This window comes from Paenibacillus nanchangensis, from assembly GCF_046543445.1.
GTDB lineage: Bacteria > Bacillota > Bacilli > Paenibacillales > Paenibacillaceae > Paenibacillus_AQ > Paenibacillus_AQ nanchangensis.
Genome location: NZ_JBHOFD010000012.1, coordinates 115,344 through 171,467, shown reverse-complemented (window position 1 = coordinate 171,467; position 56,124 = coordinate 115,344). Strand labels below are relative to the sequence as shown.

The 56,124-nt window shown below is 54.5% G+C and carries 56 protein-coding genes and 5 tRNA genes (2 of these 61 running past the window's edge); 16 read left to right on the top strand and 45 right to left on the bottom strand.

Features of this window, described 5'->3' with window-relative positions:
• The 5 genes from ACE6ED_RS11810 to ACE6ED_RS11790 all read right to left on the bottom strand — a co-directional run.
• Nucleotides 1–1,019: the 5' portion of an ATPase, T2SS/T4P/T4SS family gene (locus tag ACE6ED_RS11810; protein ID WP_410827315.1), read on the bottom strand. It extends 628 nt beyond the left edge of the window; only the first 1,019 of its 1,647 coding nucleotides appear in the window; it begins with the start codon at nt 1,017–1,019; its stop codon lies off the left edge, out of view.
• Nucleotides 1,016–2,080: a hypothetical protein gene (locus tag ACE6ED_RS11805; protein ID WP_410827314.1), complete on the bottom strand. Its 1,065-nt coding sequence runs from the start codon at nt 2,078–2,080 to the stop codon at nt 1,016–1,018. The genes ACE6ED_RS11810 and ACE6ED_RS11805 overlap by 4 nt, the downstream gene beginning before the upstream one ends.
• Before the next feature lie 13 nt (nt 2,081–2,093).
• Complete coding sequence (locus tag ACE6ED_RS11800) at nt 2,094–3,191, bottom strand: CpaB family protein (protein WP_410827313.1); 1,098 nt, start codon at nt 3,189–3,191, stop codon at nt 2,094–2,096.
• 311 nt (nt 3,192–3,502) lie between these two features.
• Nucleotides 3,503–4,399 carry a formyltetrahydrofolate deformylase gene (gene purU, locus ACE6ED_RS11795; protein ID WP_410827312.1) on the bottom strand — a complete coding sequence of 299 codons (897 nt, stop codon included), beginning with the start codon at nt 4,397–4,399 and terminating at the stop codon, nt 3,503–3,505.
• Between the two features lie 84 nt (nt 4,400–4,483).
• Entirely contained in the window at nt 4,484–5,611 is a 1,128-nt protein-coding gene (locus ACE6ED_RS11790) for a deoxyribonuclease IV (RefSeq protein WP_410827311.1), read from the bottom strand.
• A 168-nt stretch (nt 5,612–5,779) separates the two neighbouring features.
• Here ACE6ED_RS11790 and ACE6ED_RS11785 point away from each other — a divergent pair, with 168 nt between their 5' ends.
• Both ACE6ED_RS11785 and ACE6ED_RS11780 read left to right on the top strand, forming a co-directional pair.
• Nucleotides 5,780–6,244: a DUF2621 domain-containing protein gene (locus tag ACE6ED_RS11785; protein ID WP_410827310.1), complete on the top strand. Its 465-nt coding sequence runs from the start codon at nt 5,780–5,782 to the stop codon at nt 6,242–6,244.
• A gap of 45 nt (nt 6,245–6,289) precedes the next feature.
• A complete protein-coding gene (locus ACE6ED_RS11780) occupies nt 6,290–7,195 on the top strand; it encodes a TIGR01777 family oxidoreductase (protein WP_410827309.1) in 906 nt (301 codons plus the stop codon).
• A 20-nt stretch (nt 7,196–7,215) separates the two neighbouring features.
• Here ACE6ED_RS11780 and ACE6ED_RS11775 read toward each other — a convergent pair whose 3' ends face one another.
• The 10 genes from ACE6ED_RS11775 to ACE6ED_RS11730 form a co-directional block, all read right to left on the bottom strand.
• Complete coding sequence (locus ACE6ED_RS11775; protein ID WP_410827308.1) at nt 7,216–9,141, bottom strand: DUF6382 domain-containing protein; 1,926 nt, start codon at nt 9,139–9,141, stop codon at nt 7,216–7,218.
• Between the two features lie 21 nt (nt 9,142–9,162).
• Nucleotides 9,163–9,672, bottom strand: a complete 510-nt coding sequence (locus tag ACE6ED_RS11770; RefSeq protein ID WP_410827306.1) for an A24 family peptidase — start codon at nt 9,670–9,672, stop codon at nt 9,163–9,165.
• A 13-nt stretch (nt 9,673–9,685) separates the two neighbouring features.
• Nucleotides 9,686–10,810 (bottom strand): TadE/TadG family type IV pilus assembly protein, encoded by a 1,125-nt coding sequence (locus ACE6ED_RS11765; RefSeq protein WP_410827305.1) that lies wholly within the window; start codon nt 10,808–10,810, stop codon nt 9,686–9,688.
• A 36-nt stretch (nt 10,811–10,846) separates the two neighbouring features.
• Nucleotides 10,847–13,015 carry a hypothetical protein gene (locus ACE6ED_RS11760; RefSeq protein ID WP_410827303.1) on the bottom strand — a complete coding sequence of 723 codons (2,169 nt, stop codon included), beginning with the start codon at nt 13,013–13,015 and terminating at the stop codon, nt 10,847–10,849.
• A gap of 82 nt (nt 13,016–13,097) precedes the next feature.
• Nucleotides 13,098–13,802, bottom strand: a complete 705-nt coding sequence (locus ACE6ED_RS11755) for a TadE/TadG family type IV pilus assembly protein (protein ID WP_410827301.1) — start codon at nt 13,800–13,802, stop codon at nt 13,098–13,100.
• Nucleotides 13,765–13,956, bottom strand: coding sequence for a Flp1 family type IVb pilin (locus ACE6ED_RS11750; RefSeq protein ID WP_410827299.1), 192 nt, complete (start codon nt 13,954–13,956; stop codon nt 13,765–13,767). The genes ACE6ED_RS11755 and ACE6ED_RS11750 overlap by 38 nt, the downstream gene beginning before the upstream one ends.
• 25 nt (nt 13,957–13,981) lie before the next feature.
• Nucleotides 13,982–14,854, bottom strand: a complete 873-nt coding sequence (locus ACE6ED_RS11745) for a type II secretion system F family protein (RefSeq protein WP_410827298.1) — start codon at nt 14,852–14,854, stop codon at nt 13,982–13,984.
• A 15-nt stretch (nt 14,855–14,869) separates the two neighbouring features.
• Nucleotides 14,870–15,613, bottom strand: a complete 744-nt coding sequence (locus ACE6ED_RS11740) for a type II secretion system F family protein (protein WP_410827350.1) — start codon at nt 15,611–15,613, stop codon at nt 14,870–14,872.
• Nucleotides 15,614–15,710: 97 nt separating this feature from the next.
• Nucleotides 15,711–16,976 carry a CpaF family protein gene (locus tag ACE6ED_RS11735; RefSeq protein ID WP_410827297.1) on the bottom strand — a complete coding sequence of 422 codons (1,266 nt, stop codon included), beginning with the start codon at nt 16,974–16,976 and terminating at the stop codon, nt 15,711–15,713.
• On the bottom strand, nt 16,973–18,124 hold the full coding sequence (locus ACE6ED_RS11730; protein ID WP_410827296.1) for a hypothetical protein: 1,152 nt from the start codon (nt 18,122–18,124) through the stop codon (nt 16,973–16,975). Before ACE6ED_RS11730 ends, ACE6ED_RS11735 begins: the two co-directional genes overlap by 4 nt.
• A gap of 232 nt (nt 18,125–18,356) precedes the next feature.
• Here ACE6ED_RS11730 and ACE6ED_RS11725 point away from each other — a divergent pair, with 232 nt between their 5' ends.
• Nucleotides 18,357–18,806, top strand: a complete 450-nt coding sequence (locus ACE6ED_RS11725; protein WP_410827295.1) for a hypothetical protein — start codon at nt 18,357–18,359, stop codon at nt 18,804–18,806.
• Nucleotides 18,807–18,918: 112 nt separating this feature from the next.
• Here the strand turns inward: ACE6ED_RS11725 and ACE6ED_RS11720 are convergent, their stop codons facing one another.
• From ACE6ED_RS11720 to ACE6ED_RS11705, 4 genes are all read right to left on the bottom strand, one after another.
• Nucleotides 18,919–19,821, bottom strand: a complete 903-nt coding sequence (locus tag ACE6ED_RS11720; RefSeq protein WP_410827294.1) for a copper amine oxidase N-terminal domain-containing protein — start codon at nt 19,819–19,821, stop codon at nt 18,919–18,921.
• Between the two features lie 34 nt (nt 19,822–19,855).
• Nucleotides 19,856–20,293 (bottom strand): thiol-disulfide oxidoreductase DCC family protein, encoded by a 438-nt coding sequence (locus tag ACE6ED_RS11715; protein ID WP_410827293.1) that lies wholly within the window; start codon nt 20,291–20,293, stop codon nt 19,856–19,858.
• A 161-nt stretch (nt 20,294–20,454) separates the two neighbouring features.
• The gene (locus tag ACE6ED_RS11710) at nt 20,455–20,733 is read right to left on the bottom strand and encodes a hypothetical protein (protein WP_410827292.1); all 279 of its coding nucleotides are present in this window, start codon (nt 20,731–20,733) and stop codon (nt 20,455–20,457) included.
• Between the two features lie 480 nt (nt 20,734–21,213).
• Nucleotides 21,214–21,633, bottom strand: a complete 420-nt coding sequence (locus ACE6ED_RS11705) for an organic hydroperoxide resistance protein (RefSeq protein ID WP_410827348.1) — start codon at nt 21,631–21,633, stop codon at nt 21,214–21,216.
• 156 nt (nt 21,634–21,789) lie between these two features.
• On the opposite strand from ACE6ED_RS11705, the gene ACE6ED_RS11700 reads away from it, so the two are divergent.
• On the top strand, nt 21,790–22,269 hold the full coding sequence (locus ACE6ED_RS11700) for a glutathione peroxidase (protein WP_410827290.1): 480 nt from the start codon (nt 21,790–21,792) through the stop codon (nt 22,267–22,269).
• 325 nt (nt 22,270–22,594) lie between these two features.
• Here the strand turns inward: ACE6ED_RS11700 and ACE6ED_RS11695 are convergent, their stop codons facing one another.
• Nucleotides 22,595–22,984, bottom strand: coding sequence for a hypothetical protein (locus ACE6ED_RS11695; protein WP_410827289.1), 390 nt, complete (start codon nt 22,982–22,984; stop codon nt 22,595–22,597).
• Nucleotides 22,985–23,500: 516 nt separating this feature from the next.
• On the opposite strand from ACE6ED_RS11695, the gene ACE6ED_RS11690 reads away from it, so the two are divergent.
• From ACE6ED_RS11690 to ACE6ED_RS11675, 4 genes are all read left to right on the top strand, one after another.
• Nucleotides 23,501–25,036 (top strand): PTS transporter subunit EIIC, encoded by a 1,536-nt coding sequence (locus ACE6ED_RS11690; RefSeq protein ID WP_410827288.1) that lies wholly within the window; start codon nt 23,501–23,503, stop codon nt 25,034–25,036.
• Complete coding sequence (locus ACE6ED_RS11685) at nt 25,033–25,884, top strand: PRD domain-containing protein (protein WP_410827287.1); 852 nt, start codon at nt 25,033–25,035, stop codon at nt 25,882–25,884. Before ACE6ED_RS11690 ends, ACE6ED_RS11685 begins: the two co-directional genes overlap by 4 nt.
• A 219-nt stretch (nt 25,885–26,103) precedes the next feature.
• Nucleotides 26,104–27,555 (top strand): glycoside hydrolase family 68 protein, encoded by a 1,452-nt coding sequence (locus ACE6ED_RS11680; RefSeq protein WP_410827285.1) that lies wholly within the window; start codon nt 26,104–26,106, stop codon nt 27,553–27,555.
• A gap of 79 nt (nt 27,556–27,634) precedes the next feature.
• Nucleotides 27,635–29,173 carry a glycoside hydrolase family 32 protein gene (locus ACE6ED_RS11675; protein WP_410827284.1) on the top strand — a complete coding sequence of 513 codons (1,539 nt, stop codon included), beginning with the start codon at nt 27,635–27,637 and terminating at the stop codon, nt 29,171–29,173.
• A 60-nt stretch (nt 29,174–29,233) separates the two neighbouring features.
• Here the strand turns inward: ACE6ED_RS11675 and ACE6ED_RS11670 are convergent.
• Nucleotides 29,234–29,316: transfer RNA gene (locus ACE6ED_RS11670), tRNA-Leu, on the bottom strand.
• Between the two features lie 145 nt (nt 29,317–29,461).
• Nucleotides 29,462–29,959, bottom strand: coding sequence for a helix-turn-helix domain-containing protein (locus ACE6ED_RS11665; protein WP_410827283.1), 498 nt, complete (start codon nt 29,957–29,959; stop codon nt 29,462–29,464).
• Nucleotides 29,960–30,103: 144 nt separating this feature from the next.
• Between ACE6ED_RS11665 and ACE6ED_RS11660 the strand changes: the two genes are divergently transcribed.
• Both ACE6ED_RS11660 and ACE6ED_RS11655 read left to right on the top strand, forming a co-directional pair.
• Nucleotides 30,104–30,361, top strand: a complete 258-nt coding sequence (locus ACE6ED_RS11660; RefSeq protein ID WP_410827282.1) for an XRE family transcriptional regulator — start codon at nt 30,104–30,106, stop codon at nt 30,359–30,361.
• A gap of 32 nt (nt 30,362–30,393) precedes the next feature.
• Entirely contained in the window at nt 30,394–31,047 is a 654-nt protein-coding gene (locus tag ACE6ED_RS11655) for a hypothetical protein (protein ID WP_410827281.1), read from the top strand.
• A 107-nt stretch (nt 31,048–31,154) separates the two neighbouring features.
• On the opposite strand, the gene ACE6ED_RS11650 is transcribed toward ACE6ED_RS11655, so the two are convergent.
• The 10 genes from ACE6ED_RS11650 to ACE6ED_RS11605 form a co-directional block, all read right to left on the bottom strand.
• Nucleotides 31,155–31,237, bottom strand: a tRNA-Leu gene (locus tag ACE6ED_RS11650).
• A 3-nt stretch (nt 31,238–31,240) separates the two neighbouring features.
• A tRNA-Glu gene (locus tag ACE6ED_RS11645) sits at nt 31,241–31,315 on the bottom strand.
• A gap of 318 nt (nt 31,316–31,633) precedes the next feature.
• On the bottom strand, nt 31,634–32,833 hold the full coding sequence (locus ACE6ED_RS11640; RefSeq protein WP_410827280.1) for an ABC transporter substrate-binding protein: 1,200 nt from the start codon (nt 32,831–32,833) through the stop codon (nt 31,634–31,636).
• Between the two features lie 91 nt (nt 32,834–32,924).
• Nucleotides 32,925–33,629 (bottom strand): ABC transporter ATP-binding protein, encoded by a 705-nt coding sequence (locus ACE6ED_RS11635; protein WP_410827279.1) that lies wholly within the window; start codon nt 33,627–33,629, stop codon nt 32,925–32,927.
• 3 nt (nt 33,630–33,632) lie between these two features.
• Complete coding sequence (locus tag ACE6ED_RS11630; RefSeq protein WP_410827278.1) at nt 33,633–34,421, bottom strand: ABC transporter ATP-binding protein; 789 nt, start codon at nt 34,419–34,421, stop codon at nt 33,633–33,635.
• Nucleotides 34,384–35,367, bottom strand: a complete 984-nt coding sequence (locus ACE6ED_RS11625) for a branched-chain amino acid ABC transporter permease (protein ID WP_410827277.1) — start codon at nt 35,365–35,367, stop codon at nt 34,384–34,386. The genes ACE6ED_RS11630 and ACE6ED_RS11625 overlap by 38 nt, the downstream gene beginning before the upstream one ends.
• 12 nt (nt 35,368–35,379) lie before the next feature.
• Complete coding sequence (locus tag ACE6ED_RS11620; RefSeq protein WP_410827276.1) at nt 35,380–36,282, bottom strand: branched-chain amino acid ABC transporter permease; 903 nt, start codon at nt 36,280–36,282, stop codon at nt 35,380–35,382.
• Nucleotides 36,283–36,749: 467 nt separating this feature from the next.
• Nucleotides 36,750–36,838, bottom strand: a tRNA-Ser gene (locus ACE6ED_RS11615).
• Nucleotides 36,839–36,845: 7 nt separating this feature from the next.
• Nucleotides 36,846–36,921: transfer RNA gene (locus ACE6ED_RS11610), tRNA-Asn, on the bottom strand.
• 113 nt (nt 36,922–37,034) lie between these two features.
• Complete coding sequence (locus ACE6ED_RS11605; RefSeq protein WP_410827275.1) at nt 37,035–37,781, bottom strand: MBL fold metallo-hydrolase; 747 nt, start codon at nt 37,779–37,781, stop codon at nt 37,035–37,037.
• A 126-nt stretch (nt 37,782–37,907) separates the two neighbouring features.
• Here ACE6ED_RS11605 and ACE6ED_RS11600 point away from each other — a divergent pair, with 126 nt between their 5' ends.
• Entirely contained in the window at nt 37,908–38,336 is a 429-nt protein-coding gene (locus ACE6ED_RS11600; protein ID WP_410827274.1) for an Lrp/AsnC family transcriptional regulator, read from the top strand.
• 235 nt (nt 38,337–38,571) lie between these two features.
• Here ACE6ED_RS11600 and ACE6ED_RS11595 read toward each other — a convergent pair whose 3' ends face one another.
• A complete protein-coding gene (locus ACE6ED_RS11595) occupies nt 38,572–39,765 on the bottom strand; it encodes an MFS transporter (RefSeq protein WP_410827273.1) in 1,194 nt (397 codons plus the stop codon).
• Between the two features lie 236 nt (nt 39,766–40,001).
• Nucleotides 40,002–40,481: a SprT family protein gene (locus ACE6ED_RS11590; RefSeq protein ID WP_410827346.1), complete on the bottom strand. Its 480-nt coding sequence runs from the start codon at nt 40,479–40,481 to the stop codon at nt 40,002–40,004.
• 118 nt (nt 40,482–40,599) lie between these two features.
• On the opposite strand from ACE6ED_RS11590, the gene ACE6ED_RS11585 reads away from it, so the two are divergent.
• Together ACE6ED_RS11585 and cmpA are read left to right on the top strand one after the other, a co-directional pair.
• Nucleotides 40,600–40,962 (top strand): hydrolase/acyltransferase, encoded by a 363-nt coding sequence (locus tag ACE6ED_RS11585; protein WP_410827272.1) that lies wholly within the window; start codon nt 40,600–40,602, stop codon nt 40,960–40,962.
• A 178-nt stretch (nt 40,963–41,140) separates the two neighbouring features.
• Entirely contained in the window at nt 41,141–41,272 is a 132-nt protein-coding gene (gene cmpA / locus ACE6ED_RS11580; protein WP_410827271.1) for a cortex morphogenetic protein CmpA, read from the top strand.
• A 143-nt stretch (nt 41,273–41,415) separates the two neighbouring features.
• On the opposite strand, the gene ACE6ED_RS11575 is transcribed toward cmpA, so the two are convergent.
• Nucleotides 41,416–41,586 (bottom strand): hypothetical protein, encoded by a 171-nt coding sequence (locus tag ACE6ED_RS11575; protein ID WP_410827351.1) that lies wholly within the window; start codon nt 41,584–41,586, stop codon nt 41,416–41,418.
• Between the two features lie 161 nt (nt 41,587–41,747).
• Nucleotides 41,748–42,242, bottom strand: coding sequence for a DinB family protein (locus ACE6ED_RS11570; protein WP_410827270.1), 495 nt, complete (start codon nt 42,240–42,242; stop codon nt 41,748–41,750).
• 161 nt (nt 42,243–42,403) lie between these two features.
• Here ACE6ED_RS11570 and ACE6ED_RS11565 point away from each other — a divergent pair, with 161 nt between their 5' ends.
• Nucleotides 42,404–42,958, top strand: a complete 555-nt coding sequence (locus ACE6ED_RS11565; RefSeq protein WP_410827269.1) for a CGNR zinc finger domain-containing protein — start codon at nt 42,404–42,406, stop codon at nt 42,956–42,958.
• A 37-nt stretch (nt 42,959–42,995) separates the two neighbouring features.
• On the opposite strand, the gene ACE6ED_RS11560 is transcribed toward ACE6ED_RS11565, so the two are convergent.
• Nucleotides 42,996–43,562: a PadR family transcriptional regulator gene (locus tag ACE6ED_RS11560; RefSeq protein WP_410827268.1), complete on the bottom strand. Its 567-nt coding sequence runs from the start codon at nt 43,560–43,562 to the stop codon at nt 42,996–42,998.
• A 203-nt stretch (nt 43,563–43,765) separates the two neighbouring features.
• Here ACE6ED_RS11560 and ACE6ED_RS11555 point away from each other — a divergent pair, with 203 nt between their 5' ends.
• On the top strand, nt 43,766–44,944 hold the full coding sequence (locus tag ACE6ED_RS11555) for an MFS transporter (protein WP_410827267.1): 1,179 nt from the start codon (nt 43,766–43,768) through the stop codon (nt 44,942–44,944).
• Between the two features lie 151 nt (nt 44,945–45,095).
• On the opposite strand, the gene ACE6ED_RS11550 is transcribed toward ACE6ED_RS11555, so the two are convergent.
• The 6 genes from ACE6ED_RS11550 to ACE6ED_RS11525 all read right to left on the bottom strand — a co-directional run bounded on the left by ACE6ED_RS11550 (nt 45,096) and on the right by ACE6ED_RS11525 (nt 51,140).
• Nucleotides 45,096–45,551 carry a hypothetical protein gene (locus ACE6ED_RS11550; protein WP_410827266.1) on the bottom strand — a complete coding sequence of 152 codons (456 nt, stop codon included), beginning with the start codon at nt 45,549–45,551 and terminating at the stop codon, nt 45,096–45,098.
• Between the two features lie 68 nt (nt 45,552–45,619).
• Nucleotides 45,620–46,528 carry an ABC transporter ATP-binding protein gene (locus tag ACE6ED_RS11545; RefSeq protein WP_410827265.1) on the bottom strand — a complete coding sequence of 303 codons (909 nt, stop codon included), beginning with the start codon at nt 46,526–46,528 and terminating at the stop codon, nt 45,620–45,622.
• Nucleotides 46,521–47,615: an ABC transporter ATP-binding protein gene (locus tag ACE6ED_RS11540; RefSeq protein ID WP_410827264.1), complete on the bottom strand. Its 1,095-nt coding sequence runs from the start codon at nt 47,613–47,615 to the stop codon at nt 46,521–46,523. The genes ACE6ED_RS11545 and ACE6ED_RS11540 overlap by 8 nt, the downstream gene beginning before the upstream one ends.
• A gap of 21 nt (nt 47,616–47,636) precedes the next feature.
• On the bottom strand, nt 47,637–48,482 hold the full coding sequence (locus ACE6ED_RS11535; protein ID WP_410827263.1) for an ABC transporter permease: 846 nt from the start codon (nt 48,480–48,482) through the stop codon (nt 47,637–47,639).
• Nucleotides 48,483–48,495: 13 nt separating this feature from the next.
• Nucleotides 48,496–49,437, bottom strand: a complete 942-nt coding sequence (locus ACE6ED_RS11530; protein WP_410827262.1) for an ABC transporter permease — start codon at nt 49,435–49,437, stop codon at nt 48,496–48,498.
• A 71-nt stretch (nt 49,438–49,508) separates the two neighbouring features.
• Nucleotides 49,509–51,140 carry an ABC transporter substrate-binding protein gene (locus ACE6ED_RS11525; protein WP_410827261.1) on the bottom strand — a complete coding sequence of 544 codons (1,632 nt, stop codon included), beginning with the start codon at nt 51,138–51,140 and terminating at the stop codon, nt 49,509–49,511.
• A 598-nt stretch (nt 51,141–51,738) separates the two neighbouring features.
• On the opposite strand from ACE6ED_RS11525, the gene ACE6ED_RS11520 reads away from it, so the two are divergent.
• A complete protein-coding gene (locus ACE6ED_RS11520) occupies nt 51,739–52,716 on the top strand; it encodes an S-layer homology domain-containing protein (RefSeq protein WP_410827260.1) in 978 nt (325 codons plus the stop codon).
• Between the two features lie 278 nt (nt 52,717–52,994).
• On the opposite strand, the gene ACE6ED_RS11515 is transcribed toward ACE6ED_RS11520, so the two are convergent.
• Both ACE6ED_RS11515 and ACE6ED_RS11510 read right to left on the bottom strand, forming a co-directional pair.
• Complete coding sequence (locus ACE6ED_RS11515; protein WP_410827259.1) at nt 52,995–53,888, bottom strand: putative RNA methyltransferase; 894 nt, start codon at nt 53,886–53,888, stop codon at nt 52,995–52,997.
• A gap of 292 nt (nt 53,889–54,180) precedes the next feature.
• Nucleotides 54,181–56,124, bottom strand: partial view of a Tex family protein gene (locus ACE6ED_RS11510; RefSeq protein WP_410827345.1) — the 3' portion only. 261 nt of this gene lie beyond the right edge of the window; only the last 1,944 of its 2,205 coding nucleotides appear in the window; the start codon falls outside the window, past its right edge — the gene reads right to left on this strand; the stop codon is at nt 54,181–54,183.

The window sequence follows — 56,124 nt, the reverse complement described above, 5'->3', positions numbered from 1 at the left end:
ACCCCCATGCACTGCGAAGCGCCCAAAAGCTGCTCGCCGACGATTGTGTTGGCGAAGGTGGTTTTACCCGACCCCACCGCTCCGGCGATCACGGTATTCCGATAGGTCTGCGCAAGCGAACGAATCATCTCTACCGCTTCGGCCGGGATACATCCTGTACCCGCCTGATCGTCCAGATCGAGGAACTCCACAACTTGGCGGCGCATTGAAATCGTCGTGAACCCGTCCCATACCCGGGGAGCAACCCAAATCGCAAGGCGGATGAACCGGCCCGGCCATAGCGGATCGTCCATTTTAAACTCAACCGACGGGTTGTCTTTGTTTAGCTTTTTGTTGTAGTCGCTTTTCAAAAGCGCGCGTTTGAGCTGTTCGACTCTCTCCAGGGAAGGCATTTCGTACGGATAGGGCACAAATGCCCCTTTATCGTTGTAAAAAATCTGCGTCCCGATAATCTGCAGCCCCGTCGACTCGCTGTACGCCTTGTCCGTGAACCAGCGATAAGCTGGGCCAAATCCCTTCCACTCATGAAACAGCGCTTCTGCCGCGGTATCATACGCATCAGGCACTTTGCCCGTATACGGGACCCGCCGCAAGTACTTTTCAATTTCGTTCATAAAAAAACTTACCGCCTGCGGCTCTCCAGTCAGCGCTTTGGCATTCAACCCAAAATACGCCTCATCCTCACGCTCCGGTCCTGCGTTCATCTCCTCTTTCATCTGCTGCAGATACTGGGCAAATCCTTCGCTGCCTGCCTTCCGGTTTCCCTGAACCGCCCGCTTGAGGGAAAAGAACGGTGCCGCGGCTTCCAGTCCGCCGTGTAGACGCGTCTCAGCAGCTATTAGCGATTGAGTCCGTGTTTGAGCATCCTGGACCAACGTTCCACCAGAGGGCATCGCTCCTTTCGCATCGCTGCCGTTTGTCCGCCCTAACGCCGGGCTTCTAATAGGAACAGCAAGCGGCAGTTCCCGCTGAAGCTCGCCGATCTTCGCGGCAGCCGGGGAATTTCGATTTCGAATCATGCGAATCGTCCTTTCTTTTTGGCTTCCGGCATCCTGCCGAGCGCCACCAGAAGCGCCCGGGCGGTTTCATCCAGCTGCTGAAGCTCTTTTTTGCCCGGTGAAGGAAGCTCCGACACCCCAGGGGAGTAAGGAATCTCGGATAAAATATCGGTTCCGAAGCGAAGTGCCAGGTTTTTTGCGGACACCGCCTCTTCCATATGACTCCGGTTAATGATCAGACTGAAATCCTGCGGCTTGAGATCAAGCTGGGCGGTCAGTTCCATCAGCTGCTGCAGCCGGTATTCATGCCGGGGATGCGTCACGAACAGCCGGATGGCAGACTGCTGCATTCCGACATACCATGCCGCACTTTCGGGAATGGAGCCGCAATCGCAGAGCACAACATCCGCTTGGTCCCTGGCTTTTACAAGCAAATACTCTATCTCCTCCTCCCGAAAGTCCTGCGCGGCAAGGACATCGAAATTACCGGGCAGGTAGCGGTAACCATTTTCTTGAACCAGCTCAGCGAAATCCTCATCCCGCACAAACTTCCCCGTCAACCGCGGCCTTAGCCGGTCCAGACTGACGGCTGTTTTCCGGTTGCAGCCCGGATCGTATACATTCAGTCCCAGCAGTATCACCCGCTGGCCGGCTGCAGCCATTCGCGAGGCAAGCAGCTTGGCCGCGCTGGTGCAGCCGGCACCGGGGGCCGAGCCAAATAACCCGATCACATTGCCGCGTTCCTCCGCCTCTTCATCCATAATGAGCTTAAGCTTGCCGATCAGCGCCGAGACGGTAAACCGGGGAGGCAAAAAGTAAATCCGATGCGACTCACAAGTCAAAAACACCGAATGGTACCCGTACACCCCATGATGCTGATACACATAAAGCAAAGCGGCATCCGGGTAAGCCTCACGCAGACGGCCAAGTTCATGAACCGCTACCTGGAAACTCGTAACAATCAGCAGCTGACCCGCCGTTATCGCGGCTTCAGGCAGCGAAGTCTGCACGGTTACTGTATAACCGGCGGTACGCAGCTCATTGATGGTTAACTGATCCAGTCCAAAACTGTAAATTTTCATTGGCGCCCCTCTCCTATTCCACCCGCACGATCCACAGCTTCCAGCCCTGCTCCAGGTACTCTTTCAATCGCTGGCCGTCTTCTTTCCGCAGCTTTAGCTCCGGTGACGCGACCTTCCCGGTGGACGTATACCGTTGATTGGTATTCCCTTGGTCGGAATCCTGCACATCGTTGTTGTCTTCCGTGCGGACATAATTCACTGTAACGCTGGTCAAAAACGCCTCTTCCGGCAGCTTGTCCAACTCAGCACCGCGATGCATCCCTCTCTCTGCAGAACCGCCTGTTGTCGAATCGCCAGTTAAGGACTTGCCGCTTCCGGGCTTGCCGGTTAAAGACTCACCGCCTACTGACCCGTTGGTTACAGACTTGCTGCTTACGACCCCATCGGTCCCACCGTTCTTGCCGCTTACGGACTCACCGCTTACCGAACCACCCGTTGCACCGGGACTCTGAGCTGCCCCCGCTCCACCGCCAAGCGCATCTGAATTGCTTCCACGGCGATCTGGCTGGCCAGGATTCCCCACTTCACCGGGACTCTTAACCGCCCCCGCCACATCGCTGGGCGCCCCCGAATCACTTCCCCGGCGATCCGGCAGACCAGCATTTCCCGTCATCGCTGGGCTTTGCACAACACCAGGCCTGCCCTCGGAGCGCATCCGCTGCTGCTGCTCGCCCTCCATCAAATAAATGTCCACCTTATCTCTGCTCCGGAGCGTCCCGTTAACCGCATAAATCGCGTCTTTTGGAATCGGAAAGACGCCTTCCTCGGCGGTAGGCTCCAGCCGGTCGATATTCACCAGCGACTCGGTCAAAATGCTGCCTTCCGTTAAATTTACATTGGTAACCTTTTGTTCAACCTGCTCCAGCTTGGTAATGGCGCCGGCCGGCACGTCTTTCGTCTGCACCGTATCCAGATACAGATCCTCGGTGCGCAGTTTATGATTTTTGGGCAGCACTCCTCCTTCACCGGACCGGACCTTCACTACGGGCTGCGCCAGCACATAAGGCTTAAAATACAGATCGTAACCAAACAATCCGCCGAACCCCGCAATAAGGATCAGAACGGCCAGTATGTAATTCCGTTTAATCCCGCCTTTTCTCCACAATGACATTTTTCTTCTCCTCCTTACCTTAAAGACAAGCGTTTTTGGGCATGACAAAAAACACTTTGGCCTAAGCGCCAAAATGCGGGCGAAATGCTTTTTCACCTGAAACTAATGATCTATGGGAAATAGAAGGTGCGGATGCCGCAAGGCGGCCGGCCGAGAAGGGGAACTTCTCTCCGGACCTTGAGCAATATAAATGCCAGCCCGGACACCTTGTTCCGGCGAATTTCCGCAGGTGCCTGCTTAAATCGCCGGGGTGCCTGTCTGCTAGTGCTGGGGATGATGAGGGTAAATCTAACCAAAATGACAGCGGACGGTTAATTAAAAACCACTGTCTTGTTGTTATGGACCAGAATCCGGTCTTCAATATGCCATTTAACGGCCCGGGCAAGTACAACACGCTCAATGGTCCGGCCGATTCGTTTCAGCTCGTTCACATCGTGGCGGTGGTTTACCCGTTCCACATCCTGCTCAATGATTGGACCGCCGTCCAATTCTTCGGTGACGTAGTGCGCGGTTGCGCCGATCAGCTTCACTCCCCGGTCGTAAGCCTGGGCGTACGGCTTGCCGCCGACAAACGCCGGCAGGAAGGAATGGTGGATATTAATGATCCGGTTCCGGTATCCCTCGATAAACGAAGGCGAAATAATCTGCATATACCGGGCCAAAATGATCACATCAATGCTGTCGCCGACAGCCTCCAGTTGACGCCGTTCCGCTTCGGCTTTTGTCTCCGCTGTAACGGGAATGTGATAAAACGGAATTCCGAAGGACTCGACGTAAGCCTTCATATCCGTATGATTGGAGACGACCAGTCCGATCTCGGCGTCCAGATCGCCCGCCTGCCACTGCCACAGCAGCTCCACCAGACAGTGGTCTTCTTTGGAGACAAAGATAGCGAGTCTTTTCTTCCGGCTGACATTAAAAATCTGCCAGCTCATCTTGAAGTCCGCCGCCACCTCCCGGAACGCATCGCGAATCCCGTCCAGACGCTGCTCAAGTCCAGGCAGGTCGAACTCCACCCGCATAAAAAACATCCCGCCGTCCGGGTCCATCGTGTACTGGTCTGACTGGACAATATTGGCCCCGTTCTGATGCAGAAACCGGGATACGGCCGCGACAATACCCGGGCCGTCCGGGCAGGAAATCAGCATCCGCGCCCGGTCCGGGTGCGCGGACGGTCCGCTTTGATTGCTTTTGACATGAAGCTCCATGTTAATCGGTTCATCCTCTCGACACTTCGTTACTGTCCGCCGAAACGGACGATGGGGAATTTCAGCGATAATTACCGGAAGCGATCAGGCGTTAACCAGAATGGACTTGCCTGCCAGCCAGGCGATCAGCCGGTGGTTCACCGCTTCCTCGCTCAGCTCGGGGAACAGCTTCGCTTCAGCAACCAGATCATACAGACGCTCCAGCGGCTCTCTGGGATCAGCCTTTTTGGCCTTGGCGTCATTCTTCAGCAGTGTCCACGTATCCAGCACAAAACGTCGGGGATCAATGTCCTGCTTGCCGAAAAATTCATGCAGTTCTTCCACTTGTCCCATAAACTCCTGGCCGAAACGCTCCGCTGTCTGCCCTCTCAGCAACGCAATTTCCGCTTCATACATTGGACGCTGGGTTTTCGGATTTTTGCCGATCCACGGCGTCTCCAGAATGAAAGGCAGTCCGGCCAACGATTCATGATGAACGACCCGGTTGATCGTATCGAAGCCAATCCAACCCGAGCCGATTGGCGTATGCCGGTCTTTACGGGAGCCTGCCGGATTTTTACTGTCATTGATATGCACTACGCCGATACGGGACAACCCGATCAGACGGTCGAACTCCTGCAATACACCGTCCAGATCGTTTACAATATCGTACCCCGCATCATGGATATGGCAGGTATCCAGACAAATGGACAAACGTTCATTGTGAACAACCTTGTCAATGATCGCCGCAATCTCCTCAAAGCTGCGCCCCATCTCCGTGCCTTTGCCGGCCATCGTTTCGAGAGCGATATGAACCTCTGTCTCATTGGTACCATTCAGCACTTCGTTTAAACCGTCGGCGATCCGCTGAATGCCGTATTCCGCATCCTTATCGGTATATGCGCCGGGATGAAGCACAATGTGCCGCACGCCAAATGCATGGGTTCTCCGGATTTCCTCCTGGAGAAAATCCACCGCAAGCTGATACGTGTGATTTTTGTAAGAGCCAAGATTAATAATATACGGAGCGTGGATCACAATCTCCTCTACTCCGTTCTCAGCCATGGCTGCCTTGCCTTCTTCGATATACATGCTCTCGATAGGTTTGCGGCGTGTATTCTGCGGCGCCCCGGTATATAACATAAATGAACTGGAGCCGTATTCCTGCGCTTCTCTTGCCGCGGTAAGCAGCCCCTTGTCCGAACTGGACACATGGGATCCGATTTTCAGCATGCATTTCCCTCTTTCCTTAGCGAATTAACCCTTATTTTATCGTGATTGCAAAAATAAATCCACAAAGGAAAGAGCGCCCCTACAGCTTCGCAAACGCTTCATTATACGGTATAATTTACTCCAACGAGCAGTTTGTGACAAAATTCATTGCCAGAGGTGAATAAACGGATGGCTGTACTGCATGGATTCCGATTTCTTTCGGCGGCGCCGAGCAACTGGTTTATGAACTCCATCGCTTTTTGGACATTTCTGCTGCTGGGCTGCATGTGCATCGGCGGTTTCTTCATGTTTCGCAAATTTCTTAAAGTGCTGCCCAAGGCGGACGGCAAATCTAAACTGGACTGGCAGAACTACTGGGTCGAACGCAGCCGCCCGCTATGGACGGATGAATCCAAGGCGTTTTTGAATCAGCTTGTGGAGCCGGTGCCCGGCCCGTTCCGTGACATCGCCAAGCATTCTATCGCTGCCGAAATCGGCAAGCTCGCGGTGGAATCAGGGGCTGCGGAAGTGACCCGGGAGCACTGTATCCAGGGCTACATTGTCGCCACGCCAAGGAAGGATAACCGGTTCCTGGTCCGCTTTCTGGAAAAAAACAAGATCGACTACACGCCCTACCGCCATCTGATGAAATAAATATTTCCCCGCTTATTTTGCTTAAGCCGTGTCAGGAGGTCACCTATGAACTATGTCATCTGCGGAGGAAGCGGCTTTATCGGCAGAGCGCTGACCGACAAATGGCTTGCGGACGGCCATCGTCTGCTGCTTGTCGGCCGTAAACTGCCCGACTCCGCCCATACCGACCCGCGTGTGCAATACGCGACCTGGGACAGCCTTGCTTCCGATCCGCATCCGGCCGAGGGCTGCGATGCACTCATCAATTTGGCTGGCGCAACACTGAATCAGCATTGGAGCGCTTCCGGCAAAACCTCTATCCGCAGCTCCCGGCTTAATACCGTGGCCGCGGCAGCCAAGCTGGTGCAGTCCTTAAGCCGGAAACCTTCGGTCGTGATTCAGGCTTCCGCCGTCGGAATCTACGGCACTTCCGCCGACCAGACCTTTGACGAGGCTTCTCCCGCCCGAGTGATGGATTTCCCTTCCGAGGTCGTCAAGGAATGGGAGGATGCGGCGGACCGTGAATACACCGGAGTCAGAGTTGTCAAGCTTCGCACCGGCGTAGTTCTCGGTAACGGAGGAGGCGCCTTCAGGACGATGAAGCTTCCTTATGTATTTGGTGCCGGAGGACGGATCGGCAGCGGACGGCAGTGGATTTCCTGGATACATATTGACGACGTGGTATCCATAATCGACTTTTGTGCCAATACTCCCGCCATTTCAGGCCCTGTGAATGCAGTGGCGCCTGCGCCGGTTACCAATGACGAATTCGGAAGAACTGTCGGCAAAGTGTACGGCCGCCCGCATTGGCTGCCGATCCCGGCGTTTGTCCTGCGCCTGCTTCTGGGCGAGCTGTCGCAGCTTGTGCTGGAAGGCCAGCGCGTGCTGCCTTCGAAGCTGACGGAATACGGCTTTGTATTTGCTTATCCCACACTGGAACAAGCGCTGAGGCAGCTGAAATCCAATCCCTAAATTCGGTCTGAAGCAATCCCTCAAGCGCTGCGGAACGTGTAGTATCCTTTAACAATGGTAAACACATCTCCTTCTGATAATAGATATTCTTTGTATGGAATCATTGGCTCTCCCCGGAACAGCGTACCGTTGCGGGAATCCAAATCTTTGAGGACATAACCGTCACGCCCGCGTGACAACTCGGCATGTACCCTGGAGGTGCCTTCAGAGCTCTCTACATACTGGGCTGTCTCGGGAGACCGGCCGATAATGAAGCTGGTCCGGTTGAGTTCAATACGTTCGGGCGCTCCCCCTCCCTCAGGCACACGCTCCAGATAAGGACAACCACCCCCTCCCTGTATCCGCCGCCCAGCTTCGGCGGATACGTCTGGAGCCTGAAGCACTACGGTCGGAGACCCGATGCTGCCGGAGGAAGACGGCTGCACCGGGTCACCCGCTCCCAATCCACCTTTTTCCGCAAGCGGATGGTCAGGGGATGACGGAATTTCAGCTGACTCATAAGCTGAAGAAAAAGCACCTCCTGCATTTCCTCTGTTTGACTTCTCACCGCCTGGCGTTCTCCAGCTCTGGACTGTTGGTTGGCCCGTAAACACCGGTCCTGCCGCGTTGATAGGGACTGGGTCCGCTTGATCTCCGGCGTCCTCGTTACGTATCCGCGGCGCACCCCGCTGACCGCGCTTTGGATTGGCCGCGGCCGTGCTCCCGGACCCGGTCTCCTCTAGACTTCTCCAATTCCAATTTTTTCTCCCGGGTAAAGGGCCGGCTCCCTGCACAGCCAAAGCTGCATCCGCATCCTCCTCCCTTGCGAATCTTCTCCGGAAATACCAATTAAGCCAGCCAAGCAGCAGCGTTCCTCCCACACTTAGGCCTAACCGGATGCCGTTAGGCTCGGACAAATACACGAACTTCCAGAGCACCGCCGCGCCCAAACCGCTGCCAAGCAAAAGATAGGTCCGATTCGCCGAGGCACTTTGCGTTTTGTTATCCGAACCATCAGCCTGTCTCTTGGTTACCTGTTCTTTTTTTGAAGCCTGCATATCCAATTTCCCCGGGAGCCCTGAGAACAAGCGGCTCCACTCTGCAGCAGGTGTCTGTTCCGCTCCCTGTGTGTTTTCCCGCCATTCCGCCGCCTGCTCCCCCGGTCCGGCAGCCATGTACAGCTTGTCGGCACGGTTGGCCTGCTGTGCGCTTTCCTGTCCCGACACGCGCTGCTGCCCGCCGCCTTGGCGGCCTGACCCTAGGGAAGGAGCGGACGATCCAGTCTCCCAATCCAAATCACGGCTCATTCCTGTTGTTATATGAACTGATTGATTTCGACGGTCCGCATTTTTGGCTGCATTGTCTGCAAAATCTATACGGAACGGTGTTCCGGTTTCGTTTAACAGCTCCGCCGCCAGCCGGCTGAGCCCGGCGGCCCGAAAGTCTTCATCCGCACAATACTGAAGCAGACGCTGTATGCCGCCGCCATCAAGCTCGGAAGCGGACGCCATCAGCTGGGTGATCAAATTTTTAAACGCTTCCCCCGGAGGCTGCAGAAAATCAGGTTCAAGGAGCGGAAGATACGTCAGAAACACGGTACCCGTCGATAGCGCTCCTTCCACAAAAATATAATCCGACTGAAGCGAGTACTGCTCGGGCCGGAGCATATGCTGTCTGCCATCTTCAACCGCCTGGGCGGCCTGAAATAATATAGTGTACAACCCCGGCATATCCAGCTTCTCCGTTTTCAGCAGGAGAGACAGCATTTTTTTGCCCGATACTGCATACTCCAGCTTGGCTTCCAGGTCCAGCTCACTCAAGTAAAACGGGAGATGATGAGGAATTCGAGCCTCCATCAGCATCCTGACCTGGATTTTGTTCAGCTTCGAGGATGGCAGCCCTTCAGGAGCTTGCAACACCATTCTTGTTCCTTCCCGCTGCACGAAGTCCCGGGTTAATCCGAACATAAGGAACTGACTCCTTTCCGATTATTGGTATAGGACCGCGACCAGCATGCCGGGAAGAACGGCATACATAAACGGGAACCGGAGCTCCTGGCCGTCCCCGGCTTTCAGCAGCCGCAGATTACGCAGCAGGATAAATCCGGTAAGCCGGCCTGCGATCCGAAACAGCCTGCTGAACGACTCCCGTCTGTACAGCATAATCAGGCAGCCGATCAGCGCCGCAAACAGGATGGAGTACATAATCGCCTGCAGCGTGTACCAGGCACCGATCCAGGCGCCGATTCCGGCAAACAGCTTCACATCTCCTGCGCCCACCGCACCCGTCACATACAGCAGCAGCATAACCAGCAGTCCTGTTCCAGCACCGCCAAGCGAATGCAGCAGGCCTTCGCTTCCTCCGGCGATCCAGTGAACAAGCAGCCCTGCAAGCATGGATGGCACGGTCATCCAGTTCGGAATTCTCATCCGGAGGCTGTCCGACACAAAAGCCGCCGCTACCAACAGCATCGCGCCCCAAATTTCCCAACTCATCATCTACAAGCACCCCTTATCCTCCACGTGCCGGCGCGACAGTAAATCCGGCCTCCACAGAACGGCCGTCATCGGTTTCAATTACAAATCGCCATTCCCCCGGTGTCGTGTTCGTACCAATTTTCCAGTTCCATTCGATGATACCGCCGCCGTCTGCTTCCGCCCAACCCAAATATTTCGCTTTGCTGGTTCCGCTTTTATAGATTACGGTCAGCTGCGCACGGCAGCCCGGCTCGACCTTGGCTCTAATTGTTCCCTGCCTTCCGGGATACCCTGGATTAGGCTTCTCCAGTACGGTTATGGAATGTTCGCCGGTCTCCCCGCCCCCCTGGCCGTTATCCGGCGGATCGGTTTCACCAATCCATATCCGCTCTATTGCGCTCGCTTCCAACACGATTTTCCGGTTCAGAAAAGGAACCTTCATCGGCAGCTCATAACTGACGCTTAAGCCAAAAAACGGCTTCGTCCCCTTTTTGAGGTCAGGCATCATGATATTGGACACATGGATTCGTTTTTCCTCCAGCATCCCCGCGCTTAAATTCGGAAGGAGCAGCGGTTTGATCAGCGGGTCAAGCACCGCTTCGGACGTCTCCGCCTCAAGCTGTTCGAGTGCGCCAGTCCTGCCTTGGACGGCCTCTCCCAGCCACCTTCCAATCGGCTGCGGCAGCGTTTCAGACAGCTGTCCAGCTACTTCAGCCACCGGCAGCCTGGGGACAGTCCAGCCATCCCGTGTTCCGCCTTCTCCGGTCTTGCCTTCTCCGGTCTTGTCTACAGTCTCGCCCTCATTGGCTCTGCCTTCTGCAGTCTTTCCTTGTACGCTCCTGACTCCCCCGATCCCGTCCTTTCCGCCAGCCCCGGTTTCCTGCCGGCCAAGCTCTGCGGCCGGCTCGCCCGGACCTGACGCCGCGGTCCCGCCGGCTTTTTCCTGAACAGCCAGGTATACGGGGTACATATGCGAAGATACCACCTTGACGGTATCCGAAACCATGCTCTGCAGCGCCGTCGAGTACAACGACATCTGTACAATAAAAATCAGAAACAGGACAACGAGCAGGAAAAAAGGCAGGATCATGGCCGCTTCGACGGTCATGCTGCCGTCCGAGCGCCGTATGCGTCCGATAATGGTGTGCTTTCCGCCCATTTCATCGGCTCCCTTATCGATTCCATTTTCGGACCATCAGTAGACGAAATCCGCCGACTGAACAGTAAAATACGTATTTCCTTCCACTTTGCCCGAGCTGTCACCGGTTTTCAGCAGCTTAAACAAGCCCGGGAGAAACCACATTTTCATTCCAAACCGCATCTCAGCGGAGACATACGTTGATTTCTCTGCCGGGTCAATGCCTGTATTTAGCCGGATCAGGGCAAGCATACGCGACAGCTGCTCTTTCCCGCTTCCGTGCAGCAGCATAAACAAGCGGAGATGGTCCCGGTACGTCAACTCGAGTCTCACGAATTTGGACAGCTCAATCGAGCCGTCTGTGCAGAGTTTGAGCATGTCGGCAACCGCTTGGTTTACTCCGTACAGCAGCGCCGCAGCCATGACCGCAAGCGGATTGCCGAGGCCTGCCTTCTCAGTCAGGCCTTCCATGGTCCGGACCGCTAGACGCATGGCAAAAATCTCACCAAATGCCGCAGCTAAATTGCCCCCGGGATTGTGAAATCCGTATAGGATGTACTCCAGTTCCTGGGCTGCAGGGTCCAAATGCCGAACCAATTCCTCCGCTGCTTGCGTTCCCGGATTTCGTACAAGCCGGGACAGCGCGGTCACTTCAAGCGGCTTATAATACTGCGCCGCATATTCGCTCTGATACAGCCTGTCCCTTGCACCTGACAAAATTCCGCCAATTGTGCCGTAAACCTGATCCATCTCTCCCATCGCCGCATCTCCCGCAGCATAGGGATTTGCACTTAAACCGCTGGCCCCAGCCTCTGCTTCGCCCCCTGCGTTCATCGCCTGGATCTGCCCGAAATACGCTTTAAGCTCCTCATATTTCTGCATAGAGGCGCCCGCTTGGTCCTTAAGATCCCGCAGCTTGTTGACCAGCTTCAGGGCATCCCCCAGCTTTGCTTTGGCCTGCTTCTCCGTCTGCTTTCTCTCCATATCGGAGACATTTCGGCGTTCCAATTCCGCCAGCTCGCCTGTCAGGATTCGGCCGTTTGGTCCATAGTCCTCGGCATAAGCCGCAGCTTCATCCCACGCTAACCGGACGGCGGAACGCATCGACTGACCGTCTCCGTTTAATCCCAGGGCAGGAGACAAAAGCTCTGGCAGACGCACGATAGAGGGTTTCGCCTCCCGGTATCTCGATTCCTGCCGGGACAAGCCATTCTTGAGCGCCAAGATCTCTGCATCGGACAAAATCAGTTCTTCGCTTCGCTCCCTCAGCTTCCGCGCCTCCGTCCCCGCAGCAGCCTGTGCTCCGCCGTCCGGAATGTCCCAGGAGCTAGCCGAATCGTATCCTGCACCGGACGACGATTCGTCATACGCGGTGATCACACGCTTCATTTCTTCATTAATCGCTTCAGCTTCAGCAAGAGCCTGTCCGGCCTGCGTGACCGATTCGGCATGCCCGGTTTCCAGCGCACCCGCCGCTGTTCGTAACCGGTCCAGCACACGGGATGTTCCGCCAGCATAAGCAAGCAACTCTGAGGTGTATGCCGGAGGCGTCCGAGGTGCCCGGTATTTGTCTGCATAATACATCTCGAAGTACTGTTCATACCCGGCGGCCACATCTTCTGCACGGATAACCGGGCCAAAATGAATCCCCCCGGGCGCCCGCCCCGGCTCGGATACCGCATCAAGGATTGGCTTCATTTGTTCCCCTCCCTGCCGCCTTGACTCAGCCATACGGTCCAGCGCCTGCGACCTTCGTTCATACAGCGGCTCCAATTGTCCGTACAAGTTGGTGGCGCGGGAAGCTTCCTGCATCGCCCCTGCCATCGGTTTGAACTTTCCGGCAAGCTCCAGCGCAAAATCAATCGGCGCTTTATACTTCATTTCCTCCTGAATCGCCCTCTCAAACACCTCATGGTTGGCAAGCGGCCGGCTCCATGCAAGGGTTGAGGACTCCAGCTCAAGCGGGATCAGCTGAAAACCATCCGCTCGGCCGCTTCTTGTTAAACTTCCGTCCAGCACCTTGGAGATCAGTGCCTCTCCTTCTCCGCTTCCGTAAGCAAACAAGCCGTATCGCTCCTGAAGCTCCGTGTCATAGGCGGACATGAGCGAACGGACGCCTGAACGGGCAAGCCGGCGCGCTTGCGCTTCGGCCGCCCCAATCCGCGAGAACTCGATCAGAACTGACGTGAATAGAAACACGAAGGCCAGTGCCATAATCAAAAACACGGTAACAGACCCTTCAGCACGCCGGTTTCGCCGGGATTTCAAATTACGGCGTTTCGTCACGGGGCCATGCATCGTCTCTCCATCACTCCTTCCCTTTATCCGGCCCGCCAAGTTTGGAAAGCATCGCAGAGGCGTCCTGCCGGTTTACCCCTTGGCCTTTCGCGCGGGACGTTTTAAACTTCGCGCTGTAGTACCGGACAAGATCAACTGTCCGGATAAATTCCGCCGGTTCGGTTACGGCTGATTGCGCGGATACCCGGGGAACAGCTCCGTCGGCCAGCATTTCATCCAGCGGAGGCAGCTTTAACACTTTTTCAAGCTGTGAGGTTACCTTCCGGCCGCTCCATTCGAACTGATAGCCGATCTCGCCGGTGATGCCGCCCTGAACGATTCCGCCCGACTGCTTCAGCTTACGCCCCGGCAGCCCCTCCGTTCCTTCCGCTGCCGGAAGCGGGACCTTCAGCCGGCCTTCCGCAGCGCCGATTCCAAACCAGGAGCTCAATACCCCGTCTTCCCCAATTCGCCAGTACAACGAATCATAACGCCCCGGTTCGACCGCTCCCCCTTTGCCTTTATAACTGTTGTCCCAATTAAAAGCGGCCCGCTCGGTTACCGTCGAAGCAATCTGCAGCAGCATTGACTTCTGGTAGCTGTAGAGACTGAAAAAAAGCAGCAGCATCGTAAGCAGCAGCACGATTGGAAGGACCATGGAAGCCTCCAGCGTAAAGCTGCCTTCGCTGCTCTCCAGCTTAGTCTTCAAAGACTTTTTGGCTTTTTCCTTCGGCAATTTTGAGTAGCCCCTTAACAATATCCACGATCTCATCCTTGAACACGAGCACGACAGCTACCAGCACCGCAATAATCAAAATCATCTCCAGCGTGCCGAGCCCTTCCTCCTCTGCCCACAGCGCTCTTCCGCCATCCCAAATCCATGTCCACATAGCCTACATCCCCCTGAGTTTGGAATTAAATATTCATCATCATAAAAGCGGGTGATCCGACAAGCACAATCACGATTACAAAAATAACAACCATCGGAAACACAAGCTTGGAGGAGGCCTGTTCACCGCGTGTCCGGCTGATCGCCTTGCGCTTCTCCCACAGCATCCGTGAAAGGTCCCGCAGCCCAAGCGCAAATTCGGTTCCTCCCCGGCGGTAGTTGAGCAGCACGGCGGTGGCGAAGATGGAGACCTCCTGAACCGCGCAGCGTTTGCTGAAATTCTCGAACGCCTGCTGGAACGAATAGCCGCTCTCCCATTCAGCCATCATTACTCGGAGCTCCCGGTACAGCGGATGATCTTCCGCTTCACGCGTCCGTTCCACACAGCGGGTGATGGCCCGCTGGACCGTTTCTCCGGCCCCCACGAGCAGAACAATGCCGTTCAGCAGCTCGGGAAGCTCCATAACGATCCGCTGCTGCCGCTGCTTCACTTTTTTATGCAGTTCTCCGGCCAGAGCGGCCGGGACAGCGGCAGATAAAACGGTGCCCAACACGATTCCCGCCGATTCTCCTGAAGCCAGACTTAACGCACAGCCGCAGAGCAGCAGCAGCCAGGAGTAGGCCAGCATCTCGGCGAGGAACAGCAGCGTCCGTTCCGCACTGCTGCGGATGCCCATTGTCCGCTGAATCGAGCGTTGAATTTTGAATACGGTTCGCGGAAATCTGCCTCCAAGCCCCAGCTTGTCAATCAGCAGCAGAAAAGGCTCGCTGATCTGACGGAGCCGGGCGCCCTCCAGCGTCAGCTCCCTTAAAGCGGCATACCGCAGCCCGGCAGAAAGCTTCAGCACCACCCATCCCGCGGCTAACACAATCATTAGCAGGGCAGAGACTCCTGCCATCCTCGCCCCTCCTTTTTAGACCGGGATGTCCATGATCTTTGAAATCCAGTAGTAGCAGCCTCCAAGCGCGGCCAAAGCGGCAGTCGAAATCACCCGTCCCGCTCCGCTGTACATCGGGTCCATGTAATCACCGGCCGTCAGACTCATGAACAAAATCATTGCCAGCGGTGACGCCAGCAGCGCCTTGGCTTCAAACCGCTTCTGCGCGACGCTGACGGCGATTTCTTGCTGGATATCCATCTTTTCGGTGATCACATTGGACGTACGGCGCACAATCTCCACCAAATCACCGCCAGTGCGCTTGCACACAGCAAACACATCCGCAAACCGCCCGATATCCTCGATGTCCGCCCGGCCCGCAAAATCCAGCAGCGCTTCCTCAACCGGCTGCCCGATTTCCATCCGTGCGCAAATAATATTCAGCTCCGCGATCATGTCGCCGCCGCCATCCGGATCAAGCATCCGCAGATCGTCGACTGCTTCGCGAAACGCGTTCTCCACCGAACGCCCGGCGGACAGCGAAGAAGACAAAGAAAACAGCGTCTGCTTGAAGTACAGCTTCAGCGTCTCTCTCCTCCGCTTCTTCAAATAACTCCTCAGCATGCGGGGCGCGTACAGACCGCCCGGAGTGAGCAGAAGCGGAAGTATTGGATGCCTGTAGAACAAATAACCGACCAAATAGAGAAGCACACTGCCTGCCGCCAAAGCCAATACACCGGTAAGCGGACGAAGCTCCATTTGGGTATAGTCCGTGAGCATGCTGCTCTTCGGGTAATCCCCTCTGTCTTCAGACCTGTGGTTGCCAAACTGCTTTAACCTGAACCGGCTGGCCGAAGCAGGCCGTACCGCGGTTAATTTAAGCATCTGATCTTCCTCCCTCACCCGTCATCCCAGGCAGCAGCCGGCTTGCAGAAAATCCGGCCATCTCCAGTTTCCGCACCTGAAGCAGCGGATTGCCGCATGCCGCAAGCGCCCCCTGAATGCGCCCATCCTGCATCCCCGTCTCGCAAAACGCATAAAGCGGATTCAACACCACCTCCCCTCCTTCAACGCCCGTTACTTCACATATTTCCGTAACGCGCCGGCTCCGGTCGCGCAGCCGGGACAGGTGGACCAAAATATCCACCGCCGACCCGATTTGCTGGCGGACCACCTGCACCGGCAGATCCGCTCCGCTGAGCACCATCGTCTCCAGACGGCTGATCATGTCCTTGGCACTGTTCGAATGTCCGGAGGAAAGGCTTCCTGAGTGGCCTGTATTCATCGCCTGCAGCATATCCAGCGCCTCGGCTCCACGGACTTCGCCGACCACAATCCGGTTCGGGCGCATCCGCAGCGAGGAGCGGATCAAATCCCGGATCGTAATTTCGCCTTTGCCTTCTGTGTTGGCATTGCGCGTCTCCAGCGACACCAGATTCGGCACGGTGACGATCTGCAGCTCGGCCGAATCTTCGATGGTGATCACCCGCTCATCGGCGGGAATGAACTGCGACAGCGCATTAAGAAAAGTGGTTTTGCCGGAACCGGTGCCCCCGCTGATAAAAATGTTGTATTTTGCCAGCACCAGCGTCCGTAGCAGCTCGGCAGTCTCGTTGGTAAGCGCGCCCCGCCTCACCAGATCGTCCATGGTCATCGGCGATTCGGGGAACTTGCGGATGGTCATGGCCGGCCCTTTCAGCGCGACGGGCGGGAGAACGACGTTAACACGAGAGCCGTTCTTCAGCCGGGCATCGACGATCGGCGAGGACTCGTTCACCACCCGGTTAACGCCCGATACGATGGACTGGATAATGTCCTCCAGCTTAACCGGAGATTCAAAGGCCACCGGCAGCCTCCTGATCTCTCCCTCCTCTTCTATAAAAATCTCCTTGTAGCTGTTGATCATAATCTCCGTAATCTTCGGGTTGTCGACGAGCGGCTGAAGCACATCAAGTCCCCGGAAGGAATCAAACAATCTGCGGACCCACTCATGCTTCTCCCCGGCCGTCAGCGTCCGCAGGCTGTCCCGTCCAAATATCACCTTCTCGATATAAGCCGTAAGCTCACGGTCTCCAACGGCGGATGTTACGTCGAGACCCGAGCGGATATCGTTCCTTAAACTCCGGAACAGCTCCTCATTCATGTTCCGGCGCTCCACGCCGGCGATCCGCCAGCGAATAGTGTACCGGCAATCCGTCCCACCGCTTCCCGCATCGCAGCCGCCTGAAGACATACGTCCTCTCTGACCTGCTTCTCCCAGGCGGGAATATAAGGCAGGATAAAGTCCGGCCCCGGATGCTCCGGCCCAAAAGCGCTCAGAGCGCCGTCGCGGCAGAAATTCACGCATAGCAGACTCCGGTCGGCCAAATCCGTCCGGATACCCGGCACTGGCTCACCGCAGCGGTTCAGCCAAGCCAGCGTCTTCGCCAAGCTTACCCGTTCGTCCCGCAGCAGCCAGAGCAGCACCGCACTGCGGCTGAGAATGGCTTCCATCCGCTCTTCTTCAAGCGCCCCTGTATCCGCGACAATTACGTCGTACCGTCCGGCGCTACTCAGCAAATCAAGCAGCGCCAGCGTGTCGGCCTTGCTCATCTGCAGTTTCTCCTTCAGATTGCCGACCGGTCCAAAACCGTCGCAGCCCAGCGTCTGATAACGCCTAATGTAGGAGTCCAGGCCAATCTCTCCCACTCCGTCCTTTCCGCTGCCCGATGCTTTCAACTCGTACAGCAGCCGGTCCAGGCCCGGCCCTTCGTTGCCGGCAAGCCGCACATATTCGCCCGCGCTGTCCACGCACTCCAGATTCAAATAAAAAACCGACTGCCCCGCCTCAGCCAGCACCCGCGCCAGATTCAGGCTGAGCGTTGTTTTGCCGCAGCCGCCTACGGCTGACACCACACCGATCACCGCCGTCCGCCCCAGCGCAGCTGCCGCCGGCCCCCCGCCGCAGAGGTTCAGCATATCGCCAAGCAGCGACGGAAGCGACTGATACTTCGAAATGACGCCTCCGCCGGACATTCTCCTGCCGCTCCCATCCACGCGCCCGCCTCCTCCGCCAAGCACCGCCCAAGGAACCGGCAGTCCTCCGCCCTCCACAAGACAAGCTTCAATAAAAGCCGGATCGGCCACCACCGCATCGGGCAGGTCTCCCTGTTTCATAAATTCCACGAACGCTTCCACCCGGCTAAACGCCGAGATTCGCATCCTTTCTCCGTACTCGCTGTGATGTAAATAATGCAGCAGCGGTTCGATATACTCCTTCTCCCGGACGCCAAGCGCTATTCCGGCCGTCATGCCCATTCCCCCTCCGCGATTGTACGCGGCGCCGTATCTCTGTCAGAACACAACAAAAAAAGCACCGCCATTAACCGCCAACTGCGGTTATGGAACGGTGCTTCCGTTACCATCCTATAAATTTACAATTATAGTAACACATCTCTTTTCGGCTAGCAATGTTTTTTTGCAGATGGCCCCTGCGAACCCGATGTTTTGGCAGGAAAAAGGGGTAATTAGAGGAGGAAAGGATGTGAGCGCGATGTTTAACGAACGGACCACGATATCCAAAACCGTAGGACGCATCGCTTTGGCCGTCATGTTTTTCGCCGCAGGTCTGCTGCAGCTGTTCGAAGGCCCGCAGTTTGCCCAAATGCTCCCGCCCGTCATTCCCTGGCACATGAATTTCGTTTTTATCGGCATGTTTCTTAATTTTGTAATCGCTGCAAGGCTGCTTTTTCCGGCCAGCAAAGCGACAGGATATGTGATAGCGCTCTATTTGGCCCTGCTGATTCCGGTACAAATCTATTCGCTGATTCAAGGCGTCCCGCTTCCGGGAGAAGAACGCGTCACTTCGCTGACCTTCTGGGTGGACGTGCTGCTTTTGCCCATGATGATGTGCCTGGCCCTCTGGTCCTCGCGTCCGGCGGGATCGTCTTACCACCTTGTTCTGGAACGAAAAACAGTCCGCAGATCAATTTAATCGCATCGATGGCACCGGGTACCCTTCATCCTTAATAGGCAAAAAAAAATAAGCCGGCGGCCCACCAGCCCGCCGGCTTATTCCTGTTCCGTCTTCCCGTGCTACTTCTCTGTTATTTCTCCGGTACCGTCTCCTCCGGGATCGCCACGATAAACCGGCTGCCTGTCCAGTCCTTCAGCGTCCCGGATTCCATTTTCTCACCGTCTTTGCCCACCAGGCCGTAGGCTACCTGTCCGCTCCACTCGGTCCGGCTGAAATAGGCATAACGGCTGGCCAAAGCAGGAGCCTTGCCGTATTCCTCTTCTGCCGGATGGCCGAACAGCCGGGTGATTTCCGGTTTCGTCTGCGTACTGGACCGCTCCAGCTTGGCCGCCCAGACCAGCTCGGCTTCGGTATCGCGGATCACATAATAATAGACAACCTCATCCGTCTCAAGCAAATACCGGTCCGCCCGGCCCTCCGGAAAATAATAAGTGCGCGACAACGGCTCCTTTCCGGCGGTAAACGGAACCTTTTTGTCCCCTGTGGTCGGCAGGCCAACCGCCTTCGCCCGCTGAGCCGGAAGCTCGCTGTCCTCAGCCGCTTCATCGCCCGCAGTATCCTGAATGCGGACCGTGCCGGTTGCGCCGTCAACCGTGACCTTGGCGCCAAGCGCCTCGGCAACAAGCCGGAACGGCGCCATGACCCGTCCGCTGCGGACCTCAACCGGTGCGTCCACCGCTACCGTCCTGCCGTTCACCGTTGCGGTGCGCGAACCCGCGGTCAGCCGGATCACCGTACTCCCCCGTTTCAGCACCGCCAGCTTGGTCTCGTTATTCCAGGATAGCGAGACGCTTTTGAACGCTCTAAGCGCCGCGATCGGAACCATAACCCGCCCGTTCACGATGCTGCTCTCATAAGGAACAGGGGAGCCGTTTACCTGCACACTGTAGGATGCGGCAGCGGCCGGCTGACCCCATAAACCGGAGATGAGCGCCGTCAGGCCCACCGCCACAGCCGCTTTAGCCATTCGCATACGATCCCTCCTTCTGTTCTGTTAATCTATGCTGCTATTCTTCCTCTTCCACCAGCCGTCTGCGCAGATCGGGCGTCGGAAGCAGACAAGCCTCATCCCTGCCGAACCAGCGGTAGCGGTTCCTGGCCACATACCGGTACACCGCGTCCCGCAGCGGACGGGGAACTGCAATAAAGACATACAAAACCGGCCAGGGAAAACGCAATTTCCGCGCAATCCGGAGCGCGGCGGCCGATTCGGTGTAGACCGCTCCCTGCTCGACAAGCACCACCGTATCGAGACGGTCAGGGTCCATTCCCGCCGAAGACACCATCCTGCGGCCTGCCGCCCCCTGAAGTGTGGCGAACCGGAAGGCGGCCTTCGGGTCTCTTTTTATAATAAACTTTACCAGACCTTGACACAAATGACACACTCCATCGATCAGCACTACTGCTCCGGCTCCCCCTTCCGGCAGTTGCCCGCTCCTCTTCATGGTGTCCCTCCTTCATCCACGTAGGCATAAACGCCATTTTCAGTTGGACTTCAGCATCCGTATCCGCATCTCATCTGTATCCGCAACTGTACCCGGCGATAATCCCCCTAAAGACAACAAAAAGCACGGAAAAGGCTTCCGTGCCTGCGATAGGGTATGCTTTATTCGGCAATGGATTTCTCGATCCACCCATCTCCAACCATCTGCTGATCGAATTCGGAGGTGTAGTTCTCCATACATCTGCAGATGAAGTCCTTGCGGCAGATCGGGCAAGGCGTCTTGAGCAGCCGGCTCACAGCGGTCATCTTCCATTCCGGATGACGATGGTAGAACGCTCGGCATTCCGTACCGTCGGCCAGTTTGATAATGAATTCGTATAACCCATCCTTATCATTGCTGCTGGCTTTGGTCACATTCGTAATTGTCGGTCTGTAAGACATCTTCATCACCCATTTATTTAAATTTTTGGTTGTCAATGATGGATTGATAAATGAAAGCACAATCGGCTTGTATCCGCTATCCGCATCACCATTTGCATAATTCCTGTGTTCCAACCGTCAACACGTAGAGTACGCCTAGTAACTCAAATCTCAAAGATAAGCCAAGTTATTTGCACTTCTATGGAACAAATCCTTATATCTACAGAGACGTGTACTAGGTACTTAGACATCTTAAAGAATTTTAGAGTGCCTGTCAACCAACTCCATCAAGCGTTTGCCCCTCTTCCGCGTTTAACCGGCAGTCCCCGCTTCTCCATTATAACCACATCCCCTCCGGATCATTCCTGCTGCCGCCTGTAGAGGTCTGTTTTGCAGCTGCTCCCCATGTTTCCCATGCAAAAAAAGCCCGGCGTTCCCGCCGGACTTTCAATAAAACCGCACAATCCGCGCTTTGGCTGATTGCCGCAGCCTTTTTTCCTGTTAGATCACATTCAGCTCCACGTCGATATTGCCGCGCGTTGCCTTGGAATACGGACAGAAATCATGGGCTTTGCGGGCCAAATCCTCCGCCTGGGAGCGGTCGACGCCCGGAATGCGGATATCGAGCTTCACCGCCAGCTTAAATCCGCCGTCGCTGTCGTCTTTTCCGATCATCACGTTTGAAGTAACTTCCACGTCCTGCAGCTTCACGCCTTCTTTGCGGGCGACATTCGCCAGCGCGCTTTCATAACAAGCACCGTATCCCGCAGCAAAAAGCTGCTCAGGATTTGTGCCTTCGCCGCCCGGTCCACCCAGACCTTTTGGCATCACCAGCTTGGATTTAAGCGCACCGTCTGAGGTTTCAAAAGAGCCTTCGCGTCCGCCCCGGACCGTTGCTGTCGCCGTATACAAAGCGTCCATTTCGTCATCGTCTCCTTTGTCGTCAAAAATTTCATTCACACTTACATTACACGTATCCCGGGTTTTGAAACGGTTTGTTCCGTTTATCACGGTTGACACCCTGAATAAAAATTGTAAAATTAAATTGCGGAAAATCTTTTCAAGGAGGATTTGGCGATGAGCGTATACGATTTTAAAGCAACTACACTGCGCGGTGAGGAAGAATCGCTGTCGAAGTACAAAGACAAGGTACTGCTGGTGGTCAATACGGCGAGTAAATGCGGCTTCACTCCCCAGTTCAAAGGTTTGCAGGAGCTGTATGATAAGTATAAAGACCGCGGGTTCGAGGTGTTGGGTTTCCCAAGCAACCAGTTTGCAGGCCAGGAACCGGGGAGCAGCGAGGATATCGAGCAATACTGTCAGATTAATTACGGCGTGACCTTCCCGATGTACGAAAAAATCGACGTCAAAGGCGACACCGCCCATCCGCTGTTCCAGTATTTGACCCGTGAGGCGCCAGGCGTACTTGGCACGAAGGCAGTAAAATGGAACTTCACCAAATTCCTCGTGGACCGGGAAGGGCGTGTCCTCAAGCGTTTTTCTCCAAACACTTCTCCGGAAAAAATGGAAGCGGACATTGCCGAAATGCTCGACTAGCAGCCGGCTGGTTTGTTTGGGACGGCTTTTTGCGGCGCAGGACGCCATATCTGACGTTCCGCCGTCTTGGCGTTCTATGTACTGTTGGACCCGAGTCTCCCGGAATACACGGAATTGCACACTGGCTTTATACGTACCTCTGAAGTGCCCCCTTAGAATAGACATGGGCCCCCGGTTATTCCGATGAATTCTAAGGGGTTATAGCCTATCAGCTAAGCAAACGTAACGTTAACTGGTCCTGCAGACGTTTGCCAAAGCATTTGCCGAGCAAAAAGACGTGACCTGGTAGGCCGTTTACTGTAACCAAGGATTGCAATATATCGGATTACCCCGTAACCAGCCACGTCTTGGCATCCTCCGGGTCGCCATAATATTGAATCGGCATCGTAAATTGGTGGGCCTGCTTGCGCAAATATCTATTTAGCCGATGTACGTTGCCATAATTCCCGACAATCGCCAGTTTTCTGATATGAGACTGCAGTCTGGTCAGATTCGCTGCAAATTCAAGCATAACCTCCCTTGTAAGCTCTGTTTCATAAAAATCCACCCATATGGCCAGACGCCTAGGCTGTCCCAGAATAAAAGCCTCCTCTTCTTTCATCAAGCTGAACAAGGATTCGCTATTTGAATGGAAGCTGCCATATTTTAAACAATGTATTTCTCCACCCTTGTAGTGATAAGGGAAAATTGAACCCCCGGGAGATTTGACGATCATCCGAATATCCCTCCGTAAAAAATAATTTTTTTACATCATTAAAACTATGTCTATCTACTTGCACAATTGTTTGCAAGGCTGACCTCGAACACATAATCGGAGATCCCCCCGCTCCATCAATGTCCTATCTAGTAAAATTCTACCACAGAAATAGTGGAATTTATAAGCCTTACCTCAATTACCTAACCCCGACGTAAAACACCGATTGCCGCCAGGCTGCATGCACAGACTGAACTCTCCCCTTTAAAGTTGAAAATGTACAACTCTTACTTAGAAAATCAAACACTGCTGCGCCCTTTCTACACTCTTGATCTATAGCCCGCAAGACGGAAACTTTTCCACAAGTGACTCTCTTGCGGGTTATTTGTCTGGGAATTACTGACCATTGATTTTGAAATGGATCAATGTCAAAATAGGATTAAAACATGTTACGAATTTGTAACTTTTAGCGGACCTTCAAGGTCCTTTTTTTGTATTTATAAAAGCTGATGTTCAATATGTGTAGGGAGGATTGAAATGGAGAAAAAGAATCTCCCCCCTGACCAAAACGGAGAAAGCTCCAAGGAAAGCCGCGGTTCGGCGCAAGAGTTGGCCATGCGTCTAATTGAGTTGTCGGGTGGACCGGATAATGTGGCGGAAGTCTCTCACTGCACGACCCGTATTCGGCTTAAGCTGAAGAACAGTGCAATGGCCGATGAGGCTGGCCTTACCGGCATGCAGGCGGTTCAGAGTGTATTTGTCCGAACCGGGTACCTGCAAATTATACTGGGACCGGCCATTGTCATGAAGATACACCGTCAGATTGCCCGTATTCTTGAGGAACATTCAACATCTCTCAAACGGGAAGAGGAACCGCCTGGTGGTTTGCTGGAACAAATAAAGCAGGAAGCCGTTAATGTACCGGTACCTGCACCGGCCCCTTCCTTGCAGGACTGGAAAAAGCGTGTGCGGTCAACCTGGGGCAACAAGGGCCTGATCCGCCGGATTATGGATGCAGTATTCCTCTTTTCCGATATTGTTGTGCCGATGATCCCGCTCTTTGTGGCGGTTGGCCTGCTGCTGGGCTTACTCGGAATCATACAAGCCTTCGGGTGGGCACCACAGGACAGCTTTTACGTTCGAACCCTGTCGCTTCTGACAGGTTCCGCTTTTCAGGGGATGAGCGTAATGTTCGGTTACCAGGCAGCCAAGAGGCTGGGAGGCATTCCGCCGCTTGGTGCTGCAGTCGGTCTTCTGATGACCAGGCCCGACCTGGTCTGGACATTAGAATCTTCCGGTGAGCAAACAGGCCGGATGGGTATTCTTAGCGCACCTCAGTTCGGATATCACGGTACCGTGATTCCGATTATTCTTGCTGTTTTTTTGATGACTCTTGTAGAGAAGTGCCTTCGCCGGATTATTCCTTCATCTGTCGCCATTATGATAATCCCCTTATCAAGCTTCATCATTGGCGGCACCCTTGGCGTTCTTGTCATTGGCCCTCTCGCCACAGAACTGGGCGGGGTGCTCAGCAGTTCGCTGGAACACGTATTTAAGTACGGGAGTACCGTGTTCGGGCTTCTGCTTGGCGGAGTTTATAGCACAATCGTAATGTCCGGACTGCACCACGGCATACAAGCTATTGAAGTCGGACTGATCTCAAATCCCGAAACCGGAGTTAACTTCCTGCTGCCTATCTGGTCCATGGCGAATATCGCGCAGGGCGGTGCCGGACTTGCGGTATATGCCTTTACAAGGGATGAAGCATTGAAAAAAACAGCACTGCCTGCTTCATTAACTGCCTTCCTGGGCGTTACTGAACCGATTGCCTTCGGCGTAAACCTGAAGCTTGGCCGTCCCTTCTTAGGGGCTGCTGTTGGCGGAGCCGCAGGAGGCGCTTATGTTGCTTTTCATCAAGTGGTAGCCAATTCATTTGGATTGACCGGCATTCCGATGATTGCATTTATCGTGCTGCCCGGGTACATAAATCTAATTCATTATCTGATCGGATTCCTGCTTGCGGCGGGAACAGCCTTTGCGGTTACTTGGATTCTTGGGGTGGAACAATCATGAAAATCAAAAAAATTCTTAATAATAACGCGGTTGTAGTAGATGACCTGGGGGAAGAAAAGATTGTCATGGGTTCAGGTATTGCTTATCAAAAGGGAAAAAACGATATTGTTGATGCGACCCGTGTTGAAAAGGTATTTATCATGGATGATCCGGATCAGTACAGCCACCTTCAGGAAATGTTCCGGACCCTGCCTGAGGAGGAAATAGAGGTGTCGGAGCAAATTATTTCGTTCGCCGAGCGTGAGCTGGAGGTAACGTTTAATAAGCATATCCATATTGCGCTAACGGATCACCTTTCATTCGCCCTGGAGCGGATCGGAAAGGGAATTGCGATTCAGAACACGCTTCTCGATGAAATACGGATTCTGTATCCGAGAGAGTTCCAGATCGGGCAGCATGCTCAAAAAATTATTTACAAGAAACTGCAGGTAGAAATTCCCACGGACGAAGTCGGCTACATTGCTATGCACATCCATACGGCCTGGAAAAGTGCCGGTGCTCACGGAACGAATGAGGATAACATGCCACTTATCCGTGATATTGCTGATGGCATAGAACAAGCTGTCGGCGTTCCGCTTGACCGGGGCTCCGCAAGCTATGAACGTCTAATCACCCAGCTCGAGAATATCCTGCAAACAGATGAGACGAACAAGCTTCAAAATGAGCTTAACCCGGAAATCGTATCCATCACTAAAGAGCGATACACGGAAGCTTTCTCTCAGGCAATCCGGATCAGTGATGAGGCAGCAGAGGATTACGGGTATAATTTTACCGACAGTCAGATCGTATTTATCGCTATGGAAATTAACCGGATAAAGACTCGATTTAACGATTTGCTTACGCCATAATGAAATAATAGAGACTTTAGACCTATAGAAATTCTTCGTAAGAACGTTATAGAATAACCGTGACAAACAAATATGTCGGGATTGTTACTGTTAAGCAGGCAAGACCTAAAAATCCGTGAGGGATCGTTTACTATCGCTGTAAACCCCTTTGGGAATTTTTAGGTCTTTTTTTATGTTTAACAGGATCCCAAAATAAGGAAGCGGAAAAGGAGACAGAATATGAATATCAAAACGTTTGTGAGACAGGCAACAGCAGCAACCTTTGCAACAGCTTTGCTGGTAGGCGGCGGCGCTTCCGCCTTTGCAAAACAAAGCACGGACTACAAGGAAAGCTACGGCTTCTCCCACATTACACGCGCAGACATGCTGAAATTACCTGAGCAACAGACCAGCGAACAATTTAAAGTCCCGCAATTCGACGCTTCAACAATCAAGAACATTCCTGCAGCAGTAAAATACGATGAAAATGGCAACAAGATTAATATGGACGTATGGGACACCTGGCCGCTGCAAAACGCAGATGGAACCGTGGCAAACTATAAGGGATATAACATTGTGTTTGGTTTGGCGGGCGACCCGAAGAGGGGATCCGACACTTTCATTTATTTGTTCTACAAAAAAGCTGGCGACAACACCATTGAGAGCTGGAAAAATGCCGGCAGAGTATTTAAAGATACTGACAAATTAGGTCCAAACGATTCCATCCTGAATAACCAATCGGAAGAATGGTCAGGTTCGGCAACGTTAACCTCTGACGGGGAAGTTCGATTGTTCTATACCAACCGTCATCCTTGGGCGCCTGAGCAGGGATTCTTCGGCAAACAAACCCTGACAACAGCTCAAATCAATATATCTCAGCCGGAAGCCGGCACACTTAAAATCGACGGCGTGGAAGACCTCAAATCCATCTTTGACGGCGACGGTATAAACTATCAGACGGTTAATCAGGCATTCGGTGCCGGTGACTATTCCGATAACCACACACTAAGAGATCCTCACTATGTGGAAGATAACGGCCGCAAGTACCTTATCTTTGAAGCCAACACCGGAACAGAAACGGGCTACCAGGGTGAAAATTCCTTCTTCAATAAAGCTTTCTATGGCGGAAGCAACGTCTTCTTCGAAGCCGAGAAACAGAAATTGCTGCAAAGCCCTGACAAGAAGTTCATGTCCATCGCTAACGGTGCGCTGGGTATCATAGAGATTAATGATGACTTTACTCTGAAGCAAGTAATGAAGCCGCTGCTCGCGTCTAATCTGGTCACGGATGAAATTGAGCGGGCTAACGTATTTCAAAAAGACGGCAAGTGGTACTTGTTCACCAGCACAAGAGGTGCCAAGATGTTCATTGAAGGAATCGATAAAGAAGACATATACATGCTTGGTTATGTAGCTGATTCTTTAACCGGACCCTATAAGCCTTTGAACAAAACAGGCCTTGTACTGCATCAGGATCTTAACCCTTATGACGTTACCTGGACCTATGCTCACTTTGCCACTCCGCAGGTGAAAGGCGATAATGTCGTCGTTACCAGCTACATGACAAACAGAGGCTATTTCGCAGATCATCAATCTACTTTTGCACCGAGCTTCCTGCTGAACATTAAAGGGTCCAAAACTTCGGTCGTCAAAGACAGCATCCTTGAACAAGGACAAATTACGATCGAGTAGGATTAACTATTTTTGAATAATTATAAAAGAGAAGATGCCGATGCGGCATTTTCTCTTTTTAATAGACAGCGGGGTATTCATGAACACGACCAGAAGATTTCGCCCACAGCTAATCGTCCTTATTCTATGTATAGGCAGTTTGATTCTTATCCTACACAGCTCCTTATCACCCGCCCCCCAGGAAGATCAGCAAACTTATCGGGCCAACTATCATTTTACGGTTCTGGACCATTGGAAAAACGACCCGCAGCGGCCAATCTTCCTGGATGGAAAATATCATTATTACTATCTCTACAATCGTGATTATCCACAGGGAAGCGGAACGGAGTGGCGGCATGCGACTTCAACGGATTTGGTACACTGGAAGGATGAAGGAGTCGCCATTCCAAAATATACGAACCCGAACGGAGACCCGTGGTCAGGCTCGGTGGTTATGGACGGGAACAACACAGCCGGGTTTGGAAAAAACGCTCTTATAGCGATTGTTACACAGCCCTCTGCGGATGGGGGAAAGCAGGAACAATACTTATGGTACAGCACGGATAAGGGAACAACGTTCAAATCTTACAGCGATAAGCCGGTACTCCCAAATCCGGGTACAGCCGATTTTAGAGATCCAAAGGTCATTTGGAATCCTGAATCTCATAAATGGGTTATGAGCATGGCAGAAGGAACAAAAGTAGGGTTCTATGAGTCTTCCAACTTAAAGGATTGGAAATACACCGGCGGTTTTATGACGGAAAATATAGGACTTGTGGAATGCCCCGACCTCTATCCTATGAGAGCAAATGACGGCACCTATAAATGGATACTTGGCGTTAGCGCAAATGGCAAAGCGGCCGGTAAACCCAATACCTATGCTTACTGGACAGGCGGCTTCAACGGGAAGGAATTTAATGCAGATTACAGGGAGCCGCAGTGGCTTGACTATGGATTCGATTGGTATGGAGCAGTAACCTTTGAGGACGGGAACAGCAGCGATAAGTACGATCACCGATATGCTTTGGCCTGGATGAACAATTGGGATTATGCCCATGAAACACCGACACTGCGGGAGGGTTTTAATGGTATGGACTCCGTTGTCCGCCGGATAATGCTTCAGCAGGGTAACAACGGTAACTATCGTTTGGTTTCACAGCCTATTGAAGCCTTGGAGCAATTATCGCAGGCCACGGACTATTTTAATCAAATCATAGTTAACGGCACACATACCCTTCCTGTAACCGGTGATTCGTACCAGCTGGATGCCGATTTGTCATGGTCTGAGCTTAAGAATGCAGGAATAAGGGTTCGGGAATCGCAGGATACAACCCGTCATGTAGATGTGGGAGTGTTCATTACCGGCGGATACACTTATGTAAATAGAGCTTATACAGGACAACCGGACAAGAGCGGACAATACCTGGAAAGCAGGGCTCCCTTTGAAGTGAGCAAAAAGAAAGTTCACCTGAAGATATTCGTAGATAAGACAAGCATCGAGGTCTTTATTGATGACGGGGCCGTCGTTTATTCCAATGTCGTATTTCCGGAAGCGAATGATACGGGAATCACTCTGTTTTCCCAGGGAGGTACCGCGATTTTCAGGGATGTGAGGATACAGCACTTCATCCCTAAGTAATAAAAACTAAAAAGCAAAAGAACCTTGAATCATCAAGGTTCTTTTGCTTTTTAAATGTTATGCGGTAGAGAGGACTCGAACCTCCACGGGCGTACGCCCACTACCCCCTCAAGATAGCGTGTCTGCCATTCCACCACTACCGCGCGGTGTATTGCTCTGTTCGAAACGAACATTTCTTATTATACATATCGAATAATAAAAAGTAAAGCGGTTTTAGGTGTCAGATTCTGGGTGCTGGTCTCCCGTGGTATCCGGGTTTGAACCGCATCCCCCAAGGCTTCCCTGCTTTTAATGGCTTCCGCCTTCCGGAGTTTCCGTATCTTCCAAGGCTTCCGCGCTTTCAGGGTTCTCTTGTTCTTCCACGTTATCCGGGTCTTCCGCGTGTTCCAGATTGTCCGATTGTTTCAGCGTCCCCGGTTCTTCGGGGTTCTCCCCACTCTCCAGGCCCCTCCGGTATTCAGTAAAAGCAAGATACTCCTTAATGAAGGTCTGCTCCTCCGCCGTCAAACGCCGTAAGTGGCAATCCGGTTGCCGTTTATCGTCAAAAAAATAATCGCCCGCCTCTTCACGCACAATTGCCGGCGGGTTTTTGCCCAAAATCAGCCAGTCCAGACTGACGTTGAAGAAAGCCCCGATCTCAATCAATTTATGCGTTCCCGGCGTGGACTTGCCGCGTTTCCAATCGCCCAGGTTCCCGGTGCTGATTCCAAGCTGCTCGCAGAACGATTTCTTGGTCATTCCTTTATTGTGGATCAGGTATTCAATCCGATCATAAATTGACTGCATCGCCCAAAACCGCCTTTGACCAAAAAATAACACGCAAATGCGTTATAATCACTTGTAAAATGACGTAAAAAAGTATATCATTAACTATTATTATGATTTGTTCCATTATACCATACCTGCCGAAACGCCGATAAGAGGTGCGACATGAACAGAAAGCGGCCTGTAACTCCCTACGGCTGGGCAATCAAAACCCGGCTGGCGGAGCTTCGCCTCGACCAGAAGCAGTTCTGCGAGATGCACGGAATTCCGCCCTACCGTCTGTCCAATCTTATACACGGCACCCGCAAAGCCGAGCGGTACCGCCGTCAAATCGATGAGCTGTTGGGCCTGCATGCACAGCCGCCCGACGAACCCGCTGATTCTGGCTCCGATTCCAAAAGACGGCAGATGGCTTCATCTTAGTCTTCCATCCCGCAAGTGTCAAGGAGGATCCTATGTCAAACTTTTCGTCTCATTCTGCGCAGCAATGTATGGATGCTCTGCCGGAACGCGCCCTGCTCATCGATAACGGAGGACGCATCCAGACAATGAGCGATTCCTGGATCTCTTGGGCACACGGCCGCGGTATTCCCGTCCGTCCGGTCCGAATTGGCTGCAATTATCTCGACCTGATGCAGGAAATTACGGGTGACTGCCGGAGAATCGGCAGACTTCGCCGTGCGCTGCAGGAAATTCAGTCAGGCGGCTGCTTGGTATACAGCGATGTTTTCCCGGGAATGACCGCTCAGGGAATCCGCAGCTTTCGCGTGGAGCTGTTCCCGCTTCTTGCTCCGGGACGATACCGTTCTATTGTGATTTATCACCAGTCCGTCTTCCTTGCCCCAAAATTACGCCTCCAGCATGCGCATCCTGACAGCGAGCTTGTTCCCGCTTCCCGCTATGTCCCGATCTGCGCCTCTTGCAGCAAAATCCGTGATCTCCGGGACCGCTGGATGCCGATTGAGAGCTTCATCCGGAAGACCCTTCAGGCTGAATTTACGCACGATATTTGTCCCGACTGCATACGCAAACTGTATCCGGAATATGCCTCGGCGCTTCAGCTTCCTGACGATTCCGATACCTGCCTCCCGCATTTGCCGGAGAGCTGACCGGACTGTCCGCTTTACGTACATCACCTGATCCATCCGCTCCAAATCGCAAAAAGTCCGGTTCGGCGCCGCATATGCGGCCGCTGAACCGGACTTATCTGGCTGTATGCGGTAGAGAGGACTCGAACCTCCACGGGCGTAAGCCCACTACCCCCTCAAGATAGCGTGTCTGCCATTCCACCACTACCGCATATGGTGACCCGTAGGGGATTCGAACCCCTGTTACCTCCGTGAAAGGGAGGTGTCTTAACCCCTTGACCAACGGGCCTTACTGTTCACACCAAATTTGCGTGACAACAAAAATGAGTATATCAAATACCTCTAACCTTGGCAAGATCTATTTCAAAAAAATAATTTCGTGTAATTTACTTCCTTTATAGATGCCGATAGATGCCGGGCAAAACGGCCCCCGCAAGCTGCGGCGGGCCGTCTTCATCCGCGCATAAAGTATGGAAATCCCGGCTGGGCTTTTAGCCGCTGTAGCTGCTGTAGCCGCTGTAACCGCGGAGATGGTTGTGACTTTTGTGTTGCTTTTACTGTTGTGCCGCTGTTACTGTTGTGATTACTGTTAGTGTTGTTTCCGCTGTTACGGATTCACCTTTGTTTCAAACACCTGCTTGCCGTCCACAAATTTAAGCACGGCAGCCGCTTTGACCGGGTCATGCGATTCGTTCATCGAGATTTTGCCCGTTGCCAGCTGCAGATCCTTGGTACCTGCCAGCGCGTCTTTTAGTTTGGCCGGTTCGGTAGAGTCGGCCCGTTTGAGCGCATCGGCCACCAGCTTCACCGCATCATATCCAAGCGCGGCCATGCCGTCCGGGACAAGATCGCCGTTCGCCGCCTTAAACGCATCAACAAACGACTTGACTTCCGGCGCCGTATCCTCCGGTGAATAGTGATTGGACATATACGTATTCTCCAGCGCCTTGGCTCCCGCGATTTCCGCCAGCTGCGGGGAATCCCATCCGTCGCCGCCCATAAAGGGAGCGGTAATGCCCATTTCGCGCGCCTGCTTCAAAATTTTGCCCACTTCTTCATAATAACCCGGCAGATAAATCACATCGGGATTCGCTTCTTTAATCCGGGTCAAGACGGCTTTGAAGTCGGAGTCCTTTTGCTGATACGACTCCTTGCCGAGGATGGTGCCGCCGTTTTTGGTGAACGTCTCTTCGAAAAAGGTCTGCAGGCCCTTTGAATAGTCGCTGGAAGTATCGGTATAAATGACGGCTGTCTTGGCCTTCAGTGAGTCCTTGGCAAAGTTCGCCATCACCTGGCCTTGAAAAGGATCGATAAAGGAGGCTCTGAACACCCATTCGTTCACCTTGCCCGTGCGCTCATCGACTGTTACTTTCGGATTGGTTGCGGAGGAGCTGACAACCGGGATGCCTTTTTCCTGCGCAACCGGAACAATTCCCAGCGTGTTGGTGGAAGTTGTCGCGCCAATAATGGCGACCACTTTGTCAGTCGTAATCAGCTTCTGGGCAGCACGTGTCGCTTCCTCCGACTTGGAGGCATTATCCGCTTCGACCAGTTCCAGCTTTTTGCCAAGCACACCTCCCGCAGCGTTGATTTCCTGCACTGCCAGCTTGGCGCCCTTGAGCGCAGAGTCGCCAAAAGAAGCCTGGCCTCCCGTCAGCTCCAGATTTGCGCCGATTTTGATCGTTCCCCCGGTATCTCCGCCATTTGCGGTACTGTCCGCTGCGCTGCTGTCCGTGTTGCTCCCGCAGCCTGCCGCCAGCACCGCCGTCAGCACGCCAATCATGAGTATGGCCCCGATTTTCTTCATCCTCTTCCAGCCTCCTATACACAAAATGTAATCTATATGTTGATTCTGTGAAGCCTCCTTCAGCCGGATCCCGCTTCCCCCGGGCCCGGGCTTAATGTCCGCCGAGATAAGCCATCCGGATTTCCTCCGAATCGGCCAGCTCGCTGGCGTCTCCCTCCAGCACCACTCTGCCGGTCTCCAGCACGTATGCCCGGTGAGCGATTTTAAGCGCCTGGTGAGCGTTTTGTTCAACGAGCAGCACCGTCGTCCCCGCCGCGTTCACTTCCTGGATGATCCGAAAAATATCCTGCACCAGGAGCGGCGCCAGCCCCATCGACGGCTCGTCGAGCAGCAGCAGCTTGGGATGCCCCATCAGCGCCCGGCCCATGGCCAGCATCTGCTGTTCGCCGCCGGACAGCGTTCCGGCCTGCTGTTTTTTTCGCTCCCGCAGCCTGGGAAAAGTGGTGTAGACCTTCTCGAAATCCTCGGCCAACGTTCCGCCTGTCTGCAGATAAGCGCCCAACTCCAGATTTTCTTCGACCGACATGTTGGCGAATACTCTCCGGCCCTCCGGACAGTGAATCAGCCCCTGCTTGACGATCGCCTGCACACTTTGATTGGTGATCGGCTGTCCGAGAAACTCGACTGTCCCGGTCTTCGGCTTCAGCAGGCCTGACAGCGTCTTAAGCAGCGTTGATTTCCCCGCACCGTTGGCTCCGATCAGCGTTACGATTTCCCCCTGCCGCACGTGAATGCTCAGGTCTTTTAAGGCATGAATTGCACCGTAATACACATTGATCCCCTGCACGCTCAACATGGCTCAACCCTCCTGTCCCAGATAAGCCTCAATAACTTTGGGATGGCTGCGGATCACTTCGGGTGTTCCGTCGGCAATCAGCGTCCCCCGGTCCAGCACATAAATCCGGTCGCACACGCCCATTACGAGGGACATGTCATGCTCGATCAGAAGAATTGTCAGATCAAACTGCTTACGGATCCAGGCAATCAGGTTCATGAGATCCCGTGTTTCATTCGGATTCATGCCCGCCGCGGGCTCATCGAGCAGCAGCAGCTTCGGTCCGGCAGCCAGCGCCCTGGCGATCTCCAAACGCCGCTGATTGCCGTAGCTTAAATTCCCGGCCAGCTCTGCTGCCTGATCCTTTAGGCTGAAAATATCAAGCATCTCCATCGCCCGCCGCGTAATATCGGCTTCCTCGCGAAAGTGCTTGGGCAGACGGAACATGGAGCTGACCGCCGAATGCTTTGCGTGCTGATGAAACGCGATTTTGACGTTGTCCAGCACGGTCATGGCTGTAAACAGCCGGATGTTCTGGAAGGTGCGGGCCGCTCCCTTGCGGTTGATGCGGTACGGCTTCATCCCGCCGACGGATTCTCCTCCAAGCCGGATCGTTCCGCTTGACGGCGGATAAACGCCGGTCAGCAGGTTGAACAAGGTGGTTTTTCCCGCTCCGTTTGGTCCGATCAGTCCGATCAGCTCGCCTTTGGCGATATGAAGCGATACTTCGCTGAGCGCCTTCAAACCTCCGAAGGAGCGGCTGGCGTGTGTAACCTCAAGAAGTAGTGCTGGTGCTTGCGCTGATGCCGTCACTTGTCTCCCCCTCCTTCCCGGACTTGGCGGATTTCCGGCCTAAGGTCAGCGGCAGCCCGCCGAGCAGTCCTTTTGGCCGGAAGATCATCATTACAATCAGCATGGCGGAATAAATAATCATCCTTACTTCCGGATAATCCTGGAGATAAGTGAACAGCAGCGTCAGCACGACAGCCCCAATGATCGAGCCCAGCGTACTGCCAAGGCCGCCGAGCACCACCATGACAAGAATTTCAAACGATTTAAGAAAGTTAAAGCTGCCTGGGTTGATGACATAAAATTTGTGCGCCGACAGTCCGCCGGCAATCCCCGCAAACAGGGCACCCAAAGCAAAAGCGATTACCTTATAAAGCGTCGTATTGATTCCCATCGCTTCAGCTGCGATTTCATTTTCACGGATGGCAATGCAGGCTCTGCCGTGTGTTGAGACGATAAAATTGTTGATCACCAGAATCGTCACCAGTGTAAAAAGAAACATGATCGTCCAGGTCGTCTGGTTCGGAATGCCGCTGAGGCCCGAGGCACCTCCTACATACTCCGTGTTAAGCAGCACAATACGGATAATTTCACCGAAGCCCAGCGTAGCGATGGCCAGATAGTCGCCGTTCAGCCGAAGTGTCGGGATGCCGATCAGCAGCCCAAACAAGGCGGCGGCTGCGCCGGCGGCCAGGAGCGAAACGATAAAAGGCAGATTGAACTCAAGAGTAAGAACGGCCGAGACATAGGCGCCAACCGACATGAAGCCGGCATGCCCGATGGAGAACTGACCGGTGATGCCGTTAATCAAATTCAGCGAAACCGCCAGCATGATGTTGATGCAGACCAGAACCAGCGTTGATTCGGCGACGTCGTCCAGGACACCCGCCGACAGCAATATTTGAATAAGCGCATATAAGCCAAGCGAGGCAAGGACTCCGGACCAGAACCGTTTGTTGATTTTCTTCATCTCAGTGTCCTCCTACACTTTTTCCCGGACATTTTTGCCGAACAGTCCGGAAGGTCTGAAGATCAGGATGAGAATCAGCACGGCAAACGCTACGCCGTCACGCCAGGAAGAGTAACCGAGTGAGGAAATTTCCGTTTCCACCGTACCCAGCAGCAGGCCGCCGACGAGCGCCCCGGGAATGCTGCCGATGCCGCCGAGAACGGCTGCTACAAACGCCTTGAGTCCGGGCAGTACACCCATCATCGGGTCAACGGAGTTGTACGTCATTCCGAAAATGACGCCGGCTGCCGCCGCGAGACCCGAGCCGATGGCAAAGGTGGCTGAAATCGTGCGGTCCACGTTAATGCCCATCAGCCGTGCCGCTTCCATATCGAAGGATACGGCGCGCATGGCTTTGCCGATTTTGGTGCGGTGAACGATGTATTGGAGGAGAATCATCAGAACGACGGTGGTGCCGAGGATTAAAATCTGGTTGGAATCCACCTGAACCGTTCCAAAAAGCGTGTACTGCGCCTTGTCGAGAATTTCCGGAAACCCTTTGGCCTGGGGGCCAAACACAAGCACACCGGTGTATTCGAGTAAAAAGGAAACGCCAATGGCCGTAATCAGCACCGCGATACGCGAAGCTCTGCGCAGCGGCTTGTAAGCCAGGCGTTCGATCGACATCCCGAGCAGCGCGCTGACCGTCATCGAGATCAGCAGCGACAGCACCAGCACGAGCACTGGCGGCAGTCCGGCGGCTCCGAGGTACCTCGCGCTGAACAGGCCGATAAAGGAGCCGACCATAAACACATCGCCGTGGGCAAAATTAATGAGCTTAATGATACCGTAAACCATGGTGTACCCCAGCGCGATCAGCGCATAAATGCTGCCGACGGATATCCCGTTAATCAGCTGCTGAATAAAGTACTCCATCGCCGCCACCTCCTCTTTCCATCATCATCCATAATCCCCTTTCTCACCCTTATATCCATTTAATGTTACTTATAGTAACACAGCTTCATTTTTCAGTCACTATATTTGTACTGTATTACATACATTTTTCAAATATATGTGTTAATTAAAGTAACATGAACTTTATACAAGTAATAATATAGTCCGAATGTAACATAGACTAACATAGGTTTGACTAGGATTACGTAGGTTACGGCCTTTTCATCTAACCACGGACTCCTCATTTGCATTTACTGCATAGCAAAACAGGACACCCGCTATAACATTTCTCTCATTCCATTTGGAAACATCAGTTTTTTTGGGGGAGGGGATAAAAAAATATAGACAGGAGAGTAGCAGAGATTTATCGGGGACGCAGTTACTGATAAACGCAAAAAAAGAGCTCCTCAGGAGCTCTTATCTTCAAACATCACATAAAAAATTCGGAACGGAGAGAGAGGGATTCGAACCCTCGCACCGCTTACGCAGTCTAACCCCTTAGCAGAGGGTCCCCTTATAGCCACTTGGGTATCTCTCCAAGATAATGGCTCCCCGAACAGGACTCGAACCTGTGACAACTCGATTAACAGTCGAGTGCTCTACCAACTGAGCTATCAGGGAACGCTGTGAACAAGAAATAATTTATCACGATTTCGCGGTGAAGTCAAGCAAAGTGTTATGGTTTTGTTACCGTTTCCACCCAGTATAAAAAGAAAGCCGCCAAAGGCGGCAATTTATACCCACTCACCATCTTCCGGAATGATCACCCGGTCTTCCAATCCTTCTGCACGGAGATATTCACGCAGAAGTTCACGCGTGACGAAACAGTGATTGATCGCATCCATATGGACCGCAATTACCGTGGTGTAAGGCGCATACCGGCACAGTTCAGCCACCATTTCCCCGTCCATGGTGATGGCGTCCCCAACCCGGAATCTTGCCCCTCCCGCATTCACGACGGTAAATTGCGGACGATGCCGGTCCAGCGCCGCTTTGACTTCCTCACACCAAATCGTATCCCCGGCGATATACACGGACGGCTCTTCGTCCGCCTCCAGCACAAAACCGGACACAGGCCCCATCTGGCGGCCGATCTCCCCCGTTCCATGCTGGCCTCCAGTCCGGGTAATGGTGGTGTTGCCAAAAGCGGCTTGCTCCGCCACCGGGGTAACATGCAAGAAGCCCGCCGCGGCAAATACGCCTTCGTCTTCTTTTTGGCTAAACACGGGCAGCTCCTTGGACAGCAGCTCCGCTGCAGACACATCCCAGTGATCGGGGTGCAGATGCGTAACTAGCACAGCATCCGGCTGCGCCCAGGAATTTGCCGGCGCGGGAAGCTCCACAAGTGGGTTACGATGTTCGTTGGCCGTATTCGGAATAGGCGGCTGCCCTCCTTTTCCACCAAGCATGGGGTCGACCAAATACGTATGTCCCCTGTATTTCAGCCACAACGACGCGTGGCGTATAAGCTGGATTTTCATCCCGTTTTCCTCCTTCTGCTGCCTATCGGCGATCTGCTACAATTGTAGTATGCGGATTGAGGAGCGGTACAGGGCCCGCTGAAAGGCATTTCCGCCAAAATCATTCAAAATGAAAGGAAACGGACGATGAACGCCATATCGCTTGATGAAACGGATCACCGGATCCTCCAGTGTCTGCTGGAAGACGCCACCCGCACGCATAAAGAAATTGGAGAAAAGGTACATATGACGGGGCAGGCGGTCGGCGCCCGCATCCGGCGGATGCAGGACGCCGGGCTGATTGAAGGCTACACAATCCGCTGGAATCCGGAGAAAACGGGGCTCGCTGTGCACGCTTTTGTAACCATCTTTTTAAATTCGGCGTCCGTCCACTCGTCCTTCCAGGAGTTTGCGCGGGGCCACCGCCTGGTCGCGGAGACGCACCGGGTTAGCGGCGAAGGCTGCTACTGGATGCGGGTACGCGCCGGGGATCAGACTGAACTGACTGGTTTTCTGGATGAGCTGCTGGCCTTCGGCAATTACAAGCTAAGTCTGGCAATCGGACAAATCAAATAACTCCTCGCCATTAACCGTGTTCACTCCTGAGATAGGCTAAAGCTGGAACATGCCGGGGCGTTTCTTTATACAAAAAAAGAGCGGTGCAGAGTTTCCTCCACAGACCGCTCCTTTATCCGAGGTATTCATACGATCATTCTCCGGCTGGCCGCTTCCCGCACCTGACAGTCTGGCCGCCTCCGCTCTGAAGGGCAGTTTGCGTCCGCACCTGGCAGCCGGAACGGCCCGGATTATCCTACGCTCCCTGTTTCACCGGGCGTCTGCCTTTGGCCTTCCAGCTCAGTGAGATGAGCAGCGCAGCGACAAGCGCCACCGCCCCAAACGAATACGGCACATTAATGTGCACATCATAGAGCATGCCGGCCAGCATTGGGCCAAAAATATTCCCGAGGCTCGCATACGTATTGTTCAGTCCGGCGACAAAACCCTGGTCTTTTTCGCTTGCCATTTTGGACAGCATGGTATTCAGCGCCGGCCGCATCAGCGACGTAAACGAGAAGAACAGCATCGAGACGATCAAGATGTACCAGAAGTTGCCGGAAAGCAGCAGGGCCGCCATCGACAGCGCCGCCAGCAGCAGCGTGGCATTGATCAGTTTCCGCTCGCCGAAGCGGATCAGCAGCTTGCCGATGAGCCAGGACTGGGTAATGACGCCGATAATCGCGCCGCTGGTGATCAATACGGAAATTTCTTTGGCTGAGAAACCGTAGCCGTGCGCCGCAAACAGCGGGAACACCGTCTCGTAGTTCATCAAACCGAAGGTCATAATAAACACCAGGAACAGCGGAATAAAATACGCCGACCGCAGCGATCCCGACAGCTGCTTCCACAGATTGTCCTGTTTGACCGCCGCCCCTCTGTTCTTCGACTGCAGGCTCTCCGGCAGAATGAACAAAGTAACAAGCACGGCGACAGCCGTAACCGCCGCAGCCGCATAAAACGGCGCCCGGTATCCGCCCTCGGCCAAAAACCCGCCGATGCCCGGTCCAACCGCGATCCCCAGACTCATCGCCGCACTGAGATAACCCATTCCTTTACCTCGGTTCTCAATGCCGGTGATGTCAGCGACATAAGCCATAATCGCCGGGATCATCAGTCCGAGACCAATGCCGCCCAAAAACCGGGAAACATACAGCAGCCACAATCCGTCCGCCAGCGCAATCATCAAATGGGACAGCGCATGCAGGCACAACCCCGACAAAATAAGCGGCTTCCGCCCGAAGCGGTCGGCCCAGCTCCCCCCAAGCGGGGAAAAGAAAAACTGCGTGATGCCAAACGCCGCGGTCAAATAACCCGCCGTCGTTCCGCCCACATGAAAATGCTCCATCATATCCGGCAGCACCGGAATAATAATGCCCACCCCGAGCAGTGCGACAAACATATTGACGCAGATGATCGGCAGCGACCATTTCTTGCTGTCCATTGCCATTCTCAACACTCCTTAATCATGACGGATGCAGAACAAAATCGAGCGCCCCGCCGCCACCCACCCTTTAAATTAGCAGGTAAAAATACGTTACCGGCCATAGCAGCCGATTACGCCGGTTGGGCTCGTTCCTCGTCCGTCTTCCGCTTTCTTGCTCTTCCCCTCTCTATATATGCGGAAGCTCAGTTGTTCAATTATAGGGGGTTTCCTGGTTTTTTGGCAAGTATGCCCAATCTCTGCTAACGCACGCCGGCATCCGGTATCGTCAGCAGCTTCAGCCGGCCCGCACATTTACCGCACCGGTAGCGGCTGGGGTCCAGCTTGCGTTTGCGTAAATACTCGGTCCGGCAGGCGGTGCAGACCAGCTTGTACCGGTAAGGAAGCGGCGCGCGCCGCTTGGCGCCGGGCAGCGTCTGGCAGTAGCGGCTTCCGCCAACCTGAGCCAGCAAACGTTTGAAGTCGGCATCCCGGTGCCGGTACCCGCCGCCCGTTAGATGCAGATGATAATGGCACAGCTCGTGTTTGATGATCCGCTCCGTTTCTTCCCTGCCGAAGGTTTCCAGCTGGCGCGGATTAATTTCTATATTGTGGCTTTTCATAAAATATCGTCCGCCGGTAGTGGATAATCGGCCGTTAAACACGGCCTGATGCCGAAAAGGCAGTCCAAAGCTGTCCCGCGACACCTGCTCGACCCACTGCTGAAGTTCTTCGTTGCTCATTTGCTCCATGGTCTGCTTCCCTGTCCTTTCAAGGCCTAATTTTCTCTCTTGAATTGTAACTTGCCCATACGATACACTGTCAAGAAGAGAAGACAAGCTCGGAAGGGGAATCGTATTTATGCAACGTATGCGTTATGTTATTTTGCAGCAGGAACGGGAGCTGCAGTTCGTGGAACTGCCGGAGGAATATGCGTACCAGCTGAGCGCGCTGAATCTGCGGCTGAACAAGGAGATCGACAAGCTGACGGCCGACAATGTGCCGGCCCTTCCGGCCGCGGTGGCGGAATGCGAATCGCTCGAGCTGCTCCGGGAGCAGGACACGCTGGAGACCGGGCTGTCTTATATCAACCGGCTGGAACAGGCTTTTGCTTCGATCAACGAACGGGAATATCCGCTGATTTCGCTGCTGACCGAAATTCGTGCGCTGCAGGCGCAGCTGGAGCAGTGGTATGAAGAAGAAGCCGAACGGACCCAGGCTTAACCGGGTTCTGGAGGCGCAGCCGGAAATTGTTTTTTTTCAAGAGACCGAGACTAACCGTATGCCGACTTTGATCCGGGCCATAAGCCCGGGTCTTTTTTTTGCCAGTAGCCAGGCACCTGCCGCCCCACTCGCCCATATGCTGACATTACATGAATACCAAGTCAGAGGAGGGGTTCTCTTGCCGCAGTGGCTCTGTCAACAGCTCATGAAAGCCTACAGCCGAAAAGACCGGCGTCAGATCAAGCTCCTAAACGAATGCTGGTTCTATTACCGGGGTTCCGCGGACGTCCGCAAGCAGGATTGGCTGTAGCTATACAGGAGAGTAAACGTTGGGTTCCCGGCTGGGAATCCGTTTTTTGTTAGGATAAACCCTAGACTATTCCACTTTAAACAGCAAAAACCGCCCCGGGCAAGCCAAGGCGGCAGTCGTTAGCGATATAAGGGAGACATTCCTTAGAACATCGGGAATACATAGCGGACCAGGAAATACAGCAGACCGAAGAAAATAATGATATAGGCCAAGTACTTGATCAGCGTGGAAGCGACCAGACTGGAATCCGATTTCTTCTGTACCTCCCTGTGCTCCACTTCCACACTGCTGTCCTTGTAATGCGGATCCATCATTGATCTCTCCTTTCGGGCGTTTAGCCAAGTTCTGCCGTGTCGGGCTTACGCATCATTACCCTGGCCCCAAAGAGGTTAAACAAGGACGGATTTTACCTAAACGAATCAAGAGCAGATCTGGTTAGCGAAAAGAAGATCTGGTTAGCGAGAGCGGCCCTGGCTTAACTGAATCTCCGGGTAGACGGCCAAGAACCCTGCAGCTTCCGGATCAGGACGATTTGTCCGGTATGGTAAGCATCGTGCAAAATCAGGCTCATCACTTCCTCGCCCGGCGCGTGTCCCGAACCGCCCCAGTCATAAGCCCCTTCCCCCAGTGCCTCAATAATCTCCCGCAGCCCCGCATGAGCGTCCTTGAGCCGCTGTACGGCCTGCTCCCAAGCCCCTTCGCCGGATTCGGCCACCGTAAACGTACCGTCGTTATTGTCCGCATGATTCGTCTGCGGCAGCCCTTTCAGCTTCTGAAGCAGCCGCTCTTTGTAATACGTCAAATGATTGACCGTCTCCCAAATCGAGTTAGCCGCCTGGCCTTCCGGTTTCCAAAGCGCCTGCTCGCGTGTGACGCCGTTCAACGCGTCTGCAAGCGGCGGAGCCCAGTCCTCCGTGTCCATCACATAATCCCAGTTTTGCAGCAGCACTTCACTAATTTTGTTTTCCATAGGTACGCCTCCATCTGAATGAGTTTGTCCGCGCATTGTAACTACCATTTCTTTATTTAGAACGTTACATTTGAAATTTAGCATATTCGCCGCAGCAAATCAAGTAACTGGCTAAACGGAGTTTTAATTGTTACAATAAAAGCAGAAAGGAAGAAGATCAGATGCTCTGGGATGATTTTATCAACAGCTACTGGCGCAATTGGCGGACAAGCGACCGAAGCGGCGACCGGGACCGCTTGGAAGACCCCGAATGGATAGCAGCCTGGCTGCGCCGGCACCGCCTTGAAGCGCCGCTCCCTCCAAACGAACAGGAGCTTCGCAAGCTTCAGGAACTGCGCAGCCGCTTGTTTGACACGGTTCGGCAGCTTGCCGGCGGACACCCGCTTGATCCCTTGGTGACGGCCGGCCTTAACGTCTATATGGCAAAAGGCGCGGTGACTCGTACGCTCGAAACGTCGGAAGACGGAACCCTGTCGCTTGTTCTGCAGCCGGCCGAACAGAGCTGGGCTCAAGTCATGGCCGAGATTGCCGCATCCTTTGCGGAGGCTCTGCTGAAAGAACCGTCGCGTTTTCGGGTCTGCGACAACCCGGACTGCCTCTGGGTATATTATGACGATACGCGCAACCGCTCCAAGCGGTATTGCGATGACAAAGCCTGCGGCAACCTGATGAAGGTGCGCCGCCATCGGGCCCGCAAAAAAGCGGAACGGGAATAAACCCGCTCCGCTTTTTTTTTTCAAAATCGCTATCTGGTCAGCTACCCTCCGGGTTAGCCCGTTGTGTACGCTGCTCGAACAGCTCCCGCTTCAACTGCTCCAGAAATTTTAGCTGCAATTCGCATTGATCGTAAATGTTTTGGAAGATGAGCTCCACGCTGCGCGGAATTTCCTGCAGGTATTCCTTTTTCGCCTTCTGTCCCTCCACCATCAGATCATGAATCGCCCGGATTTCCTTCATTTGGTCATTCAGCGCCTGCTCCAGCTTGGGACCTGGCACTTGATCCACAAAAGTAAGCAGCGTGTACAGCGGCGCCGGAAACACCACCGGCGATTTCTGGAACGCCTCAACCAGAAGCCGGCTGAATTCCATACGTCCTTTTTCGGTGACCTCATAGATCGCTTTCGTCCGGTTACCGGTCTGTTCCAGCGTCTGGAGCGCAACATATCCGTCCTTCTCCAGCTTCCTGAGGGCATGATAAATCGAGGCCGGCTGCACAAACGCCCAAATATCCGTCTGGGCCGACTGCATTTTCTGCTGGATTTCGTACCCCGACATTGCTCCAAACGTCAGCAGAACGCCAAGCACCATGACAACGGTCATTGTTCACTTCCCCTATCCTAAAATTTCAGTATTAAAGAGAAAAAACTCTATGATTCGCCTTATTATAGCCGAATTCTGTCCTTTGCTCAAAACCAGCCCGAAATAGGCCGCTTTACAAACGCAATTTCGCATGCTAATCTTACTACATTATTAATACTATAATTTTAGTATTAAACGTATAGTTAGTGGAGAGGAGTACCCCTATGAACTCTGTATCGCCTGCCAAACAAAAATCCGCGCTGCTCGTCGTGGGTTTGGCCATCTTTTTGGATATGTTGATTTATGGTCTCGTTGTGCCGATTCTTCCCCGATTCGCGGAACAGCTCGGGGCTAACCAGACGGAAATCGGCCTGCTGTTCGCAAGCTATGCCGTCGTTCTGTTTATCGCCACACCGATTTTTGGCGCACTGTCCGACCGGATCGGCCGCCGGGGGCCCATGCTGTGGGGACTGCTCGGACTTGCCGCCGCAACGCTGCTGTTTGCTTTTGCCGATAACTTTCCGATGCTGGTGGCCGCCCGTTCGCTGCAGGGCCTTGCAGCTGCCATCACCTGGACGTCGGGCCTTGCAATTATCGCCGACGTATACCCTTCCGCGGACCGGGGCCGCGCCATGGGAATGGCGCTTTCCGGCCAAGCGGCAGGCATGCTGCTTGGACCGGTAGCCGGCGGCTGGCTGTACCAGCTTGGAGATTACCGGCTTCCGTTCTTCGTTGCCGCAGGCCTGGCCATGCTGGACGGCGTGCTCCGCGTCGTTCTGCTCAAGGACCTGCCCGAGCCCAAAGCAGACGGCGGTCTGCTTTCCCCCTTCCGGATGCTCCGGAGCCGCAGCCTTCTGCTGCTTGCCGGAGTTGTCGTCATCGGGGCAGGGATTCCCAGCGTCCTTGAGCCAACTCTCCCGCTGCACCTGCAGGAACATCTCGGGGCCCAGCCGGGCACGATCGGTCTGCTGTTTGCGGTGCCGACGCTTGCTTACGGCCTGGCTACTCCGCTGATCGGCAAGCTGTCCGGCAAATTCGGCTACCGCCGGGCGATTGCCGCCGGGCTGGCGGCAGTTGCCATCTGTCTGCCGCTTGCCGCCCTTCCGGGCAGCGTGTGGCTGCAGGCCGCGGCGCTGGCGCTGCTCGGCATCGCCATGGGCGTCGTGCTCGCCCCCTCGCTGCCCGCATTGGCCGATCTGACCGACGAAAGCGGCCAGGCCACGTATGGCGTTACCTTCGCCATCTACAATACTGCCTACTCCGTCGGCATGCTGCTCGGGCCGCTGCTGGGCGGCACCCTTACCGGCGCGATGGGCCTGAAACTCGCCTACTTGACAATCGGCGGCGTCGTATTGCTCTACATGCTGCTGTATCTAAGCGGACAGCGTAGGAAGCGGGGATAAATGCCATCCGCGGTCTTGCGCCCGTTAACCCCAGCACCACACCACATGCGCCGAAGCCCTCTCTAGCTCCTTGAGTTCAAATAAAAAAAAGCTGACGTCAAAAAGATGACATCAGCTTTAGATAAATGCTCTAGATAAATAACGCTGCCGCTTACCCCCGCAGCGGTTCGATCCGGCAGAATACGGCATCCGTCTCCGCCGCGTCCGCACCGCTGTCCGGGGTCGTCAGCTTCCACCCGTGCGACAGCACCGCTTCCAGCCGGCTTCGTTCGGCCTCGGTAAGCCAGGCCTCCACCGCCTCACTGCCTTCTTCAAGCTTCAGCTCCGCCTGGCGGCCAAGCGCAACTTTGATCCAGCTGAAGATGCCGCGGATCGTGTTGTACTTGATCTGGTAGCCGCCGCGCAGCGCCTGCTCCAGCAGACCCGGTTCCTCGGCGGAAAGCTCCGTCAGCCGCGTATAATCAAATTCATATTCGCTATCATCGGCCGGCAGATCGCCGGACTTTACCCGTTGGAGCAGCTCTTCGTCCGCATATCCCCGGCTCCGCAGCGACTCCAGCAGCAATGCGTCCCACTGCGACAACTTCACCCGTTCCGATTGTTCCATGCTTTATCCCCTCGTTTCTCCCTAGTTCTATGACCCTAAATGAATACAGGCGGAACTCAAAAGCCGATTTACTCGTAATCGGCCACCCAATGCCCCGGCCGGATTTCCCGCAGCGCCGCCGGCGCATCGCCCGGTTGCGCCGTGTAGCGTTCCACGGCGATGTTCCGGTTCCCTGCCCGCGGATCCGGCTCTAAGATTGAAGACAGCAGCGCCTTCGTATACGGATGCTCCGGATTGTCGTACAACTCGTCGCTGTCCGCCACTTCGACCAGCCGGCCGGCGTACATAACGCCAATCCGGTCGGAGATATGCCGGACCATCGACAGATCGTGTGCGATGAACAGATAGGTCAAACCAAACTCCGCCTGCAGATCCTCCAGCATGTTCACCACCTGCGCTTGAACCGAAACGTCCAGTGCCGAAATCGGCTCGTCGCAGACGACGAATTCCGGACGGACCGACAGCGCGCGGGCAATGGAAATCCGCTGGCGTTGACCGCCGCTGAATTCATGCGGGTAACGGTAAAGGTGCTCCCGCTTCAGCCCCACCTTCTCCAGCAGCTCCGCTGCCGCTTCTTTTTGCTGCGCACCCTGATGCACGCCGTGAATTTTCATCGGTTCCGTGATCAGCTCCAGCACGTTCAGACTCGGGTTCAGCGAAGAATACGGGTCCTGAAAAATGGACTGAATCCGCCGCCGGAACGGCTTCAGCCGCTTTTCGCTGAGACTCCCGATCGGCTGCCCGTCAAAAACCACTTCGCCTGAAGTATAGTCATACAGCCGGAGCAGACAGCGCCCGACCGTCGATTTGCCGCTGCCGGATTCGCCAACGAGACCAAATGTCTCCCCTTTGCGGATCTGGAAGCTGACATCGTCAACCGCCTTCAGCACCGATGTATCCCGGCCCCAGATGTCCTTGCCTTTGGAAAAATGTTTTTTCAAATGCTGCACATCCACTAAAATGCGGTTATCACTCATGCGAATCTCCTCCTGACGCAGCGGGTGCAGCAGACGCTGTGCCGCTTGTACCGGATTCGCCTCCGGCCGGTATCACAGCAGCAGCGGCGTCCTCGAGCGCCGCCTCCCCGCCGCGTTCCGGCTCGTCCGCCAGCCAGCAGGCCGAGCGGTGTCCCGGCCCCAGTTCGAAGGCCGGCGGGCGCTCCACGCAGCGCGCAAACGCATGGGGGCAGCGCTCCCGGAACGGGCAGCCAGCGGGCGGATCAATCAGATCGGGCGGCGTGCCTTCGATCGGCACCAGCCGCTCCCGCGCTCCCCCGCCGCGTTTCGGGATGGAACGCAGCAGCCCAAGCGTGTAGGGATGCTGCGGGCGGTAGAAGATATCCTCTACCGACCCTTCCTCCATAATAAGACCGCCGTACATTACAATCACCCGGGTGCACACCTGCGCCACTACACCCAGATCGTGTGTAATCAGCGCAACTGCTGTACGCGTGTTGTTTTTGAGCTCTTTGAACAGCTCCAAAATCTGCGCCTGAATCGTTGCGTCCAGCGCGGTTGTCGGTTCGTCGGCAATCAGCAGCTCCGGCTCGCAGGACAGCGCCATGGCGATCATCACCCGCTGACGCATACCGCCGCTGAATTCGTGCGGATACTGGCGCAGCCGCTGCTCGGGATTGGATATGCCGACCCGGCCCAGCATTTTGGCCGCTTCCGCCGCCGCCTGATCCTTGTTCAGCCCCCGGTGTCTGCGCAGCACTTCCGTGAGCTGGTCGCCGATCCGTTTTACCGGATTTAGCGACGTCATCGGGTCCTGAAACACCATTGCAATCCGGTTGCCCCGGATCTTGCGCCACTGCTTCTCCGTCAGATGCCCAATATCCTCTCCCTGGAACTTGATGGTTCCCGAGACGATCCGGCCCGGCGACGCGATCATCGACATTACCGCCTTGGCGGTTACGCTTTTGCCGCTTCCCGACTCGCCGACAATGCCAACGGTCTCTCCGGCATCAATATGAAAGCTGACACCGCGGACCGCCTGGTTTTCTCCTTCTCTGGTGGGAAACGATACCCGAAGGTCTTCCACCGACAGCAATCGTTCCGTCATGCAGGTCTCCCCCTTTCTCTATCATCTCTTGATCAGCTTCGGCTCAAAGCCCACCCGCAGAATATCGCCCAGCACATTAAAGCTCAGCACGGTCAGCAGGATCAGCAGTCCCGGGAACAACGCCAGATACGGAGCCTGGGCTATGTAGCCCTGCGCGTTATTCAGCATGCTCCCCCAGGTCGCATTCGGGGCCTGGATGCCGAAGCCAAGAAAGCTGAGCGAGGATTCCATCATAATTGCCGACGCGATGCTGTTTGTCGCTCCAACGATGACAACCGGAGTGAGGCCGGGCAAAATATGCCGGCGGATGATGCCAAACGCGCCGAGGCCCGATGCCTTGGCGTACAGCACAAATTCCCGTTCTTTTATCGACATAGTCTCCGCGCGGATAACGCGGGCAATATTCATCCACATCAATAAAGCAATAATCAATATAATGTTGCCGACGCTCGGCTTCAGATACACACTGAGCAGCAGCAGAATAAGAAACGACGGAATGGACATGATGATATCCAGCATCCGCATCAGCAGGTTATCGATCCAACCCCCGAAATAACCGCTGATTACGCCCACCGTAACGCCAATCACCGTAGCCATCAGCATGGAGGCAAAACCGACGAGCAGCGATACACGTCCGCCGTACAGCGCCCGGGCAAAATAATCCCGTCCATAATCATCCGTGCCGAACCAGTGCTCCGCTCCCGGAGCGGTCAAGCGGGACAACACATCCATTTCGTTTGGATCGTGCCCGGACAGAAAGGCAAAGACGGCAGCCAGCGTTAACACGGTCAAAATAACGACGGCGGCGACGCCCATCCCGTTCGAGAACAGTTCGCTTGTCACACTTCTCCATTTACTGCGATTCATGAGGTCACCCCGTTCATTTGATTCTCGGATCTACCAGGCTGTAGAGGATATCCGCCGCCAGGTTGCCCAATATAAGCGCCACAGAAGAAAACAGCGTAATGCCCATAATCAGCGGATAATCCATCCCGCGCACGGCCGTCATGCCCAGCGACCCAAGGCCCGGCCAGGAAAAAACCGTTTCGGTTACGATGGCTCCGGCGACCAGATCGCCCATCGACATGCCAAGCAGCGTGATGATCGGCAGGAGCACATGCTTCATCACATGGCGGAACAGCACGGTGGTTTTGGATGAACCAAAGGCATACTGAATTTGCACGTAATCCTCTTTAAGCTGGCCGATAGTGCTCGAACGAATATAGCGGACGTATACAGCCAGGAATCCAAATGCCAGCACCGAGCAGGGCAAAATCCCGTGTTTCAGTACGTCGGCGGCCGACTCGACCCCAATGGTGCGCATCCCCATGCTTGGCAGCAGCTGAAGTTTGATCGCAAACAGATAGATCAGCAGAAAAGCAAGCCAAAACAGCGGAATGGAAATGCCGATATAGGACAAAAAATTAATCAGCTTGTCGGACCAGCGGTTGCGGTTCGCTCCGGCCACAAGTCCAAGCGGAATCGCCAGCAGCACGGCCAGCGCAATTGCGCTTCCCATCAAGCCCGCCGTCGCCGGAAGACGGTCCAGAATCTGATCCAGCACAGGCTGGTGATTGACAAGGGAATAGCCGAAATTGCCCTGCAGAATCTCTTTTAACCATAAAAAATATTGAATATAGGCCGGTTTGTCCAGACCCAAATTATGCCGGACCCGCTCGATATCCTCGGCGTGCATATTGGGCGTAACGAAGGAAAGCACCGGATCTCCCGGCGCCAGTTTGATCAATGTGAAACATACCACCGATACGAAAAACAGCATCGGCAGGGTCTGAAGCAATCTTCGGACGATGAGTTGTCTCATGCGTGTACGCTCCTAAGCTCGTATCGGCAAAAAAATAAGCCGGAACTCCGCCGGCTTATTTTTCCCCGCGATTATTTAAGGTAGATTTTGGACAAATCTTCAAAAATAACGACAGGCTTCAGTACTGCCTCTTCCAATCCGCCGTAGTTTTTGGATACGGCCACGATCGTCTTGGTGTACGCTACCGGATAAATCGGAGCATCCTCGGCGATCAGCTTCTGCACTTGGTGGTAAACTTCCTCGCGTTTCGCCGGATCGGCTTCGCCCGCTCCCTGTTTGAAGAGCTTGTCAACCTCCGTATTGCTGTAACGCGAGTAGTTGGAAGAGCTGCCTGTAGTGTAAAGAATCTGGTACGCATCCGGGTCATAACCCATAATGTATCCGGCAAACGCCAGCTCATAGTCTTTCGAATTGACGTCCGTGAACTTCTGGCTGTACGCGTTCGGGTCGAGGTTCTGCAGCTCAACGTCGATGCCTACGGCTTTCAGCTTCTGCTGAACGTAGAGGGACACGGCTTCCTGTGCTTTGTTGCCGCTGGAGACGATAAACCGCAGCTTCAGGTTGCTTACGCCTGCAGCTTTCAGAAGCTCTTGGGCTTTGGCCGGATCGTTGTCGAATGTCGTTACGTCATCGGTGTAGTACAGGGCGTCCGGGGTCAGGAACGACTTGGCCGGATCGGCGTAATCTTCCGTCATGTAAGCGGCCTGGATCATCTCCTGACGGCTGAGGGCCAAGGAAATGGCTTGACGCACTTCTTTTTTCGCCAAAGCACCGGTATCGCTCATTGCGTTGAACATCAGGTAAGCAAGACGTCCTTCGCTGTAAGGCAGGATTTCAAAGTTATTGGTTGCTTCAATTGTCGAAACGTCCTGCGGGTCCATGTACTTCACGTTCAGTTCGCCGTTCTGGAGCGCCAGATTTGCGGAGTTCGCGTCTTTGGTCACCCGGTACGTAACGGAATCCAGATGCGGTTTGCCGCCGAAGTAGTTGTCGAACCGCTCAAGCGTCAGGTATTCGCCGTTTTTGTATTCTTTGAATTTGAACGGGCCGGAGCCGACAGGAGCGGCGTTTTTGGTGCTCTTCTCCAGGTCTGCTTCGTTCTCGAAAATATGCTGCGGAATCGGCGAAATCTGCACCAGCGTAGCTTCAAACGCCGGGCTCACCTGCGGCAGCTGGAACTCTACAGTCAAATCGTCCACTTTCACGGCTTTGACCGGCTGCTCGTTGATGATCAGGTTTGCTCTCAGGAAGCTGTTTTGCTTCTCGTCGAGAATGCTGTTGATCGTGTACACCACGTCATCGGCCGTCAGCTTCTCGCCGTCATGCCAGGTCAGGCCGTCTTTCAGCTTCAGTGTGTACTTTAGGTTATCCTCTGACGGCGTCAGGCTTTCCGCCAGGTAGTAGGTCTTTTCTCCGTTGTTCACCTGGAACAGCGGCGCGAACAGTGCCTGGTCAATCGTCAGGCTGACGCGGTCGCCCGCATAAATCGGATTCAGAATAACCGGGTCGGCCTGCACGCCAATAATCAGGCTGCCTCCATCCTTCGGTTGTCCATTCTCCGCCGGAGCGGCCGTTCCAGCCGGAGCCGTGCTTGCTGCGGGAGCTGCCGTATTGTTGCCGCTGGCGCCGTTATTGCCGGAGCAGGCACTGACAAACAGGGCCAGCAGGATGAAAGCAATCATTCCGTTAAATCGTTTACGCATGTTTTCTCCCCCAAGTAGGTTTTTTTGTCTGTAGTGAATTATATATCGGAATACTTGGAATTACAATGGTTACCATTTCAAGTTTTTTCAATATAAAGGAAATCAGTTTCGCCCTCCATTTCTGCTGTCCGTGGGATTTGGGGATTTGACTGCCGCGCCCTCATCCATGCAGCGCAGAACCGTTCCGGACAGACGGTAACTGTGGCGTACTTATCCGCCGGAGGTTCTTTTGCACAATGACGCGCTAAAAGCACAGTCAACACGTCTCCGATGAGTTTAAAGCTTCGTCTCATCTATTATAATAACTAACGAAGACGTCCACAATGGCTAGTGTGTACAGCAGCGTTCTTTACGATACACCACAATAAGTACGCCAGTAGATGCAGGGGATACACAGGGGATATACAGCAGAAAGTAAAATAGACACTCAGTAGATATACTATTGATACACTGTAGATACCCTACTCGAGCATGCGTCATATTAAGCCGCAGCACCGCCTTCCCGTACCAAACGACGGGAAAAGAAGATTTTCTTTCTTACCCGGCCTGCAACCTTTTCCGCGGTTATTGCATCTAGAGATTAAGAGGTGATGAAAAAATGAATCCGTTCAATAAAAAGACACGGAAAGCAAAATCCATGACATTGGCCTGCGGCCTCATCGCCGCATCCCTGAGCTTTGGAGCTTCCGCCTATGCTTTTTCCGACCTTAAAGGAGACCCGGCAGAGTCCAAAATCCGGGCGCTGCACGAATCCGGCGCCATCAGCGGCGTAAGCGCGGACCGCTTCGCTCCCAAGTCATCCCTAACTTACGCGCAGGGCATTCAGTTTATCGTTAGCGGAATGGAGCTGAAACGCACCTCTCCGGCCGATACGAAAGCCAGCAGCTATTTTGACAAAGTAAAAGATCAGGCATGGTACGCCCCGGCATTTATTACCGCCCGGGACAATGGAATCACGCTGGACAAGGGAGTGAATCCCGCCGCAACCCTGTCGCGCGCCCAGTTTGCCCACATGCTTAACCAGGCTGTACAGGCCAAGGGGAATTTCCCTGTGACCCAAATGTATTTTGAAATTACGGATGGTCAAAAACTCGATTCCGGGGTTAACAACAGCCTGCAAACCCTGCTTAACATGAGAATAATCAAGCTGGAAGAGGGAGGGAAATTCCGTCCGAATCAGCCGGTGACCCGGTCGGAAGCCGCTGCCATGGTTTATGACGCCGCGCAGACGGTGAAGAGATTGACGGATGCCAAAGGCGGCAGCGAAACCAAGCCGTCCGGCCCGGTCTATGAAACGGCGATTGATATCACGAAGGCAGCCGAGGGCGTCAACAAAGTCACCTTAACGGTATCGAACCTGCCGAACCCCGGCTACGGCTTGAAGGTAGACCGGATTGAATTTGGTGATGACAAGACTGCGGTCATTTTCTTTAAAGTTACGAGCCCCGATCCAAGCAAAATGTACGCCCAGGTCATCTCGGAAGGCCGCGTCACCGCTTATGTTCCGGAATGGTACAACAAGGTTACCGCTCAGCCGGTGACCGGTTCGGCCACCGAAGCGAAGCCGCTGCAATAATAAGCGGGCGTTGCTGAATAGCAAGCGGAGCTGCTGCAATAACAAGCGCAGTGGTTTCCACGATGAAAAAAATTGCCCTCAAGCGAAGCTGCGGCATTACAAGCAAAACGGCTCCAAAGTATAGAAAAACCGTCAGTTCCCATAGGAATCTGACGGTTTTCTTGTACCGCGCCGAACATGGCGGCGCGCGCTTCTACTTCACTTCTTCTAATCTACTGCTTCTAATCCACTGCTTCTACCCCACTGCTTCTACCCCACTGCTTCAGCTGTCCCGGCTCTCAATCCTCCGGCCTCTCACCGATCAGCAGCATAAAATTCGCGGTAAGCGAACGGATGCCCGACTCGGCAGCGCGGCGTCTGGCCGTTTCGTCCGCACCCCAGGACAGAGGAGTCATCCGCAGCAGCGGCTCCGCAAGCTCAACCGGCACAGGGAACCGGTACGTGACCCGCCGGGTGTCCGTTATCCGAAACCTGGATTCGAACAGGCGGATGGTCCGGTCATTTGCGTATTCCCGGCGTTCTGCTCCTGTGTACAGCAGCTCCCGCCACTCGCGCAGATGCTCCGTTCCCGGGACCGCTTTAACCAGGCGTCCGCCGGGGGCGAGCAGCCGGTGAAACTCCGTATAGTTGGCGGGTGACAGCAGGTTTAGAATGGCGGCGAATTGTCCGTCCCGGAACGGGCAACCGGCCAGATCGCTTACACACCACGCGATGTCAGGATAAGCCGCCGCTGCCAAACGTACGCCTTCTTTGGCGATGTCCATGCCGCATGCGGCCGGCTGCCTCTGGCCATCCACCGCAAGCATGGCGTGAACCGCACCGAGATGCGACCCTTCGCCGCAGCCAGCTTCCAGCAGCGCGCCCTCTTCCGCAAGCAGCTCGGGAATCTCCTGCAGAATCCGCGCCAGCTCCTTATCGAGCGGAGCAAAAAAACCGCTCCGGCTGACGATGCGTCTCGCCTCAAACCACTGCTTGTCATAGCTGGGTGTTCCGCCTTTTGCCAGCAGATTGATATACCCCTGTCTTGCCATATCAAAGCGGTGGCCGGCCGTGCAGACCAGTCCCGCCGTTCCTTCCCTGTTCATGGCCATTTCTGTTCCGCACACCGGGCACGCGAACCGTCCGGCATGCTTGGACAGCGTTTCCGCCGCCCTCTTGTTTGCGCTGCTCATATAAAAAACCTCATTTCATTCGTTTAGTTAGGAATGAAAAAAGGCACAGCAAATAGACCCCTGCTCCATCTGTTCAAAAAAAACGGGCGGGTCTACCGGGCTGTACCTTTTTTTAACGTAAACGAATGTAATGGATCATGAATGTGCAGCTCCCTATTGGTTGGGTATACGTGCCTTTTCATTATAAATGCTCACAAACTAAATGTTAACCACTCCTCCAACCACTCCTCGCCCCTTTACACAAAAAACGGACAGCCCCTAAAGGCCGTCCGCTTCTCAATCATCTCCGGCGTTACCGCGCTTCGCCCGCCTCGCCGCGCGGGGGCCGCATCGTCAAGCCGACGCGGCCTTTTTTCAAATCGACGTTCAGCACCCATACCGTCACGTTGTCTCCGACAGACACAACATCCATCGGGTGCTTCACAAAACTTCCGCTAAGCTGGGAAATATGCACCAGCCCGTCGTTTTTGATGCCGATGTCGACAAATGCGCCAAAATCGATGACGTTCCGCACCGTACCCTGCAGCTCCATGCCCGGCACCAAATCTTCGATCTTCAGCACGTCCGTGCGGAAAATCGGCGGCGGCAGCTCCTCGCGCGGGTCCCGGCCCGGACGCTGGAGGCTCTCCAAAATATCGCGCAGCGTCGGCACGCCGACTTCCAGCTTCGGCGCAAGCTCCTCGGGATTCAGCACGGCCAGCTCGGCAGCCAGCTCCTTGCTGCCGATCCGGCTCATCGACAGCCCCAGCTCCTTAAACAGCCGGTCCACAACCGGGTATGATTCTGGGTGAATCGGAGTACGGTCCAGCGTATTTTCCGCTTCGGGAACACGCAGGAACCCGATGCACTGCTCATAGGATTTGGCCCCAAGACGCGGCACCTTCTGCAGCTGCTTGCGGTTCTCAAATTTGCCGTTCTCTTCCCGGTATTTGACGATGTTTTTGGCGATCGTTCCGTTTACGCCCGCCACATAAGACAGCAGTGAAGGCGAGGCGGTATTCACGTCCACGCCGACGTGGTTAACCGCCGATTCGACGACCGCCTTCAGGCTTTCCTCCAGATGCTTCTGCGACACGTCATGCTGATATTGGCCCACACCAATCGCTTTGGGATCGATTTTGACCAGCTCGGCCAGCGGGTCCTGGACGCGCCGGGCGATCGAAGCCGCGCTGCGCTCCGCCACGTCGAGATCCGGGAACTCCTCCTGTGCCAGCTTGGACGCGGAGTACACGCTGGCGCCCGCTTCATTCACGATCAGGTAGTGCAGGCCGGGATCGCCAATGTCAGCAATCACCTCAGCCGTGAACTGCTCCGTCTCCCGCGAGCCGGTCCCGTTGCCGATCACGATCAAGCGGATGCCGTATTGGGCGATTAGCCGCTTGAACACTTCGGCCGCCTCGCGTTTCTTGTTGTGCGGCGGCGTCGGATAAGTAACGGCCACCTCAAGCAGCTTGCCGGTCTCGTCGACAACCGCCAGCTTGCAGCCGGTCCGGTAAGCCGGATCCACACCCAGCACGCTCCGTCCCCGGACCGGCGGCTGCAGCAGCAGGTTGCGCAGGTTCGCGGAGAAGACCGAAATCGCCTGTGTTTCGCCTTTTTCGGTCAGCTCGCCCCGCACCTCCCGCTCAACAGAAGGAGCGATCAGCCGCTTATAAGCGTCTTCGACCACCGCCGTAAGCAGTCCGTGCACCGGGGACGGGCCTTTGATGTATTTCCGCGCGATAAATGCGTATATTTTATCAGGTGCAACCTCAAGCCCTACGCGCAGCACGTTCTCCCGTTCGCCCCGGTTCATGGCCAGAATCCGGTGGGGAGGGATTTTGCTTGCAGGCTCCCGGTAATTGTAGTAGTTCTCGTAGACAGACTCCTGCTCCGGGTCCTTCGCTTCGGAGACCAAAATCCCCTGGCTGCGGGAATATTGCCGTACCCAGGACCGGACAGCGGGATCGTCGGCGATGTTCTCAGCGAGAATGTCCATCGCTCCTTGCAGTGCCTGCTCGGCGGATTCAACGCCTTTGTCCAGGTCGATGTATTTCGCCGCTTCCGCTTCCGGAGCTCCCTGCTTCCGCTGTTCCATGATCCAGACGGCCAGCGGCTCCAGTCCCTTCTCTTTCGCGACGCTCGCCCGGGTCTTGCGTTTCTGCCGGTAAGGCCGGTACAGGTCCTCGACTTCCTGCAGCTTAACGGCGCGCTGAATGCTCTCCTGAAGCTCCGGCGTGAGCTTGCCCTGCTCTTC

Coding starts and splice junctions, on each gene's coding strand:
- ACE6ED_RS11565 (WP_410827269.1), top strand. CDS start 42,404: ATGCTCTGGGATGATTTTATCAACAGCTACTGGCGCAATTGGCGGACA.
- ACE6ED_RS11660 (WP_410827282.1), top strand. CDS start 30,104: ATGAACAGAAAGCGGCCTGTAACTCCCTACGGCTGGGCAATCAAAACC.
- ACE6ED_RS11525 (WP_410827261.1), bottom strand. CDS start 51,140: ATGCGTAAACGATTTAACGGAATGATTGCTTTCATCCTGCTGGCCCTG.
- ACE6ED_RS11530 (WP_410827262.1), bottom strand. CDS start 49,437: ATGAGACAACTCATCGTCCGAAGATTGCTTCAGACCCTGCCGATGCTG.
- ACE6ED_RS11805 (WP_410827314.1), bottom strand. CDS start 2,080: ATGAAAATTTACAGTTTTGGACTGGATCAGTTAACCATCAATGAGCTG.
- ACE6ED_RS11550 (WP_410827266.1), bottom strand. CDS start 45,551: ATGGAACAATCGGAACGGGTGAAGTTGTCGCAGTGGGACGCATTGCTG.
- ACE6ED_RS11515 (WP_410827259.1), bottom strand. CDS start 53,888: ATGAGCAGCGCAAACAAGAGGGCGGCGGAAACGCTGTCCAAGCATGCC.
- ACE6ED_RS11745 (WP_410827298.1), bottom strand. CDS start 14,854: ATGGCAGGAGTCTCTGCCCTGCTAATGATTGTGTTAGCCGCGGGATGG.
- ACE6ED_RS11780 (WP_410827309.1), top strand. CDS start 6,290: ATGAACTATGTCATCTGCGGAGGAAGCGGCTTTATCGGCAGAGCGCTG.
- ACE6ED_RS11715 (WP_410827293.1), bottom strand. CDS start 20,293: ATGAAGAGGAGCGGGCAACTGCCGGAAGGGGGAGCCGGAGCAGTAGTG.
- ACE6ED_RS11665 (WP_410827283.1), bottom strand. CDS start 29,959: ATGCAGTCAATTTATGATCGGATTGAATACCTGATCCACAATAAAGGA.
- ACE6ED_RS11520 (WP_410827260.1), top strand. CDS start 51,739: ATGAATCCGTTCAATAAAAAGACACGGAAAGCAAAATCCATGACATTG.
- ACE6ED_RS11790 (WP_410827311.1), bottom strand. CDS start 5,611: ATGCTGAAAATCGGATCCCATGTGTCCAGTTCGGACAAGGGGCTGCTT.
- ACE6ED_RS11535 (WP_410827263.1), bottom strand. CDS start 48,482: ATGAATCGCAGTAAATGGAGAAGTGTGACAAGCGAACTGTTCTCGAAC.
- ACE6ED_RS11775 (WP_410827308.1), bottom strand. CDS start 9,141: ATGTTCGGATTAACCCGGGACTTCGTGCAGCGGGAAGGAACAAGAATG.
- ACE6ED_RS11785 (WP_410827310.1), top strand. CDS start 5,780: ATGGCTGTACTGCATGGATTCCGATTTCTTTCGGCGGCGCCGAGCAAC.
- ACE6ED_RS11570 (WP_410827270.1), bottom strand. CDS start 42,242: ATGGAAAACAAAATTAGTGAAGTGCTGCTGCAAAACTGGGATTATGTG.
- ACE6ED_RS11655 (WP_410827281.1), top strand. CDS start 30,394: ATGTCAAACTTTTCGTCTCATTCTGCGCAGCAATGTATGGATGCTCTG.
- ACE6ED_RS11735 (WP_410827297.1), bottom strand. CDS start 16,976: ATGAATGAGGAGCTGTTCCGGAGTTTAAGGAACGATATCCGCTCGGGT.
- ACE6ED_RS11620 (WP_410827276.1), bottom strand. CDS start 36,282: ATGGAGTACTTTATTCAGCAGCTGATTAACGGGATATCCGTCGGCAGC.
- ACE6ED_RS11575 (WP_410827351.1), bottom strand. CDS start 41,586: ATGATGGATCCGCATTACAAGGACAGCAGTGTGGAAGTGGAGCACAGG.
- ACE6ED_RS11740 (WP_410827350.1), bottom strand. CDS start 15,613: ATGCTCACGGACTATACCCAAATGGAGCTTCGTCCGCTTACCGGTGTA.
- ACE6ED_RS11545 (WP_410827265.1), bottom strand. CDS start 46,528: ATGAGTGATAACCGCATTTTAGTGGATGTGCAGCATTTGAAAAAACAT.
- purU (WP_410827312.1), bottom strand. CDS start 4,399: ATGGAGCTTCATGTCAAAAGCAATCAAAGCGGACCGTCCGCGCACCCG.
- ACE6ED_RS11705 (WP_410827348.1), bottom strand. CDS start 21,633: ATGGACGCTTTGTATACGGCGACAGCAACGGTCCGGGGCGGACGCGAA.
- ACE6ED_RS11800 (WP_410827313.1), bottom strand. CDS start 3,191: ATGTCATTGTGGAGAAAAGGCGGGATTAAACGGAATTACATACTGGCC.
- ACE6ED_RS11750 (WP_410827299.1), bottom strand. CDS start 13,956: ATGTGGACATGGATTTGGGATGGCGGAAGAGCGCTGTGGGCAGAGGAG.
- ACE6ED_RS11690 (WP_410827288.1), top strand. CDS start 23,501: ATGGAGAAAAAGAATCTCCCCCCTGACCAAAACGGAGAAAGCTCCAAG.
- ACE6ED_RS11585 (WP_410827272.1), top strand. CDS start 40,600: ATGCAACGTATGCGTTATGTTATTTTGCAGCAGGAACGGGAGCTGCAG.
- ACE6ED_RS11720 (WP_410827294.1), bottom strand. CDS start 19,821: ATGCGAATGGCTAAAGCGGCTGTGGCGGTGGGCCTGACGGCGCTCATC.
- ACE6ED_RS11685 (WP_410827287.1), top strand. CDS start 25,033: ATGAAAATCAAAAAAATTCTTAATAATAACGCGGTTGTAGTAGATGAC.
- ACE6ED_RS11640 (WP_410827280.1), bottom strand. CDS start 32,833: ATGAAGAAAATCGGGGCCATACTCATGATTGGCGTGCTGACGGCGGTG.
- ACE6ED_RS11600 (WP_410827274.1), top strand. CDS start 37,908: ATGAACGCCATATCGCTTGATGAAACGGATCACCGGATCCTCCAGTGT.
- ACE6ED_RS11710 (WP_410827292.1), bottom strand. CDS start 20,733: ATGTCTTACAGACCGACAATTACGAATGTGACCAAAGCCAGCAGCAAT.
- ACE6ED_RS11635 (WP_410827279.1), bottom strand. CDS start 33,629: ATGTTGAGCGTGCAGGGGATCAATGTGTATTACGGTGCAATTCATGCC.
- ACE6ED_RS11730 (WP_410827296.1), bottom strand. CDS start 18,124: ATGACGGCCGGAATAGCGCTTGGCGTCCGGGAGAAGGAGTATATCGAA.
- ACE6ED_RS11765 (WP_410827305.1), bottom strand. CDS start 10,810: ATGGGCGGAAAGCACACCATTATCGGACGCATACGGCGCTCGGACGGC.
- ACE6ED_RS11540 (WP_410827264.1), bottom strand. CDS start 47,615: ATGACGGAACGATTGCTGTCGGTGGAAGACCTTCGGGTATCGTTTCCC.
- ACE6ED_RS11590 (WP_410827346.1), bottom strand. CDS start 40,481: ATGAGCAACGAAGAACTTCAGCAGTGGGTCGAGCAGGTGTCGCGGGAC.
- ACE6ED_RS11770 (WP_410827306.1), bottom strand. CDS start 9,672: ATGATGAGTTGGGAAATTTGGGGCGCGATGCTGTTGGTAGCGGCGGCT.
- ACE6ED_RS11680 (WP_410827285.1), top strand. CDS start 26,104: ATGAATATCAAAACGTTTGTGAGACAGGCAACAGCAGCAACCTTTGCA.
- ACE6ED_RS11625 (WP_410827277.1), bottom strand. CDS start 35,367: ATGAAGAAAATCAACAAACGGTTCTGGTCCGGAGTCCTTGCCTCGCTT.
- ACE6ED_RS11595 (WP_410827273.1), bottom strand. CDS start 39,765: ATGGCAATGGACAGCAAGAAATGGTCGCTGCCGATCATCTGCGTCAAT.
- ACE6ED_RS11700 (WP_410827290.1), top strand. CDS start 21,790: ATGAGCGTATACGATTTTAAAGCAACTACACTGCGCGGTGAGGAAGAA.
- ACE6ED_RS11675 (WP_410827284.1), top strand. CDS start 27,635: ATGAACACGACCAGAAGATTTCGCCCACAGCTAATCGTCCTTATTCTA.
- ACE6ED_RS11695 (WP_410827289.1), bottom strand. CDS start 22,984: ATGATCGTCAAATCTCCCGGGGGTTCAATTTTCCCTTATCACTACAAG.
- ACE6ED_RS11605 (WP_410827275.1), bottom strand. CDS start 37,781: ATGAAAATCCAGCTTATACGCCACGCGTCGTTGTGGCTGAAATACAGG.
- ACE6ED_RS11560 (WP_410827268.1), bottom strand. CDS start 43,562: ATGACCGTTGTCATGGTGCTTGGCGTTCTGCTGACGTTTGGAGCAATG.
- ACE6ED_RS11555 (WP_410827267.1), top strand. CDS start 43,766: ATGAACTCTGTATCGCCTGCCAAACAAAAATCCGCGCTGCTCGTCGTG.